At 71.1% G+C, this 57671-nt stretch carries 48 protein-coding genes and 1 tRNA gene (1 of these 49 only partly in view); 28 read left to right on the top strand and 21 right to left on the bottom strand.

Features of this window, described 5'->3' with window-relative positions; translation table 11 throughout:
• Window positions 1–815, top strand: the 3' portion of a protein-coding gene (locus ACIQUR_RS06105) for a M6 family metalloprotease domain-containing protein (RefSeq protein ID WP_403659014.1). The gene continues 466 nt to the left of window position 1, outside the view; the window shows 815 of its 1281 coding nt (coding positions 467–1281); the start codon falls outside the window, past its left edge; it ends in the stop codon at window positions 813–815.
• Window positions 816–915: 100 nt separating this feature from the next.
• On the opposite strand, the gene ACIQUR_RS06100 is transcribed toward ACIQUR_RS06105, so the two are convergent.
• Both ACIQUR_RS06100 and ACIQUR_RS06095 read right to left on the bottom strand, forming a co-directional pair.
• Window positions 916–1635 carry a chaplin family protein gene (locus tag ACIQUR_RS06100; RefSeq protein ID WP_403659011.1) on the bottom strand — a complete coding sequence of 240 codons (720 nt, stop codon included), beginning with the start codon at window positions 1633–1635 and terminating at the stop codon, window positions 916–918.
• 164 nt (window positions 1636–1799) lie between these two features.
• The gene (locus ACIQUR_RS06095) at window positions 1800–2213 is read right to left on the bottom strand and encodes an arsenate reductase ArsC (protein ID WP_403659009.1); all 414 of its coding nucleotides are present in this window, start codon (window positions 2211–2213) and stop codon (window positions 1800–1802) included.
• 72 nt (window positions 2214–2285) lie between these two features.
• On the opposite strand from ACIQUR_RS06095, the gene ACIQUR_RS06090 reads away from it, so the two are divergent.
• Both ACIQUR_RS06090 and ACIQUR_RS06085 read left to right on the top strand, forming a co-directional pair.
• Complete coding sequence (locus tag ACIQUR_RS06090; RefSeq protein ID WP_403659006.1) at window positions 2286–2600, top strand: ArsR/SmtB family transcription factor; 315 nt, start codon at window positions 2286–2288, stop codon at window positions 2598–2600.
• A gap of 119 nt (window positions 2601–2719) precedes the next feature.
• Window positions 2720–3514 carry an aquaporin gene (locus ACIQUR_RS06085; protein ID WP_403659003.1) on the top strand — a complete coding sequence of 265 codons (795 nt, stop codon included), beginning with the start codon at window positions 2720–2722 and terminating at the stop codon, window positions 3512–3514.
• 57 nt (window positions 3515–3571) lie between these two features.
• On the opposite strand, the gene ACIQUR_RS06080 is transcribed toward ACIQUR_RS06085, so the two are convergent.
• Together ACIQUR_RS06080 and ACIQUR_RS06075 are read right to left on the bottom strand one after the other, a co-directional pair.
• Window positions 3572–4081, bottom strand: a complete 510-nt coding sequence (locus ACIQUR_RS06080; RefSeq protein WP_403659000.1) for a GNAT family N-acetyltransferase — start codon at window positions 4079–4081, stop codon at window positions 3572–3574.
• A complete protein-coding gene (locus tag ACIQUR_RS06075) occupies window positions 4078–4449 on the bottom strand; it encodes an ArsR/SmtB family transcription factor (protein WP_403658997.1) in 372 nt (123 codons plus the stop codon). Before ACIQUR_RS06075 ends, ACIQUR_RS06080 begins: the two co-directional genes overlap by 4 nt.
• 252 nt (window positions 4450–4701) lie before the next feature.
• On the opposite strand from ACIQUR_RS06075, the gene ACIQUR_RS06070 reads away from it, so the two are divergent.
• Entirely contained in the window at window positions 4702–6075 is a 1374-nt protein-coding gene (locus ACIQUR_RS06070; RefSeq protein WP_403658994.1) for an FAD-dependent oxidoreductase, read from the top strand.
• A gap of 113 nt (window positions 6076–6188) precedes the next feature.
• On the opposite strand, the gene ACIQUR_RS06065 is transcribed toward ACIQUR_RS06070, so the two are convergent.
• Both ACIQUR_RS06065 and ACIQUR_RS06060 read right to left on the bottom strand, forming a co-directional pair.
• Window positions 6189–7163, bottom strand: a complete 975-nt coding sequence (locus ACIQUR_RS06065) for a DUF1648 domain-containing protein (RefSeq protein WP_403658991.1) — start codon at window positions 7161–7163, stop codon at window positions 6189–6191.
• A complete protein-coding gene (locus ACIQUR_RS06060) occupies window positions 7160–7507 on the bottom strand; it encodes a GntR family transcriptional regulator (protein ID WP_403658988.1) in 348 nt (115 codons plus the stop codon). The genes ACIQUR_RS06065 and ACIQUR_RS06060 overlap by 4 nt, the downstream gene beginning before the upstream one ends.
• A gap of 770 nt (window positions 7508–8277) precedes the next feature.
• Between ACIQUR_RS06060 and ACIQUR_RS06055 the strand changes: the two genes are divergently transcribed.
• The 3 genes from ACIQUR_RS06055 to ACIQUR_RS06045 all read left to right on the top strand — a co-directional run bounded on the left by ACIQUR_RS06055 (window position 8278) and on the right by ACIQUR_RS06045 (window position 11012).
• Window positions 8278–8568 carry a hypothetical protein gene (locus tag ACIQUR_RS06055; protein ID WP_403658985.1) on the top strand — a complete coding sequence of 97 codons (291 nt, stop codon included), beginning with the start codon at window positions 8278–8280 and terminating at the stop codon, window positions 8566–8568.
• A 265-nt stretch (window positions 8569–8833) separates the two neighbouring features.
• Window positions 8834–10735, top strand: a complete 1902-nt coding sequence (locus tag ACIQUR_RS06050; RefSeq protein WP_403659823.1) for an NAD-binding protein — start codon at window positions 8834–8836, stop codon at window positions 10733–10735.
• A gap of 100 nt (window positions 10736–10835) precedes the next feature.
• Window positions 10836–11012 carry a hypothetical protein gene (locus ACIQUR_RS06045; protein WP_403658981.1) on the top strand — a complete coding sequence of 59 codons (177 nt, stop codon included), beginning with the start codon at window positions 10836–10838 and terminating at the stop codon, window positions 11010–11012.
• 6 nt (window positions 11013–11018) lie between these two features.
• Here ACIQUR_RS06045 and ACIQUR_RS06040 read toward each other — a convergent pair whose 3' ends face one another.
• Window positions 11019–11414 carry a hypothetical protein gene (locus ACIQUR_RS06040; protein WP_403658978.1) on the bottom strand — a complete coding sequence of 132 codons (396 nt, stop codon included), beginning with the start codon at window positions 11412–11414 and terminating at the stop codon, window positions 11019–11021.
• Between the two features lie 248 nt (window positions 11415–11662).
• Here ACIQUR_RS06040 and ACIQUR_RS06035 point away from each other — a divergent pair, with 248 nt between their 5' ends.
• The 3 genes from ACIQUR_RS06035 to ACIQUR_RS06025 all read left to right on the top strand — a co-directional run bounded on the left by ACIQUR_RS06035 (window position 11663) and on the right by ACIQUR_RS06025 (window position 14648).
• On the top strand, window positions 11663–12832 hold the full coding sequence (locus ACIQUR_RS06035; RefSeq protein ID WP_403658975.1) for an FAD-dependent monooxygenase: 1170 nt from the start codon (window positions 11663–11665) through the stop codon (window positions 12830–12832).
• Between the two features lie 7 nt (window positions 12833–12839).
• On the top strand, window positions 12840–13463 hold the full coding sequence (locus ACIQUR_RS06030; protein ID WP_403658972.1) for a TetR family transcriptional regulator: 624 nt from the start codon (window positions 12840–12842) through the stop codon (window positions 13461–13463).
• 132 nt (window positions 13464–13595) lie between these two features.
• Window positions 13596–14648 carry a PucR family transcriptional regulator gene (locus tag ACIQUR_RS06025; RefSeq protein WP_403658969.1) on the top strand — a complete coding sequence of 351 codons (1053 nt, stop codon included), beginning with the start codon at window positions 13596–13598 and terminating at the stop codon, window positions 14646–14648.
• Window positions 14649–14694: 46 nt separating this feature from the next.
• Here ACIQUR_RS06025 and ACIQUR_RS06020 read toward each other — a convergent pair whose 3' ends face one another.
• The 4 genes from ACIQUR_RS06020 to ACIQUR_RS06005 form a co-directional block, all read right to left on the bottom strand.
• Window positions 14695–14907 (bottom strand): hypothetical protein, encoded by a 213-nt coding sequence (locus tag ACIQUR_RS06020; protein ID WP_403658966.1) that lies wholly within the window; start codon window positions 14905–14907, stop codon window positions 14695–14697.
• A gap of 37 nt (window positions 14908–14944) precedes the next feature.
• Window positions 14945–16261 carry a Na+/H+ antiporter NhaA gene (gene nhaA, locus ACIQUR_RS06015; RefSeq protein ID WP_403658963.1) on the bottom strand — a complete coding sequence of 439 codons (1317 nt, stop codon included), beginning with the start codon at window positions 16259–16261 and terminating at the stop codon, window positions 14945–14947.
• Window positions 16262–16527: 266 nt separating this feature from the next.
• A complete protein-coding gene (locus tag ACIQUR_RS06010) occupies window positions 16528–18072 on the bottom strand; it encodes an alanine/glycine:cation symporter family protein (protein ID WP_403658960.1) in 1545 nt (514 codons plus the stop codon).
• 384 nt (window positions 18073–18456) lie between these two features.
• Window positions 18457–18750 (bottom strand): hypothetical protein, encoded by a 294-nt coding sequence (locus tag ACIQUR_RS06005; RefSeq protein WP_403658956.1) that lies wholly within the window; start codon window positions 18748–18750, stop codon window positions 18457–18459.
• 518 nt (window positions 18751–19268) lie between these two features.
• On the opposite strand from ACIQUR_RS06005, the gene ACIQUR_RS06000 reads away from it, so the two are divergent.
• From ACIQUR_RS06000 to ACIQUR_RS05975, 6 genes are all read left to right on the top strand, one after another.
• A complete protein-coding gene (locus ACIQUR_RS06000) occupies window positions 19269–20486 on the top strand; it encodes a cation:proton antiporter (RefSeq protein ID WP_403658953.1) in 1218 nt (405 codons plus the stop codon).
• Between the two features lie 216 nt (window positions 20487–20702).
• A complete protein-coding gene (locus ACIQUR_RS05995) occupies window positions 20703–21140 on the top strand; it encodes an NfeD family protein (RefSeq protein ID WP_403658950.1) in 438 nt (145 codons plus the stop codon).
• Between the two features lie 28 nt (window positions 21141–21168).
• Window positions 21169–22284 (top strand): SPFH domain-containing protein, encoded by a 1116-nt coding sequence (locus ACIQUR_RS05990; protein WP_403658947.1) that lies wholly within the window; start codon window positions 21169–21171, stop codon window positions 22282–22284.
• A gap of 743 nt (window positions 22285–23027) precedes the next feature.
• A complete protein-coding gene (locus ACIQUR_RS05985; protein WP_403658944.1) occupies window positions 23028–29267 on the top strand; it encodes a DNRLRE domain-containing protein in 6240 nt (2079 codons plus the stop codon).
• Window positions 29268–29359: 92 nt separating this feature from the next.
• The gene (locus tag ACIQUR_RS05980; protein ID WP_403658941.1) at window positions 29360–29539 is read left to right on the top strand and encodes a hypothetical protein; all 180 of its coding nucleotides are present in this window, start codon (window positions 29360–29362) and stop codon (window positions 29537–29539) included.
• Window positions 29540–29583: 44 nt separating this feature from the next.
• Window positions 29584–29811 carry a hypothetical protein gene (locus tag ACIQUR_RS05975; protein ID WP_403658939.1) on the top strand — a complete coding sequence of 76 codons (228 nt, stop codon included), beginning with the start codon at window positions 29584–29586 and terminating at the stop codon, window positions 29809–29811.
• A gap of 683 nt (window positions 29812–30494) precedes the next feature.
• Here ACIQUR_RS05975 and ACIQUR_RS05970 read toward each other — a convergent pair.
• The 4 genes from ACIQUR_RS05970 to ACIQUR_RS05955 form a co-directional block, all read right to left on the bottom strand.
• Window positions 30495–31010, bottom strand: coding sequence for a hypothetical protein (locus tag ACIQUR_RS05970; protein ID WP_403658936.1), 516 nt, complete (start codon window positions 31008–31010; stop codon window positions 30495–30497).
• A gap of 61 nt (window positions 31011–31071) precedes the next feature.
• The gene (locus tag ACIQUR_RS05965; RefSeq protein ID WP_403658933.1) at window positions 31072–31296 is read right to left on the bottom strand and encodes a hypothetical protein; all 225 of its coding nucleotides are present in this window, start codon (window positions 31294–31296) and stop codon (window positions 31072–31074) included.
• Between the two features lie 1136 nt (window positions 31297–32432).
• A complete protein-coding gene (locus tag ACIQUR_RS05960; protein WP_403658930.1) occupies window positions 32433–34253 on the bottom strand; it encodes an RHS repeat-associated core domain-containing protein in 1821 nt (606 codons plus the stop codon).
• Window positions 34193–34702 carry a hypothetical protein gene (locus ACIQUR_RS05955; protein WP_403658927.1) on the bottom strand — a complete coding sequence of 170 codons (510 nt, stop codon included), beginning with the start codon at window positions 34700–34702 and terminating at the stop codon, window positions 34193–34195. The genes ACIQUR_RS05960 and ACIQUR_RS05955 overlap by 61 nt, the downstream gene beginning before the upstream one ends.
• On the opposite strand from ACIQUR_RS05955, the gene ACIQUR_RS05950 reads away from it, so the two are divergent.
• The 5 genes from ACIQUR_RS05950 (at window position 34598) to ACIQUR_RS05930 (ending at window position 38951) form a co-directional block, all read left to right on the top strand.
• Entirely contained in the window at window positions 34598–35320 is a 723-nt protein-coding gene (locus tag ACIQUR_RS05950) for a hypothetical protein (protein ID WP_403659874.1), read from the top strand. The genes ACIQUR_RS05955 and ACIQUR_RS05950 overlap by 105 nt on opposite strands.
• A 194-nt stretch (window positions 35321–35514) precedes the next feature.
• Window positions 35515–36024 carry a hypothetical protein gene (locus ACIQUR_RS05945; protein ID WP_403658924.1) on the top strand — a complete coding sequence of 170 codons (510 nt, stop codon included), beginning with the start codon at window positions 35515–35517 and terminating at the stop codon, window positions 36022–36024.
• An 85-nt stretch (window positions 36025–36109) separates the two neighbouring features.
• Window positions 36110–37627 carry a flotillin family protein gene (locus tag ACIQUR_RS05940; protein ID WP_403658922.1) on the top strand — a complete coding sequence of 506 codons (1518 nt, stop codon included), beginning with the start codon at window positions 36110–36112 and terminating at the stop codon, window positions 37625–37627.
• Window positions 37628–37754: 127 nt separating this feature from the next.
• Window positions 37755–38183, top strand: coding sequence for a hypothetical protein (locus tag ACIQUR_RS05935; protein ID WP_403658919.1), 429 nt, complete (start codon window positions 37755–37757; stop codon window positions 38181–38183).
• Between the two features lie 695 nt (window positions 38184–38878).
• Window positions 38879–38951, top strand: a tRNA-Arg gene (locus ACIQUR_RS05930).
• Window positions 38952–39002: 51 nt separating this feature from the next.
• Here ACIQUR_RS05930 and ACIQUR_RS05925 read toward each other — a convergent pair.
• The 3 genes from ACIQUR_RS05925 to ACIQUR_RS05915 form a co-directional block, all read right to left on the bottom strand.
• Window positions 39003–39488, bottom strand: a complete 486-nt coding sequence (locus ACIQUR_RS05925; protein ID WP_403658916.1) for an SMI1/KNR4 family protein — start codon at window positions 39486–39488, stop codon at window positions 39003–39005.
• A 2023-nt stretch (window positions 39489–41511) separates the two neighbouring features.
• Entirely contained in the window at window positions 41512–41784 is a 273-nt protein-coding gene (locus ACIQUR_RS05920) for a sortase domain-bontaining protein (protein WP_403658913.1), read from the bottom strand.
• Window positions 41748–42194 (bottom strand): hypothetical protein, encoded by a 447-nt coding sequence (locus ACIQUR_RS05915; protein ID WP_403658910.1) that lies wholly within the window; start codon window positions 42192–42194, stop codon window positions 41748–41750. The genes ACIQUR_RS05920 and ACIQUR_RS05915 overlap by 37 nt, the downstream gene beginning before the upstream one ends.
• A gap of 547 nt (window positions 42195–42741) precedes the next feature.
• Between ACIQUR_RS05915 and ACIQUR_RS05910 the strand changes: the two genes are divergently transcribed.
• Complete coding sequence (locus tag ACIQUR_RS05910; protein WP_403658907.1) at window positions 42742–42951, top strand: hypothetical protein; 210 nt, start codon at window positions 42742–42744, stop codon at window positions 42949–42951.
• Between the two features lie 303 nt (window positions 42952–43254).
• On the opposite strand, the gene ACIQUR_RS05905 is transcribed toward ACIQUR_RS05910, so the two are convergent.
• On the bottom strand, window positions 43255–43977 hold the full coding sequence (locus ACIQUR_RS05905) for a hypothetical protein (protein WP_403658904.1): 723 nt from the start codon (window positions 43975–43977) through the stop codon (window positions 43255–43257).
• Window positions 43978–44252: 275 nt separating this feature from the next.
• Between ACIQUR_RS05905 and ACIQUR_RS05900 the strand changes: the two genes are divergently transcribed.
• The 5 genes from ACIQUR_RS05900 to ACIQUR_RS05880 all read left to right on the top strand — a co-directional run bounded on the left by ACIQUR_RS05900 (window position 44253) and on the right by ACIQUR_RS05880 (window position 51251).
• Window positions 44253–45485 (top strand): CapA family protein, encoded by a 1233-nt coding sequence (locus tag ACIQUR_RS05900; RefSeq protein WP_403658901.1) that lies wholly within the window; start codon window positions 44253–44255, stop codon window positions 45483–45485.
• Window positions 45486–45646: 161 nt separating this feature from the next.
• The gene (locus tag ACIQUR_RS05895; RefSeq protein WP_403658898.1) at window positions 45647–47953 is read left to right on the top strand and encodes a HAMP domain-containing protein; all 2307 of its coding nucleotides are present in this window, start codon (window positions 45647–45649) and stop codon (window positions 47951–47953) included.
• A 6-nt stretch (window positions 47954–47959) separates the two neighbouring features.
• The gene (gene pgsB, locus ACIQUR_RS05890) at window positions 47960–49615 is read left to right on the top strand and encodes a poly-gamma-glutamate synthase PgsB (RefSeq protein ID WP_403658896.1); all 1656 of its coding nucleotides are present in this window, start codon (window positions 47960–47962) and stop codon (window positions 49613–49615) included.
• Window positions 49612–50094, top strand: coding sequence for a poly-gamma-glutamate biosynthesis protein PgsC/CapC (locus ACIQUR_RS05885; protein ID WP_399957964.1), 483 nt, complete (start codon window positions 49612–49614; stop codon window positions 50092–50094). The genes pgsB and ACIQUR_RS05885 overlap by 4 nt, the downstream gene beginning before the upstream one ends.
• A gap of 80 nt (window positions 50095–50174) precedes the next feature.
• Entirely contained in the window at window positions 50175–51251 is a 1077-nt protein-coding gene (locus ACIQUR_RS05880; protein ID WP_403658893.1) for a C40 family peptidase, read from the top strand.
• A gap of 65 nt (window positions 51252–51316) precedes the next feature.
• On the opposite strand, the gene ACIQUR_RS05875 is transcribed toward ACIQUR_RS05880, so the two are convergent.
• Both ACIQUR_RS05875 and ACIQUR_RS05870 read right to left on the bottom strand, forming a co-directional pair.
• Complete coding sequence (locus tag ACIQUR_RS05875; RefSeq protein ID WP_403659820.1) at window positions 51317–53074, bottom strand: MFS transporter; 1758 nt, start codon at window positions 53072–53074, stop codon at window positions 51317–51319.
• A gap of 207 nt (window positions 53075–53281) precedes the next feature.
• Window positions 53282–56677: a hypothetical protein gene (locus ACIQUR_RS05870; protein ID WP_403658890.1), complete on the bottom strand. Its 3396-nt coding sequence runs from the start codon at window positions 56675–56677 to the stop codon at window positions 53282–53284.
• Window positions 56678–56796: 119 nt separating this feature from the next.
• Here ACIQUR_RS05870 and ACIQUR_RS05865 point away from each other — a divergent pair, with 119 nt between their 5' ends.
• Window positions 56797–57540 carry a GPP34 family phosphoprotein gene (locus ACIQUR_RS05865; protein WP_403658888.1) on the top strand — a complete coding sequence of 248 codons (744 nt, stop codon included), beginning with the start codon at window positions 56797–56799 and terminating at the stop codon, window positions 57538–57540.
• Window positions 57541–57671 lie beyond the last annotated feature (131 nt).

Below are 57671 nucleotides of genomic sequence, written 5' to 3'. Positions count from 1 at the left end.
AGCCGGGTTACCGGCAGCTGGTGCAGCACATCGTGGCGGCGGCGGACGACGAGGTGGACTTCAGCAGGTACGACCTGGTCAACATCCTGGTCACGCCGAACGCGGGGCCCTCGGCGCTGGACACCGTGCTGTCGGTGACCTTCTCCGGGAACACCGACGCGCCGGTGGCGGACGGGGTGCCGCTCGCGAACACCTCGTTCGTCTACAGCCGCCAGGACGACGGCTCGGGCTCGTACCGCGAGACCGGCTACCGCGTGCTGCCCCACGAGAACGGCCACGTCTTCGGGCTGCCCGACCTCTACACCGCGGACGGCGGCGGGGCCGTCGGGCACTGGGACATCATGTCCGAGGACTGGGGCGCCAACAACGACCTGCTGGGCTGGCACAAGTGGAAGCTGGGCTGGCTGGACGCGTCACAGATCAGCTGCGCCTCGAAGGCGGGGACGAGCGACCACGTCCTGTCGCCGCTGGCGGTGGCGGGCGGCACGAAACTGGCCTTCGTGCCGACCTCGGAGTCGGCGGGGTACGCGGTGGAGGTGCGGACGCGGGCCGGGAACGACGAGGCGGTCTGCAAGCCGGGCGTACTGATCTACAAGGTGGACTCGGACGTGGACACGGGGCGCGGGCCGGTGACGGTCTCGGACAGCACCCGCGACAGCGGCGGCTGCACGCGCCGCCCGAACGTCCACGCGGAGCTGTCGGACGCGCCGTTCTCGCCGGGCGAGACCTTCACGGACGACGAGGCCGGCATCTCGATCTCGGTGGTCGGCCAGCTCCGCACCGGGGCCTACCAGGTGCGCGTGACGCGGCCGTGAGCTGCCCGCCCCGGCGGGTGGCGGCGGGGTGCCGCCGGGCCGCCGGGGTGACGGGGGGTGGGTGGGTGGGTGGGTGGGTCGGCCGTCGGGGCGGGCCGGGTCAGCCGTTGGCGCGGGACGCGCGGGCGCGCAGGCCGCCGTACAGCGCGCCGCCGCCAAGCACGGACAGCAGGCTCAGGGCCGCGACGTCGAGGGTGCCCTCTTCCGTGCCGGTACGGGCGAGCTCGCCGGCCGGGCGCTGCGGGACCTCGGGGCGGACCGGCTCCGGGAGCGGCCGGGGCGTGGCGGGCTGCGGCCGGGAGGGCGCGGGCGGCACGACCCGCGTGGTCGGCTCCTTGACGGGCGGCTGCTTCACCGGCTCGACCGGCTGCTCCGGGCGGACCGGCTCCGCGGGGGTGTTCTCCGCGCCGTTGCCGAAGACGGGGTTGCCCACGCCCACCAGGTTCACGGAGTTGCCGCTGGCGTTGACCGGCACCTTCACCGGGAGCTGGACGAGGTTCCCGGTCAGGACGCCGGGCGAGTCCTTCACGCTGCCGGAGGTGCTGGAATCCCGTACCGGCTTGCCGTCCTTGGCGCCGCCGCCCTTCTGCGCGCACGTGTTGCCGGCGGCCGGGTTGAGCAGCCCCGCCACGTTCACGGTGTTCCCGCACACCTGCACGGGGAGGCTCACCGGCAGCTGGATGCCGTTGCCCGACACGAGCCCGGGCGAACCGGCCGCCGCGCCGTCCGCGTGGGAGTCGGCACTGACCGGCCCCGCCAATGCCATCACGCCTGACGCGGCCGCGATGGTGATCACGCTGTTCCGATTGGCCCGTCTCATCGGTCCCTGCCTTCCGGACGAGGTCGCGGCTACCCGCGGTCGCCAGGTGAAACGCGGAGCGAACGGACGGGGTTATGGCTTGTCAGCCGTTCGCCCGAAGCAGTCGCCGAACGGACGTCCGAATGCGGGGCCGGGCCGGCGCCCCGCGCGCCATCGGCTATCGGCTAGCTCTTGGCATCGATCTCGGCTACCAGGCCCTCGATCAGGATCCTGATCTCGTCGCGGATCGGGCGCACGGCCGCCACGCCCTGGCCGGCCGGGTCCTCCAGCTGCCAGTCGAGGTACGTCTTGCCCGGGAAGTACGGGCACGCGTCGCCGCAGCCCATGGTGATCACGTAGTCGGAGGCCTCGACCGCCTCGGTGGTGAGGACCTTCGGCCGCTGGTCGGAGATGTCGATGCCCAGCTCGGCCATCGCGGCCACGGCGGAGGGGTTGACCTGGTCGCCGGGGAGCGACCCGGCGGAACGCACCTCGACGCGGTCACCGGCGAGGTGGCGCAGGAAACCCGCGGCCATCTGCGAGCGGCCGGCGTTGTGGACGCAGACGAACAGCACGGACGCGAGGGGGGCGGAGGCCATGGCTCTTCCTTCGGGGCGGGACGGCTGGGCCGGGACTGGTCGCGGTGCCCGGTGGCGTGAAAGTATCAGCACATGCTGACGTCAGTCGACACTGATCTGATCCGCGTCCTGGCCGACCCGCTCAGGCTCCGGATCGTCGCCCTCCTCGCGCGGGAGACCCTCTGCACCACCCACCTGGTGGAGGAGACGGGCGCCCGGCAGACGAACCTGTCCAACCACCTGAAGGTGCTGCGCGAGGCGGGGGTCGTGGAGACCGAACCGTGCGGACGGTTCACCTACTACCGGCTGCGCCCGGAGGTCCTGGAGGGGCTCGCCGGTCAGTTCGCCGACCTGGCCCGGACCGCGCGCGCCACCGCCGCGGCGGACGTCAAGCGGTCCTGCCCGTAACGCGCCCGTCCCCTCCTCACCCCCGCCCCCCTCCTTCCGCCCTTACCCCCTCACCCCCTTAACCCCTTCTCCCCTTCTCCCCTTCTCCGTTGACCTCACCTGCCCGAGGAGACCCCGCAGTGACCGCCGCCAAGCCAGCCGCCGAGCGTGCCGCCGAGCCCGTCGCGGGCGATGCCATAGCCCCCGCGGACACGTCGCCGGGGCGCGCGCCCGGGGCGACGCCGCCCCCCGCCCCGCTGGTCGCCCGCGCGGCCGCCGAGTTCGTCGGCACCGCCGCTCTGGTGGCGGTGGTCGTCGGCTCCGGCATCCAGGCCACCCGGCTGACCGACGACGTCGCGCTTCAGCTGCTGGCCAACTCCACGGCCACCGTCTTCGGCCTCGGCGTGCTCATCGCCCTGCTGGGCCCGGTCTCCGGCGCGCACTTCAACCCGGCCGTCACCCTCGCCGAGTGGTGGACCACCCGCCGTGGCGGTGCGGGGGTGAACGCCCGCGACCTGGCCGCGTACGTGCCAGCCCAGGTCGTCGGGGCCATCACCGGCGCGATCCTCGCGGACGCGATGTTCGGCGAGCCCCTGGTGAAGTGGTCCCAGCACGACCGCTCGGCGGGCAACCTGCTGCTGGGCGAGGTCGTGGCCACGGCCGGCCTGATCCTGCTGATCTTCGGCCTGGCGCGGACGGACCGGTTGCGCTTCGCGCCGGTCGCGGTGGCCTCGTACATCGGTGCGGCCTACTGGTTCACCTCGTCCACGTCCTTCGCGAACCCCGCGGTGACGATCGGGCGCGCCTTCACCGACACCTTCGCCGGCATCGCCCCGTCTTCGGTCGCCGGCTTCATCGGGATGCAGCTGGTCGGCGCGGTGGCCGGCCTGGCGCTGGTGGCGGTCGTCTTCATGCGCCCCGGGCCCGACGCCTGACGGCCTCCGGGCTCGGGCTCGGGCCCGGGCTCGGGCTCGGGCTCGGGGCCGGGGCGGTCAGCCGATCAGGGGGCTCCGGCGCTCCAGCAGGACCACGTCACGCCACCTGCCATGGTGCCGGCCGATCCGCTCGCGGGTGCCGATGACGCGGAACCCGGCGCGCTCGTGGAGGGCGAGGCTGGCCGCGTTCTCGGGGAAGACGCCGGACTGGATCGTCCACACCCCGGCGGCCTCGGTGGAGGCGATCAGGGCGTCCAGCAGGGCCCGGGCCACGCCGCGGCCGCGGGCGTCGGGGTGGACGTACACGGAGTGCTCGACCACGCCCGCGTACGCGCACCGGTCCGACACGGCGGTGGCCGCCACCCACCCCAGCACGGCGCCGGCCTCGGCGCCCTCGTCCTCCAGGGCGACGAACCGGTGCGCGGACAGCTTCGCCGCGTCGAACGCCGCCCAGTCCGGGGCCTGCGTCTCGAACGTCGCGTCGCCCTCGTCGATACCGGCCTGGTAGATCGCCAGGACCTGCTCGGCGTGCTCGGGGAGCAGCGCCCCGATCCGCACCGCGCTCATGCCGCGACCCCCGTGACGCCGGTCAGGAGCGCGCCCATCGCGGCGAGGACGGCGGGCTCGACGCGGTAGTACACCCAGGTCCCGCGGCGCTCGGAGGACAGCAGCCCGGCCTCTTTGAGCTTCTTGAGGTGGTGGGAGACGGTGGGCTGGGAGACGCCGACGTCGGAGATGTCGCAGACGCACGCCTCACCCCCCTCGTGGGAGGCCACGGCGGAGAACAGGCGCAGGCGGACGGGGTCGCCGAGGGCCTTGAACATCCTCGCCGCCACCTCGGCCTCGTCCGCGGACAGGGGGCGCTCGGCCAGCGGGGGGCAGCACGCGGCGACGGCCTCGGGCTCCAGGAGCGGCAGCACCTTCGCATTCGACATACATCTATGTTGACACACGTCGAATCAACCGGCCAGAGCGCGGCGGCCCACCGACCCCCGGAGCGGACCGACTCACGGAGCGGACCGGACGCGCGGCGAGACAGCACACCACTGCCGGCCGGGGGCGGGCAGCCCCACCCCGACCCAATTCGATGAACACCTATGTTGACGATCGTCGAATCAGATGTCACGCTGACTGGGCAAGACATCGACATCCATCGAAACAAAAGGCCCGGAGACCGGAGACACGCCATGAGCGAGACCACCACCGACCTGCCCGTCGTCGTGATCGGGGCCGGCCCCGTCGGCCTGGCCGCCGCCGCCCACCTCCGCGAACGCGGCCTGGACTTCCTGGTCCTCGAAGCCGGCCCCAGCGCCGGGACGGCAACCCGCGCGTGGTCGCACGTACGCCTGTTCTCCGCCTGGGGCGAGGTCGTCGACCCGGCCGCGGAGAAGCTCCTCGCGCCCACCGGCTGGGTCAGGCCCGACCCCGACGGCTACCCCACCGGCGGCGACTGGGCCGAGCGGTACCTTCAGCCGCTGGCCGACGCCCTCGGGGGCCGGGTCCGGTACGGCACCACGGTCACCGGCGTCTCCCGGGCGGGCCGCGACCGGATCGTCGACGCCGACCGCGACTCCCAGCCCTTCGCCGTCCACACCCTGGGGACGGACGGCCGCGAGGAGCGGATCCTCGCCCGCGCGGTCATCGACGCCTCCGGCACCTGGGCCACCCCGGGCCCCGCCGGCGCCGGCGGACTCGCCGCACTCGGCGAGCGGGCCGCCGCCGACCGCATCACCTACCGCGTGCCGGACCTCACCGACCCCGCCACCCGTGCCCGGTACGCCGGCAAGCACACCGCGGTCATCGGCTCCGGCGCCTCCGCCTTCACCGCCCTCGCCTACCTGGCCGACCTGGCCAAGGCCGACGACGGCACCGGAACCGGCACCCACACCACCTGGATCCTGCGCCGCGGCATCTCCGGCTCGACCTTCGGCGGCGGGACGGCCGACCAGCTCCCGGCCCGCGGTGCGCTCGGCCTGGCCGCCAAGGCAGCGGTCGACGACGGGTACGCCGACGCGGTGACCGGCTTCCGGACCGAGGCGATCGAGCGCACCGACGACGGCCGCGTGGTCCTGGTGGCCGAGGACGGCCGGCGCCTCGCCCCGGTCGACGAGGTCATCGTCCTCACCGGCTTCCGCCCCGACCTGTCCTTCCTGGACGAACTCCGCCTCGGCCTCGACGAGCGCCTGCAGGCCCCCGTCGCGCTCGCACCGCTGATCGACCCCAACCAGCACTCCTGCGGCACGGTCTACCCGCACGGCGTGAACGAGCTCTCCCACCCGGAGAAGGGCGTCCACCTGGTCGGCATGAAGTCCTACGGCCGCGCCCCGACCTTCCTCGCCATGACGGGCTACGAGCAGGTCCGCTCGGTCGCCGCCCACCTCGCCGGCGACCACGAGGCCGCCGGACGCGTCGAACTCACCCTCCCCGAAACGGGCGTCTGCGGCGGCGCCGGCCTGTACGACGCCCCGGCGCCCGAAGCCTCAAGCGGCTGCTGCGGCACCCCGGCAGCGGCGGAAACACTCCAGATCGGCGCCCCGGCCCACACCGGCGGAGGCTGCTGACCCGAACCAACCGCCCCCCGGGCGCCGGCCCCGCAGACACCGGGGCCGACGCCCGGATCCGCAGCCGGAATTTCCCCTGGGCCTGGGCCGGCGCCGCGGCTCGCGGAGCGTGGTCAAGGCCTCCGGTGCTGCCCGGCAAGGGCGTTGAGGAGTGCGGCGCCGCGTTCGGCGTCGTCGACGCTCACGGCGAACTCGGAGCCCGTGCGGGGACGGACGACCAGGCATTCGCCGGACCGGAGCATGACGGTCGTGCCGAGCCCGCTCAGGCGGTATCCCCAGCCGCCGACCTGCGCCGGGGAGCGCGTCTCGGAGCGCGCCGAGACGATGTCGCGGGCCTCCCAGCGGCGCACCGGCCACCCGAAGGGGCCGAAGGACACTTCCAGACCGGTGTCCGCCACACGCGCCTGGACCGAGGAGCAGGCCAGTACCAGGAGTGAGGCGATCGCGAACGGTGCGATCAGGGCCCACGGCATGCCGATCAGCCCGCCGGCCGCCGCCGCGGCGGCTGCTGCGGCCACCAGCCCGGTCAGCGCCGCGATGAGGTGCAGCCACGGGTTCGACGTACGGGAGAGCCACACCCGCCGCTCCCCGTCGGGGATCTCCATGACGTCACCCGCAGCGGGCTGCTCCGGCGCAGCGGGGAGGGATGCACGACGGCCGGCCATCCAGCCCAGTACGCCCGCCACGGTCGCGGCCACCGCCGTGACCACGACTCCCGCCCCGACCGAACCCGCTTCCTTCCAGTCCGCCCGGTCCAGATTGGCCCGCACGATCGAGGCCTGGACGCCGGCCAGGAACACTCCTCCGGACAGCAGTACGGCCCAGACCCACGCCCTCGCGGGTGAGCCGCCCCGCCGCCCGGCAAGGGCCAGTGCCAGGACGACAACAGCCCACACCAGCGCCGGGAACAGCCCCGCCGCCCACAGGGGCATCGAGCCGTCCGGCGCATCCGCCCCCCAGTGGGTGGCGAGCCGCTCCGGCAGGCGGGCGCTGGCGGCAAAGGGAAGTGCGGCCAGGACGGCCAGCACGCCGACCGCCCATATTGCCGCTCCCCACCGGGCGCCGTTCGACTTCGTACGGTCGGTCACGAAAGCCCCCTGATCATCTCTATGACGTCGTTCTTGCTGTATCCGAGGTGTGCCGCGTCGGCCAACAACTGCCGCGCCCGGTCGAGCAGCTGCGCCCGCTGGTCGGCAGCCTCGGCGACGGTGACGCCCCGGCCGCGCCGGAACTCCAGCACGCCCTCGTCGCGCAGGGCGCGCAGCCCGCGCAGGACGGTGTTCGCGTTCACGCCCAGCGCCCGCGACAGGTCCCGCGCCGGAGGCAGTCGGTCCCCCGGCGTGCACTCGCCCTCGGCGATGGCCCGCCGAATCGCCCCCGCGACCTGCTCGTGCAGGGGGCGACTGTCCGTGGTGTCCAGTCTCAGCAACATGATGCTAATGACGATAGCACCATCTAACTCATGGCTAACCTGTCGGCTACGGACCGCCCTGGTATGGCGCCCAGCCCCTTTGGCCTGTCACGCCGACTGCTCCTCGCCTAACATGCCGACACCTCCCGCCGGTGAAGGGAATCGCGAGCGGTACCAGGAAGAGGGCACGCAAGTCCGAAGACCCGTGGGCCTTGGCGCAGACCGCGCTCAAGCCCTTCCACCCATTCAACGGCGTCGGCGAGCCGGTCGTCCTTCACCGCGGCGACATCGGAGGGATCGGGGAGCCTCGTCCGCCCGGAGAAGTCAGCCTCCGCTGCTCACCGACACTCAGCCTCGAATGGAGCGTCACCGCCACGCCGAGCTGGCGGATGGACTTCCCGGATACGCCCGTGCGGTCAGCACCACCTGAAGGACCGGGTCAGCGGACGGGACCACTACTGGTCCGGCGGGCGCTGGGTTCACGAGACGGACGGGTGGAGAGTCGTCCTGGACGTCCGGCGGGACAGCGGACCTGTCCTACGGCATTTGGAGAAGTCCCGGCTCTTCGCGATGACCCACGTCATGGAGATCACCCGCACGGACCACGCGACCTTCACCGCCCGCGATGCAGCCCCGACCAGGGCTTTGTCGAACAGCGGATCACGATAGGCGCGGCCGGCCTCGAGCACGCCATGTGGGAGCGGCTCTGCCTCAGCGGGGTCCTGACCAAGGACCAGTACCGAGCCCTGCCGGCGCACAAGCGACTGCGCAGGATCCTTCAGGACATACGGGTGCCCACCGTGATCGACGCTGATCGGCTGCCGGCACTGGCGGGGTTCGCCGCACATGAAGGCATCGACGGGCCCGAGGCCGTCACCAGGATCCGCAACCGTCTCGTGCATCCGGAAGGGGCTCAGGAGAAGGTCTACAGGATCGAGGGCCTGGTCCTGGAAACCTGGCTGCTTGTCCGGCACTACCTCTCGCTGATCATCCTCCAGTCGCTGGGGTACCGGGGACGCCATCAAGAGCTCGCCAGGATGGGCGGCTGGGCAGGAGAAGTCGCAGAGACCCCTTGGGCATAACAGCGCCGCTCCGCCCCTGACCTCGTCCTCAGGCCAAGCAACACGGCCCGGGCAGCTACCGTGTGCGGCGCGCCCCGGGTCCCCCTGGCGCCGCGCGGCGTTCGTGCGCCGGCCTCTCCCGAGGTGCGCAGCATGGCACATCTTCCGTCCCGGGTTGTTGCCGTGCACCGGCAGCGTTGGCCGCGTTCACGGTGCCGGTGCCACACGGCATCCTGGGGGCGTGTCGAATTCTGTGCAGGTCCAACTTCCCCACCACGTAGGCGAGATGGTCGTCTGCGGCGATGACGGTCTGGCCCGTCGGCTGGGTGCCGAGCTGCGGGATGTGTACCGGGAGCGGGTCACCCTCGTCGTACCGCCTTCCGCGCACGCTCCTCAGGCGAGCCCGGCCCGGCGGACCTTGCGGGGCTTCGGGCTGGTGGGACGGGTGCCGGGCAGCCGAGCGGCGCGATCTCCCTCGTCGGAGCATGTGGGCAGCCTGGACATTCGTGTGGTGGAGGCCGCGGAGCCCGACGAGGACGCGCTGATCTTGGCGGGGGTGCCGGGGGCAGCCGCGTTGGCCCTGGTGTACGAGGACGACGACACGAACGTACGGGCCGCGCTGGTGGCACGACGGCTGAACCCGCGTCTGAGGCTGGTGATCCGCCTGTACAACCGCAAGCTGGGCCAGCATCTGGAGGAACTGCTCGATCAGGCCGCGATCGTGGCCGAGCCGGGGCTCGACCTGCGCGAGCTGGACGCGTCGACCACCGTGCTGTCGGATGCCGATACTGCCGCGCCCGCGCTTGCCGCGAGTGCGATCGCCGGGACGAGCAAGGTCGTCCAGGCGGACGGCCTGCTGCTGCGCGCGGTGGAGCGCACTCCGCCGACGCGAGGGCAGGTGGCTGATCCAGGACTGTGCACGCTGGCCCTGCTTTCGGCGACCACCTCGGACCCCGCCGGTGCGGAGGGGTCCGACCGCAGTGGCGATCAGGGGCCGCAGCTGCTGCCGGACGACCGGGCGGTGGCCGCGGCGACGGGCCGGGGCATCGTGGCGTTGCAGGCGGTCACGCACGCGGGTCCGCCGACGGGCGGCAACCGCCTGGCGGCGGCGTCGCTGCCTGTGGCCTCGCTTTTCTCGCGGCGGCTGCGCTGGTCGCTGGCAGGGATCGCGGCGGCGGTCGCCGCCCTCGCGGTGGCGTCCTGGCTGACCACTGGGGACCATCCCTTGCACGCCGCGTACATCACCCTGCTGGACATCTTCGCCATCAACGACCCGGCGGTCGACGAGCCGCCGGTGCGCAAGACGCTGCAGATCCTTGCGGGGTTCGTCGGCCTCCTTCTGCTGCCGGTGCTGGTCGCGGCCGCGCTGGAGGGCCTGGGGGCGTTTCGCAGTGCGACGGTGCTGCGTCGCCCGCCGCGCGGGCTGTCCGGGCACGTGGTCCTCCTCGGCCTGGGCAAGATCGGCACCCGCGTTCTGGCGCGCCTGCGGGAGCTGGAGATCCCGGTGGTGTGCGTGGAGTCCGATCCCGAGGCACGCGGGCTGGCCCTGGCCCGGCGCTTGCGGGTGCCCGTGATCCTCGGCGACGTCACGGACGAAGGCGTACTGGAAGCCGCCCGCGTCCACCGCGCACACGCCCTGCTCGCCCTGACCAGTACGGACACCACCAACCTGGAGGCTGCGCTGTACGCCCGCGCCGTCCGGCCGGATCTACGCGTCGTCATGCGGCTGTACGAAGACGACTTCGCCACCGCCGTCTACCGCACCCTGCGCGCCGCACATCCGCAGGCCCTGACGCGCAGCCGCAGCGTGACGCACCTGGCCGCACCCGCTTTCGCGGGCGCCATGATGGGCCGGCAGATCCTGGGAGCCGTGCCGGTGGAGCGGCGGGTCCTGCTGTTCGCCGCTCTGGAGGTCGCCGGGCACCCGCAGTTGGAGGGCTGCACCGTGGCGGAGTCCTTCCGGCCGGGGGCCTGGCGGGTCATCGCGCTCGACACCGCCGCTCCCGAGGAGCGACGCGCCGACCTCGCCTCCACCCCGGATGACGCCCCCGAAGCCCACCCCCGCCTGGTCTGGGACCTGCATCCCGGCTACGTCCTCAGGGCCGAGGACCGGGTCGTCCTGGCCGCCACCCGCCGCGGACTCGCCGAACTCCTGGGCCGCCGGGACATCCGCGCCCCAGGCGTCTGACCAGCAGGAGCCCCGCAAGAGCGGCTGCGGTGGTGCTTCACCCGAGCCACCGGGCCGTGGCATTCTTGCGATCCACCACCTTGCTGCCAGGAGCACCCCCATGCCCCGTCCTTCCCGCGTCGGCAGCCCTTCGCCGTTGTTCGCCTTCGGCGCCGTGCTGACGGCCGCCGGGGCGGCGATGTACGCGCTGCCGGGCTACAGCCGTGCACTGATCGCTGTGGTCTCATTCGCTGTGGCTGCCGTGGTGGCGGTGTGGATGTTCACCAGGCAGCGCTGAAGCGGCTCAACCGGCAGGCATGCGGGCAGGGCCGTCGGCGGGCCGTTCCCCTGCCGGTCCGAGGCGGGAGGAGCGCAGGACGCGCAGGACGAACGCGGGGGTGAGGAGCCATTCGGGGCGGCGGATCAGCCCGGCTACCTCGCTGAAGCGGATGCAGACCGCGGTGTCGTGCTGTGCCGCGACGTTGATCCGTGCGGTGTACCGGTTGAGCAGGTCGGTTCCCAGCGGTTTGCGGCCGGTGGTGCCCGCGTAGGCGAAGTCGCCGCCGACGGTGATCGACCAGGCTACGGCGACAGGTCGGGCCGCCGCCCGGAAATAGGAGCGGGCGAAGGAACGATCGATCGCTCCGGCGCGGTCCAGGCAGCGGGCGAGGGCGGCAGCCCGTTGTGCGGCGGTGCTCATGCCCCTGGCCGTAGATGGGGTCGAGGCTGCGACCGCGGTCCCCTCCCGCATGGTGACGCCGGGCAGGACCCTCACCCGGCGGCGGACGGCATCCTCAAGGAACGGGCGCGACATCACCGGCCCGCGCATCCTGCTCGACGGACGGGCCATCGGGCCGCCGCTCTGATGCCAGTGGAAGTCGCGGCAGATGTCGAATTCGGTCGCGTCGCCGGCGTAAAGCTCGGCGCGACCGCCGATTCCGCGACGCGATGAGGCCGGAGGGACTTCGCGCGGAGGTCGAGTGGGGCCACGAGGTCACCGGCCTGCACCAGGACCCCCACGGCGTGACCCTGCAGGTCGGCGGCCAGGATCTGCGCGCAGGATGGGTGGTCGGCTGCGACGGCGCGCACAGCCGCATCCGCAAGGCCGCGGCCATCGGCTTCCCCGGTGTCCCGCTCGTCGAAGGCTTCCTCCTCGCCGACGTCCGGGCCGGCCTGCCCCTTCCGCGTGAGGCGGTCTCCGTGTGGCTGAGCGGGGACCGCATGATCGGCGCCTTCCCCCTGCCCGGCGCCGACCTGTGGCGGCTGATGACCCCCGCGACCGCGGCCGAGGACAGCGAGGACGTGCTGGCGAGCGTGCGGCGCGCCCTTGAGGAGCAGACCGGCATCGACGCAGCCCTGATCCGGCACGCCGACTGGACGTCCACGTTCCGCATCCAGCGCAGGCTGGCCTCCACCTACCGCCGCGGCCGGGTCCTCCTCGCCGGCGACGCGGCCCATATCCACAGCCCCTTCGGCGGACAGGGCATGAACACCGGCCTGGGCGACGCCGAGAACCTCGCGTGGAAGCTGGCCCTGGTCTCCTCCGGCCGCGCCGCCTCCCCGCTCCTCGACACCTACGAACGGGAGCGACGGCCGATCGCGCGGGAGGTCCTTGAGTCCACGAGCGCGATGACCCGCATCGTCGTCGGCGGATCGGCACCTGCCCGCTTCCTGCGGGACCGGCTCCTCCTCCCCCTCCTCGACCGCCCTCGCGTGCAACGAATGGTCTGGGAGCAGGCCTCCCAGCTGAAGATCACCTACCGGCACGGACCGCTGGGAATGTCACGGCCACGAGGCCTGGTCTCCCGCGCCGGCACCGGTGCGGGAGACCGGGTACCCGACGTGCCGACCCGGCGCGAAGACGGCAGCCCGAGCCGCCTGCACCGCGAACTCGGCGGCACCTGGGCCCTCCTGCAACCCTGCGAACCTCACCCCCGCCTCGCCGCGGCGGTCCGGGCCCACCTGTCGGCCGCCGACGTCACCCTGCTCACCCACGAAGAGACCACCGACGACTGCCTCCTCGTACGGCCGGACGGCCACCTCGCATGGCGCGGCACCCGCGCCCGGGACCTCGACCACGCCCTGGCCGCGATCCTGCACCGCGGCCGGGTACGTTGACGGGGCGATGAACACGACCACCGAGCCCCTGACTCTCCGGGAACGCAAGAAGGCACAGACCCGGCAGGCCATCCAGGACCACGCCCTGCGCCTCTTCCTGACCAAGGGCTACGACAGCACCACCGTCCAGGAGATCGCGGAGGCCGTCGGCATCTCCCACATGACGTTCTTCCGGTACTTCCCGACCAAGGAAGCCGTCGTGGAGAACGACGACTACGACCCCCTCATCGCCACCCTCATCGAGCAGCGGCCCCCGCACGAGGACACCCTCACCGCACTCCGCCACGCCCTCGCCACCGGACTGCGGACCGTCTACGCGCACGACAGGCAGGCCCTGCTGGTCCGCACCCGCCTGATCCTGACCACCCCCGCGCTGCGGGACCGCATGTGGGCCAACCAGTACAGCACCCAGCGCCTCTTCGTCGACGCCCTGCGCCGCCGCCGGCCCACGGAAAGCCTGCTGGCCACCCGCGTCCAGGCCGCCGCCGCCCTCGCCGCACTCACCACCACTCTGACGGTCTGGGTCGAGGGCGATGGCGGCGAAGACCTGCCCACCCTTGTCGACAGCGCCTTCTCGGCCCTCCTCGACCAACCGCGGCAGACCTCCGGAACCGCCTCCGAACCCGGATGAAGCCGCCGGCCGGAGGCCCGAGCACGCCGGCAGGCCAGGATGCCGAGCCCAGTGGAAGACACCCTTCCGCCCCATGGCACGCTGGTCCCGCGTCAAGGAGCCGTCAAGACGCAGGAACGATCGGGGGACAGCATGGTGGACCGGGTGGCAGCGCTGGAAAAGCACTTGGCGGGATACACCGACATCCTGCGCGGCGCCTGCACGACGGGACGCCGTCTCACCCGTGACGAACTGGAATCCCGCCGGGCCGAGGGCGAACGGGCCGCGGAAGCCGGCCTGCCCCTCCGCGGCCTGATACGAGCCCACCTGTCCGCCGCACAGCAGGTCGCGCCGTACTCGGGCGCACCGCTGCTGGCCGTGCTGGAACAGGCCGTCGACGCGTTCGTCGAAGGCTACGAGCGGGCCCAGCACCAGGCCGTCCGCCAGGAGGAGGCCGCGCGGCGCGAGTTCATCGACGACCTGCTCTACGGACGCAGCGGTCTCGGCCGGCTGGCAGAACGCGCCGAACGGTTCGGCCTGCGCCTCTCACAGACGCACGCCGTGGCCGTGGCCGCCGGGCCCGAGCCGTACGGCGACGGCTACCCGGTCGCCCGGAGCATCGAGTCCGCGATGCTGTCCCGATTCGAAGGCCGACAGATCCTGCTCACCACCAAGGACGGCCGGCTCATCTGCGTGGCCCCGGGCGACCAGCCAGACGTACTGGCCTACTTCGCCGAGCGGGCCTACACCGCTACGCACGGCGGTCGAGTCGCCATCGGCCGGACCCATCCCGGCCCCGGCGGCGTCGTCCACTCCTACGAAGAAGCCCTGGCCGCCCTCGACCTCGCCGACCGGATGGACCTGCCCGGACCGGTACTCCGCGCCGCCGACCTCCTGGTCTTCCCCGTCCTGATGCGCGACCGGCAGGCCATGACGGACCTCGTGGAGACCGTCCTGGGCCCGCTGCGCACGGCACGCGGCGGCCCCCGGCCTCTGCTGGAGACGCTGACGGCGTACTTCGACAGCGGCTGCGTGGCCACCGAGGCGGCCCGCCGGCTTTCGCTGAGCGTGCGCGCACTGACGTACCGGCTCGAACGCATCCACGCCCTCACCACCACCGACCCGGCAGACCCCCTGAACCGCTACACCCTGCAGACCGCCACGATCGGCGCCCGGCTGCTGGGGTGGCCGAACGCCGGAGAATGACGCTGGAAGCACCGCTGCGGGCGGCGGGGAAGCCGTGCTCTGCCGCTTAGCCTGCGGTCTTGCGCGGGTTTCGGCGGCGACGGAGATACTGGCGGATCGAGTGGGCCGTTTCCCCGAGGGCCACCAGCAGCGCCGCGCTGGCGGCGCAGGCCGCCAGCGAAGCGGGACTGTGCCGTAGCTGGCCTCCCCACCACAGCACCAGCGTGAACCCGGCCCACCACAGGACCACCGAGCCCGCCTGCTTCAACTGCCCGGACATGGTCACTCCGTCTCTGGCTCGCGTGCGGTCGGCCTGGTCATGCGCCTCTTCCTGAGCCGTTCGCTTCGGCGGCGCGCTGGTAGATGTCGGGGATGCCGTCGGCGTCGGCATCCAGCGTCTCCTCCTCGTACAGGTGCTTGTACACCGTGTTGCGACGGCGCAGGAACAGCGCGGCGAGTGCGGCAGCGGTCACGGAGCCGACGAGGACGGCTGCCTTGATCTGTTCGGTGACGGCCTGGCCGGGGAAGGCGAGTTCGCCGATGAGGAGGGCGACGGTGAAGCCGATGCCGGCGAGGACGGCGAGGCCGAGGACGTCGGCCCAGGCGAGGTCAGGGTTGAGGCGGGCGCGGGTGTAGCGGGCGGCGAGGTAGGTGCCGCCGAACACGCCGAGGATCTTCCCGGCGACCAGGCCGATGACGACGCCCAGCGGCTCGGGCCGGGTGAACACGTCCGCGAGGGCGCCGGCCGAGACGGTGACGCCGGCGGCGAAGAGTGCGAAGAGGGGGACGGCCACCCCGGCGGAGAAGGGGTGGACGAGGTGGGAGACCCGGGCGGCGGGGGAGGCTTCCTCACCCTTGTCGAGGGTGGTGCGCAGGATCAGGCCCATGGCGACGCCGGCGACGGTGGCGTGGACGCCGCTGTTGTACATCAGGGCCCAGATGGCGAGGCCGAGCGGGACGTACCACCACCAGCCGCGCACCCGGAAGCGCTGGAGGGCGTAGAAGAGGGCGAGGCCGGCGAAGGCGCCGCCCAGGGCCCAGAAGTTGAGGTCGCTGGTGAAGAAGATCGCGATGATGAGGATGGCGCCGAGGTCGTCGACGACGGCGAGGGTGAGGAGGAAGGCGCGCAGGGCGGCCGGCAGGTGGGTGCTGATCACGGCGAGGACTGCGAGGGCGAAGGCGATGTCGGTGGCCATGGGCACGGCCCAGCCGTCGAGGCTGCCGCCGCCGATGCCGGCGGTCAGCGCGTAGAGGGCGGCGGGGACGGCCATGCCGCACAGGGCGGCGACCACCGGAAGAGCGGCCGTGGCCGGGGTGCGGAGCTCGCCGACGACGAGTTCTCGTTTGAGTTCGATGCCCGCGACGAGGAAGAAGACGGCCAGGAGGCCGTCGGCGGTCCAGTGGCCGACGGAGAGGTCCAGGCCGAGGGCGGGTATGCCGAAGTGGAAGTCGCGTATCTGCTGGTACACGTCTCCGAGCGGGCTGTTGGCCCAGACGAGGGCGATGACCGCGGCGGCCAGGAGCACGAGTCCGCCGATGGTCTCGGTGCGCAGGGCCTCGGCGATGGCGCGGCGTTCGGGCCAGGGCAGCAGGCCCAGGAACGGGGAGCGGTCGGGCGGCGGGGTGGCGGTCATGGCGGGGGAACCTCCGGGGCGTCGGCGGCATTGCGGGCACACGGCCCCAAGGACGCCGACCAGACTTCCCGGCACACCCCGCGTCCGCCTGCTGGTGCAGCGAGCGTTTTGACGCGTTCTTTACACCCTATCGGGGTGCGTGGGATGTCGCCAGGGGGCTTTGACGTGCGGTGATGATGTTCGGGACACGGGAGAGGGCCCGTACCCGCCCAAAGGCGCGAGGGTGGGTACGGGCCCTCAAAGGGGCCGGGCCGCCGGGGGGACGGTCAGACGGTGGTCTTCACCGGCTCCTGGTCTTCGTCCTCGTCGGCGTCCGTGTCGAGGCCGGCGTCGCGGCGGCGGACGAAGTCGAGGAAGTTGTTCAGCTCCCGCTTGACGACGGGGGCCAGCAGGTACAGGCCGATGATGTTGATGACGGCGAGCATGAAGAGCACCGCGTCGGCCATGTCGATCAGGGTCTGCAGGGTCAGCAGGGAGCCGGCCACGGCGACGAGGGTGTACATGACCTTGAAGGTGACCTCGCTGGCCTTGCTGCGGCCGAACAGGTGCGTCCAGGCCTTCATGCAGTAGTAGCCCCAGGTCAGCACCGTGGAGATGGCGAACAGCATGACCGCGATGGTCAGGATGTACGGGAACCAGGGCAGGACGGTGGCGAAGGCGTCGGAGGTGATCGTCACGCCGCCGATGGAGTCGCCGCCCTTGCGGACCTCGGCGTAGCTGGCCGGGTTGGCGATCACGATCGTCAGCGCGGTCATGGTGCAGATGACCACGGTGTCGATGAACGGCTCCAGCAGGGCGACCAGGCCCTCACTGGCGGGGTGCTTGGTCTTGACCGCGGAGTGGGCGATCGGGGCGGAGCCGAGACCGGCCTCGTTGGAGAACGCGGCCCGCTTGAAGCCGATGATCAGCGCGCCCAGGACACCACCGGCGACGCCCTGCGGGTTGAACGCGCCCTCGATGATCGTGGAGATCGCGGACGGCACGGCGGAGACGTTGACGGCGATGACGACGAGGCAGGCGGCGATGTAGATGCCGGCCATGGCCGGGACCAGCTTGCTGGTGACGGAGGCGATCGAGCGGATGCCTCCCAAGAGCACGATGCCGACCAGGGCGGCGGTCAGGATGCCGAAGAACAGCGCGCCGGCCGAGGAGCCGAGCATGCCGGACTCGCCGCCGGTGACGGAGACCAGCTGGGCGTAGGACTGGTTGACCTGGAAGAGGTTGCCGCCGAAGAGGCCGAAGAACAGCACGAACGCGGAGGCCAGGACGGCGAGGATCTTGCCGAGGGTCTTGCCGCGGGCGCCGAAGCGCTCGGTGAGGCCCTTGGGCAGGTAGTGCATCGGGCCGCCGGAGACGGATCCGTCGGCGTGCACCTCGCGGTACTTCACACCGAGGGTGACCTCGACGAACTTCGTGGCCATGCCGAGCAGACCGCAGAGGATCATCCAGAAGGTCGCCCCGGGGCCGCCGATGGACACGGCGACCGCGACACCGGCGATGTTGCCCAGACCGACGGTGCCGGAGACGGCGGCGGTCAGCGCCTGGAAGTGGTTGACCTCGCCGGTCGACCCCTTCTCGTCGTACTTGCCGCGCACCACGTTCACCGCGAGCTTGAACTTGCGTATCTGCACGCCCCCGAACCAGGCGGTGAAGACCAGACCGGCGACGACCAACCAGGCGACGATCAACGGGAGTTGCGTGCCGCCCACGGGGACGGAGTAGAAGACGACTTCGCCGAGCCACTTGGCTATGGGCTCGAAGAATCCGCTGACCGCCTCGTCGACGGAGGTGGTGATGGAGTCGAGTGACATCTGAGAGAACCTCGATGGCGCAGGACCGGCGCAGTGCGGTGCGTCGGTGGCAGATGCGGGCTTTGAGCGAACGCCGTTGCCCGATCGGCGACCCGTGGCGCCGCCGGTTCCGCGGACTCGGACCGGGGAAGGCGCCTTGGTCGTGCTGGTGGTGCTGCCGGTGCGTGCCGGCGGTCCTTACTCCGGCGAGGGGTGGGCCGAAGCGGAGTTGCGCATTCTTATTTACGCGCTCTTTAGTGACACAGGTCACGCGGGTGATCGGTTTGGGGCATATACGCAGGTTTGGTGATCCGATCGTTATCCGGATCTGAGGTTCTCCTGAGCGGACGCGGCGTCGGCGCGACCGGTCGGTGCACCGCAGAGACAATCAAACCTTCGCCGAGCTCAGCTGACCCGCCCGGTCCGCCACGTCGCCGTGCCGAGCACCAGGGCTCCCGCCACCGCCAGTGCACCGCCGGCCGCCGTGCACACCAGCGTCGTGTCCGGCGAAGCGCCGGCCAGCCGGGGTACGGCGTTGACCGGCACGGTCGCGTAGATCAAGAGCAGGGCCGCACCCCGGGCCCGGACCGGCGCCAGGCGGGCCCGCAGACGGTACGGAACCCGGTCGGCGACCATCGCCAGACCGGCGGGAAGCAGGGTCAGGGAGAACACGATCAGGCCGGTCCACTGCCACTTCACGGGGGCGGTCCTTCTGCGGGTACGGGATGGGTGGGGGTGGTCAGCCGCGGCGAGGGCCTGAGACGATCATGACGAGCCCCGTGAGCAGGAGCGACAGCCCGATGACCAGGGGAGGGAAGCCGGGTCCGGGGAGCACGTAGAAGGCTGCGCCGGCCAGGCTCAACGGAACGCCGAGGACGGTCAGGAACATCCCGATTCGTCTCTCGGATGGCATGTTCGGGCGTCGTCGCATCGCAGCGTTCCTCCGGGGATCGGACTGTTCGAGGGCACCGAGGCCCCAAGGAGACGCCGACCAGACTTCCCGGCACACCACGCGCCGGATGCCGGCGCGTCGGCCGCACGTTACAGGCACCTGCACGTCACGGGCCAGGGGAACCGTCGGCAGCGTGGGCCTCGTAAATCTGCCGCTAGGAACTCGTCAACACACCGTGAGGGGCCTGTAAAGTCCGCGGTGGCGTGCCGGGAAGTCTGGTCGGCGATCAGGGGACAACTCTCTTCGCAGATCGGGGCCTTTCGTCATGGTGCTCGTCGCTGTCTTCGGTGTCGCACTGCTCGTCGCGGTGCTGCTGTCCGGGCTCGCCGCCCGGACCGTGCTCTCCACATCGCTGCTGTTCCTGCTCGGCGGAGCACTGGTCAGTGACGGTTTCCTCGGACTGATCCACATCACGGCCGACAGCGAGATCGTCGCCGTGACCGCCGATCTCGCGCTGTTCGCCGTGCTGTTCACCGACGGGATGCACGTCTCGTTCCCCAAGCTTCGGGAGAACTGGAAGAACCCGGCCCGCGCGCTGGGGCTGGGGATGCCGCTCGCCATGGTCGGCATGGCGCTGATCACGCACTACCTGGTGGGCCTGGACTGGACGACGTCCTTCCTCGTGGGTGCCGTTCTGGCGCCGACCGACCCCGTGTTCGCCTCCGCGATCGTAGGGCGCAAGGAGGTCCCGGCGAAGCTACGGCAGTTGCTGAACGTGGAGAGCGGCATCAACGACGGCCTCGCCCTGCCCGTGGTGCTGATCCTCATCGCCGCCGCCGGACCCACGTCGGCCCAGGCGGAGGCCTCGCTCGGCATGATCAGCCTGGAGCTGGCGCTGGGCCTGGTCTTCGGGATCGTGCTGCCGCTGGCGGTATCCGCCCTGATCCGGTTCCGGCTGCTGGGCGCCGAGCAGAAACTCCAGCCGCTGCTGCCGCTGGCCACGGGGATCATCCTCTACGGGCTGTGCCACCTGACCCACGCCAACCCCTACCTCGCCGCCTTCTCCGCCGGCGCCGTCTTCACCGCGGTCTCGCCGCAGGCCAAGACCGCCTTCGAGCCCCTGGGAGAGGCCCTGGCGGAACTGGCCAAGTTCGCCGCGCTGCTCGTGTTCGGCGCTCTGCTCACCCCGCAGCTGTTCGGGGACCTCTCCCTCGGCGGGTACGTGGCGGTGGTGCTGGCGATCGTGCTCATCCGCCCCGCCTCCCTGCTCCTCTCGCTGATCGGCACCGGGTTCGAGCGGCGGCAGAAGCTGGTGGCGGCCTGGTTCGGCCCCAAGGGCTTCGCCTCGGTGGTCTACGGCCTGCTGGTCCTCCAGGCCGGCATTCCTCAGGGCCAGCAGGCCTACACGCTGATCGCCGTCTGCATCGCCTTCTCGATCATCGCCCACAGCAGCACCGACGTGCCCATCGCCCGCCTCTTCCACGTCGACGAGGACAGCGACATCGCAGTCGGCGAGCCGCTTCCGGCCGGGCAGGCGTCATGACCGGGAAGAACGCCGGGCGGGGCCGGAAGCGCGGGTATCCCGTTGGCATGAGCTGCGGACCGGCCCCGTTCGGGCTGAGGAACCCGAACACCTCGCCGGGCGTGACTCAGGTCCAGCCCGTCCAGGGCCAGGACACGACCGGCACAGGGTATGCATGTTCTGTCCCGGCTCATCCGGGTATGTCGATGGTGAGGTCCCCTGAGGGAGGCTGATTCGATGCCGTGGTTCGTATGGCTGCTCGCCGCCGCGGCACTGGGTGTCGCGGAGTTCTTCACCCTGACGCTCGTCCTCGGGCTGCTGGCGGGTGCCGCGCTGGTCGCCGCCGTGGTTGCCGGCCTGGGAATGGGCCTCCTCGCCCAGCTCGTGGCGCTGGGGGTGGCAGCGGCAGCGGGCCTCGTCATCGTCCGTCCTGTCGCGGTGCGGCACATGGCACAGGCACCCCTCTCCCGTGAGGGAAGCGATGCACTGATCGGCAGGCGGGCCGAGGTGATGCAGGAAGTCACCGCCAGCAGCGGCCTGATCAGAGTCTCCGGTGAGGACTGGTCCGCTCGGGCGCTGGACGAGAGCCAGGTAATCCCCGTGGGAGCGCTGGTGGAGGTCATGGAGATCGAAGGCGCTACTGCTGTCGTCTACCCCCGCGAGCTCCTTCCCTGAACGGCTGGACCATCCCGAGGGAGGAATTGTGGATCCTGTTGTCATCCCGGTTCTCGTGGCGGCGATCGTTGTCGTCTTCCTCGTGGCCGCCACGGTGCGGATCGTCCCGCAGGCGCGTCGCTACAACATCGAGCGGTTCGGCCGGTACCGGCGGACGCTGCAGCCCGGCCTGAACTTCGTGGTGCCGGTGGCCGACCGCGTCAACACCAAACTCGACGTGCGCGAGCAGGTGTACTCCTCCGCCCCCAAGCCGGTGATCACCGAGGACAACCTCGTGGTGAACATCGACACCGTGCTCTACTACCAGATCACCGACCCCCGAGCGGCGGCCTACGAGGTCGCCGACTACCTGCAGGCAATCGATCAGCTCACCGTGACCACGCTGCGGAACGTCATCGGGTCGATGGACCTTGAAGAGACGCTCACCTCACGCGAGGAGATCAACGCCCGCCTCCGGGCCGTCCTCGACGACGCCACCGGCAAGTGGGGCATCCGGGTCAACCGCGTCGAGATCAAGGAAATCGATCCGCCGAACACCATCAAGGAGGCGATGGAGAAGCAGATGCGGGCCGAGCGTGACAAGCGCGCGGCCATCCTGCACGCCGAAGGGGAGCGGCAGGCCAAGATCCTTACCGCAGAGGGCACGAAGCAGAAGGACATCCTTGAAGCACAGGGCACGCAGCAAGCCATGATCCTGCGGGCGGACGGCGAGGCGAAGGCCGTGGAACGCGTCTTCCAAGCCGTTCACCGCAACAACGCCGACCCAAAGATCCTGGCTTACAAGTATCTGGAGACGCTGCCGCATCTCGCGAAGAGCGACAACAACACGTTCTGGGTGATCCCGGGCGAGCTGACCGAGGCAGTTCGCGCCGTTACCCACGCGTTCGGCGATCAGTCGACGATGGGGCTTCCCGCGTCCGCGCAACCGGAGGACGCGACCACCCGCGATACCGGCGCCGCGTGGGACGAAGCCGGGGCTCCGGAGCTGGCGGCGGGCCTGCCGTCTTCACTCGACGCAGCCGCGGCCGCCGATGAGGTCGCAAAGCAGGCCGCCGAGGTGGTGAGCGACGCGAAGGCCGAGGCCGAAGCCGCGTCCGCGAGGGCGTCTCAGGTGCCGGGCCGGGGAAAGACCTCCGGCGGCTAAGCACCCACGGCATCCTGACGCTGGCGAAGTACGGCGGTCTGGCCAGGACCCTCCGACACCTCGCTGAGCATCTGGGCTGCGATCGCCCGGTCGGGCCATCCGGCTCCGGCCGCCACCACTGACTCCCCAGCCTGCGTCCGACTCCCGCCACCAAGCCCATTGCCGACCGTCGGCAAGATAATGCCAACTATCTTGCCGACGGATCACATAAGGGCTTGCCTCGCATTCGACTACGCTCCCGAACAGCCGTAGCCGCCACTCTCGATGCTGGCTTCCAATTCCTGCGAGGCCTCCCTTTTGCGCGCCCCCTTGGCTTCTTGTGGCCACCTTGGGATTACTGTCTCTCGACGCGCAATTGACGAGTGTTTTCAAGGCCCACTGGGGAGTCCAGGAAAACGCTCGGACCTCCACCCAGTGGACGGCTTCTCCGATCTGCGGCGTTCACCTGCATGTTTCCTCCCGTATGACCCTCAGGGAGATCGCGTTCTTTCCGGGAACCAACACCACGGAGCAAGTGATAAAGGTCACTCCACATTGCGGAACGCAATGATCTCTTGCGTTACGGATCTCCTTTATGTCCAATTTACTTGCCTATAGATTTCTGGTTCTGCGCCACTGCCTTGTGGTGCTGTTTTTGAGAGACCGAGGAATCGATGAGGGTTCAATCGTTCGCGCCCAAGTGGCGCGAGCGGCCTTGGTCCGGGGGGAGCAGCCGGTATATAGCCGGTTCCATTGCCCTGGCCATGGCCGTCACTTTGCTGGACGGCACCAGCGCGGCGTTCGCCGCGTCCCTGGACCGCGCCAAGCCCGCCGCAGCACCGAAGACCTACGCCACGCAGGCCGCCGACATCGCGTCCGCCCGCGTCGCCGCCCGCCTGTCGGGCAAGCGGGTCGAGGCGCTGTCGGAGCGCACCGAGACGTCCACCACGTGGGTGAACAAGGACGGCTCGCTCACCACGGAGATCACCGCCGGGGCGTCCCGGTACCGGGACGACAGCGGCCAGTGGCGCGATGTGGACCTGGACCTGGTGGCCGGCTCGAACGGGGTGGTGGAGCCCAAGGCGCATCCGCACGGGCTGAAGCTGGCCGGCCAGTCGGGCAAGCGCGCCGCCTCCCTGGCCGCCGCTCAGGCGGACAAGGCCGTCGACCTGGTCACCCTCGGTGAGGGCGACCAGCAGATCACCCTGCAGTGGAAGGGCGGTCTGCCCGCCCCGGTGCTGGAGGGCACGAAGGCCACCTACCCCGAGGCCGTGCCCGGCGCGGACGTGGTCGTCGAGGCGACCCGTACCGGCTTCGAGCAGTTCGTGGAGCTCAAGAAGCGGCCCTCCGCAGCCGGCTTCTCGTACACGCTTCCGCTGAAGGCCAAGGGCCTGAAGGCCACGCAGCAGGCCGACGGCAGCGTCGTCTTCACGGACAAGAAGTCCAAGAAGACCGCGGTGATGCCCGCTCCCGTGATGTGGGACGCCACCGTGGACCCGGTCTCGGGCGAGCACACCCGCCGGGTCAAGGTCGACATGAAGGTGGTCCAGAAGGGCTCCTCCATCGACCTCGTCGTCACCCCGGACGCGAAGTTCCTCGCGGACCCCAAGACGAAGTACCCGGTCACGGTCGACCCCTCGACCTCGTCCCTGTCGAACGTCTTCGACACCTACGTGCAGCAGGGCGAGACGGTGGACTGGTCCACCGACACCGAGCTGGACCTGGGCAACCCGGGTACGAAGAACGCCGACGGCACCTACCGCACCGCGCGTTCCTTCATCTCCTGGAACACCGCGCCGATCGCCGACGCGCTGGTGATGGACGCCAAGCTGTCGCTGTGGAACTTCCACTCCGGCAACTACACCGGCACCTCCTGCCCCAATCAGCCGTGGGACGTGTGGTCCACCGGCGCGGCGACCACCTCCTCGCGGTGGACGGCCCAGCCGTCGTGGATCGCGAAGAAGGCCACCTCCTCCGAGACCAGGGGCAACTCCTCCTGCTCGACGCAGCCGGACGGCTGGATCAACGCCAACGTCACGACGATGGTGCAGGAGTGGGCGTCGGCCAAGGCTGCCAAGTCCAACATGGGCCTGCGCGCGGCGGACGAGACCATCACGGGGCAGTGGAAGCGGGTCAACTCCGCCAACGCCGCCACGAACGTGCCGAAGCTGACGGTCACCTACAACTACCGGCCGCGCACCGGCACCAAGCAGGAGGCCGGCGCGCCGTTCTTCTCCTACAACGGCGCCTACGTGGTCAACAGCGTGACGCCCACGCTGCGCGACACGTTCGTCGACCCCAACGGTGACACGATCCAGGGCGCGTACCAGATCTTCGACACCGCCACCAACACCCAGGTCGGCGCCGTCCTGCGCTCGGCGTTCGTCCCGTCCGGCCAGCCCGCCCCGGTCGTCGTACCGGCCGGCGTGCTGACCAACGGCAAGACGTACCAGTTCCGCAGCAGCCCGTACGACGGCACGCACTACAACCTGGGCTGGTCGGAGTGGAAGACCTTCACGGTCGACACCTCCGCTCCGTCCGCGCCCGCGGGCATCACCTCCACGGACTACCCCTCGACCTCTTGGGTCAAGGGCCAGGGCCAGCCGGGTGTCTTCACCGTCACCCCGCCCGCGGCCGACCACAACTGGCTTGAGTGGTCCCTGGACGGCGTGACCTGGACGAAGGTCGCCACCGGCGGATCCTCCGCCGCCAAGGCCATCACCGTCACCCCGCCGAAGGACGGCACGCACACCCTCCAGGTGCGCTCGGTGGACAAGGCCGACAACAAGTCCGAGCCCCTCGGCTACACCTTCCACGCCGGCCCGGGCGGATTCGTCGAGCCGAACAGCGGCACGCGCACCGCGCGCCGCCTGCCGCTGGTCGCCGAGGCCGACGGCGGCAAGTACGACAAGGTGTCCTTCTCCTGGCGCCGTTCCGAGGCCGACCCGTGGGTGCAGATCCCGGCCGGCGACGTGACGGCCGGCGGTACGGCCCTGACGGCGTGGCCGGTGAACCTGACCGCGGGCAAGAACGCCCCGCTGGTGTGGAACGCCACCGACACCGTCAACCCCGACGGCACCGTGCAGATCAAGGCCGACTTCACCGGCCCGAACTCCGCGACCGGCGCCACCCAGCCGCTCGAGGTCGTCGTCAACCGCGACGGTGACGACGCCGCCGGCACCGAGGTGGGCCCCGGCTCCCTCAACCTGCTGACCGGTGACTACACCCTTTCCGGCAAGGACGCCGCCGCGTTCGGCATGTCGGTCGTCCGTACGGCTTCCTCCCGCGACCCGCAGGCCGCGTCGAAGCTCATGGGCGCCGACGGTGGCCAGGCCGCGATCTTCGGCAAGGAGTGGCTGTACGGCGCCTCCGGCAGCCAGGTCAGCTCCCCGTACGGCGGTCTGGTCAAGACCTCCGACACCTCGCTGAGCATCTCCGTCATCGGCGACGACACGCGGTACCACTTCACCGCGAACAAGGACAAGACCGGCTGGATCCCCGAGGCCTGGCTGTCCGACTACACCCTCACCGGCTCGTTCACCGGCAACTTCACGCTGCGCGACGGCGAGGGCCGCGTCACCACCTTCGTCCCGGTCCCGGGCACCTCGCCCCAGGCCTGGCGCGCGTCGACCGTCTACATCGACGGTCTGACGAACTCCACCACCACCACGGTGTGGGAGAACACCACCGTCGCCGGCAAGCCCGCGGTCCGGCCGAAGAAGATCATCGCGCCGACCTCCGCGGTCAACGGCACGACCTGTGAGGCCGACTCCACCACCCGCGGCTGCCGCGTGCTGGAGTTCGTCTACGCGACCGCTACCACCGCCACCGGCTACTCCACGGCCGCCGACTTCGGTGACTTCGCGGGCCAGGTCAAGGAGATCAAGCTCTGGTCCACCGAGCCCGGCGCCACCGCGGCCACGTCGAAGGCGGTCGCCGCGTACCGCTACGACGCGGGCGGCAAGCTGCGCCAGCAGTGGAACCCGCAGCTGTCGCAGGGCACGCAGACGCAGTACTCCTACGACGCGGCCGGCCGCGTGAACTCGCTGGCTCCGAGCACCGAGCTGCCGTGGAACTTCACCTACGGCAAGGCGGGCAACTCCGCCACCGCCGGTGAGGGCATGCTGCTGAAGGCCGAGCGCGCCACCCTCACCCCGGGCAGCGCGACCCAGACCAACGGCACCGCCACCACCAGCATCGTCTACGACGTGCCGCTGACCGGCACCACCGCCCCGTACAAGATGGGCGCGGCCGACGTGAAGGCCTGGGGCCAGACCGGTCCTCCGACCGACGCCACCGCCGTGTTCCCCGCCGACTCCGTCCCCGCCGCGAACACCGGCTCGGGTCTGGGCGCCGGCGACTACCAGCGGGCCAGCATCCACTACCTGGGTGCCTCCGGCCAGCCGGTGAACACCGCCCAGCCCGGCGGCCACATCAGCACCATCGAGTACGACCGCTACGGCAACACCGTCCGCCAGCTCTCTGCCGGCAACCGCGCCCGTGCCCTCGGCCTCACCCCGGCCGACCAGGCGCAGCTCGCCGACCTCGGCATCGCCGGCCTGCCCAGCGCCGAGCGCGCCGAGCTGCTGTCGCTGCGCTCGGTCTACAGCACCGACGGCTCCCGCCTGATGGAGGAGCTCCAGCCGCTGCGCCGGGTCGACCTGGCCCGCGCGCTGAGCTCCGGCGGCACTCAGCTGGTCGCCGCCGGCACCTCGGTCACGGCCCGCCCGTGGCTGGTCAACGCGTACGACGAGGGCCGCCCCACGGACGGCTCCGCCAAGGTCGAGGGCCAGCTCACCACGAGCACGTCGGGCGTCCAGGTGCGCGAGCACCCGACGGTCCAGGGTGACCAGAAGGTCGCCAAGACCGAGCTCGACTGGGTCAAGGGCCTGCCGACGAAGTCCATCGAGGACGCCACCGGCAAGGCGCTGACCACCGTCACCGAGTACGACGCCGAAGGCCGTGTCGCTAAGCAGATCCTGCCGGGTGCCACCGCCACCAGCGCCACCACCCGTGTGTCGACCTACTGGTCGGCCACCGGCACCGGCGCCTGCCAGGGCCGCCCCGAGTGGGCGGACCAGCTCTGCCAGGTCGCCCCGGGCGGCACCGTCGCCGGCACCCAGCCGGCCCAGCTGCCCACCACCACCTTCGAGTACGACTTCTTCGGAAGCACCGCGAAGACCACGGACACCGCCAACGGCCAGACCCGCACGGTGACCATCACCTACGACAACGCCGGACGCCCGATCTCCTCCAAGACCACCGGTGGTCTGGGGACGGCCATGCCCGACGCCACCACCGAGTACGACCCGGAGACCGGCAAGGTCCTCAAGACCACCTCGCCGACCGCCGGCACGATCACCCGCGTCTACGACAAGCTGGGCCGCCAGATCTCGTACACCGACGCCGACGGTGGCACCACCACCTCCGAGTACGACAACCTCAACCGCCCGACCAAGGTCAGCGACTCGGTTCCGTCCTCGGTCACGTACACCTACGACCACACCGCCGAACCTCGTGGTCTGGCCACCAAGGTGACCGACTCCGTGGCGGGCGCGTTCGGCGCGACCTACACCGCGGACGGCGACGTCGCCGGCGAGTCGCTCCCGGGCGGCTACACCATGAAGCAGGTCCGCGACGCGGGCGGCGAGGTCACCCTGCGGGCCTACACCCGCGACTCCGACGGCGCCGCCGTCTACAGCGACTCCGTCGCGCGCACCGGCATGGGCCAGGTCTCCCGCCACTCCGGCTGGTCGGACCAGGAGTACACCTACGACACCGCCGGCCGCCTGACCCAGGTCGCCGACACCTCGGAGACGGTGTGCACCCTGCGCACCTACACCTTCGACAGCCGTGCCAACCGCACCGGGCTCACCACAGCGACCGGCACCCCCGGCGCCGACTGCCCGACCACCGGCGGCACCGCCACGAGCAACACCTTCGACAGCGGTGACCGCATCACCAACAGCGGCTACACCTACGACGCCTTCGGCCGCACCACCGCCCTGCCGGGCGGCGCGACCGTCGGCTACTACACCAACGACCTGGTCCGCCAGCAGACCGCCAACGGCTCCCGCCAGACCTGGAACCTGGACGCGGCCCACCGCATCCGCTCCTGGACGGTGGAGACCGGCAGCGGCTCGACCTGGACCCAGACCCAGTCGAAGGTGAACCACTTCGACGGCGACGGCGACACCCCGCGCTGGATCACCGACAACACCACCGGCACCGTCAGCCGCATGGTGGAGTCCCTCGGCGGCCCGCTCGGCGCCATCACCGGCAAGACCGGCCAGACCGTGCTGCAGCTGGCCAACATCCACGGCGACGTGGCCCTCCAGCTGCCGCTCGACACCGCCGTCGCCCCGGTCGCGCTCGACAACGACGAGTACGGCCAGGCCCGCGTCGGCCAGGCCGAGGCCCGCTACGGCTGGCTCGGCCAGAACCAGCGCTCCGCCGAGACGGTCACGTCCACGATCCTGATGGGCGTGCGCCTGTACAACCCGGGCACTGGACGCTTCCTGTCCATCGACCCGGTCTACGGCGGCAACTCCAACGCCTACGAGTACTGCTCGGGCGACCCGGTCAACTGCACCGACCTCGACGGCCGCTTCAGCCGCTCGAAGACCAAGTACTACTCCTGGGGCCGCATCTCCGCCTCCTACTGGGGCCCGAACTGGGGCACCGGCGTCGGCGGCGTCTCCCTCAAGATCGTGGCGAACAAGCGCTGGACGTACCGCATCGGCAGCTACGGCTGGGTGACCTACACCATCGCCGGAGCCGTCCTCGGCCTCCTGGCGTTCCTCTTCCCGCCCGCGGCACCCGTCCTGGGCGTGCTGGCCGCTCTGATCACCATCATCGGAGCGTCCATCCAGTTCATCGCCCAATGGGCGGCCGCACGAGGCCAGTGCCTGCACATCAACGTCGGAGCCAGCGTGTACACCAAGTGGTGGATCCCGCGGTACTCCTTCGGCAGGTACGCCTACCCCTGGCGCGGCGGCTGCTGACCCAGCAGCACCCTGCCTGAGGTGAACCCGTAACCGCGGCCGGGGAACGAGCCCTTCGTTCCCCGGCCGCATCCTCATCCCCGGAGCACCGCATGCCCGTCCACCAGCGCGCAGCCACCACCTTCGCCCTCCTGGCCACCCTCCAAGCCGCCCTCGGCGTCGTCTTCACCACGGCGTTCGACCGCGCCTTCGGCGCGCCCCTGTTCTGGACCGCCACCGGCAGCTTCGCCCTCGCCTGGTACTTCCAGCGCAAGGCGGCGAAGACCCCGTGAACCAGCCCCCCGACGCAGACCGGCCCGCACCTACACTCGCGGGCGTGGACAACACCTTCCGCTGCACCAACTGCGGCACCGTGGGCCTGGAACCCGGCTTCGTCGAAGACGCCGGCCAGCACTCCCGGGGCTACGCCCGCTGGATCCAGGGCGTCCTCGAACTCGGCATGTTCGGCGGCGCCAAGCGCATGGGCAGACCCACCTGGCGCATCGACGCCTTCCGCTGCCCCACCTGCGCCCACCTGGAACTCTTCGCCGGCCACCGCGCCTGAGCAACCGCGCCCGCGCCCTCGGCCACAGCCGAGGGCCACCCGGGCCGCTCGCAGAAGGGCGGCTCCGAGGCCTCATCGGTGAAACGGCGACTCACCGGCCGCCCAGCCCCTCCCAAACCAGGCAACAGATCGCGATGACCAGACACACGTCCGCGATCCATGATCGAGTGAGGCGCTTCTCGACGGGGCGCCGATCTGTGGGGCCACGCCCACCCTTGGGGAGGCGGTCCTGCACCCGCGCGGCCGCCCGGTCACTTGAGCGCACAAACCGGTCGATGAGAGATCCGCCAAACCCGGCCGCGAAGACTTCCTCGCCTCCCCAGGTCCGAAGAACCAACGTGCCACCGCGGCCTGCTTCCGCCGCCTTGATAGCCCTATAGCTTGCGACGTACGTCCGAACCGGGTTGACGACGGTCACCGACCCTTCGCCGAGGAGTACGCGGGAGCACGCTATCCGGCGAGTGAACCAAATGGTCCAACAGATCACCGCGATCCCGATCAGCGACCCGTCACGACCTCGCTCAACAAGGGCAACCCCGGCCGCCGCAGCCCCCAGGAAGGCGGTGCTGGCAAACGAGAGCACTCTGAAGGAAAAGCGGCGCAGGACTCGCCCACCGGAGCCGGCAGGCATCCAACTCTTCATGGCACCTCGAACTCGGATGTCCAAGACCCAGTCGCCCTGGTCAGCCATTGACCAGGGCGAGGCCAGCACAGAGCAGCATTCCTACTGCGCAGCCATCGGCCAGCCAGGCTCGGGTGTAGCGCCGGCCAGTACGGGCGCCACCGGACTGATGCCGACGCTCGACGGCCCAAGACTTGATCTGGTCCACAGCCCGACTGCTGGACCCGACGAAATGGTCCGTGATCGAGCCTGCAAACCCGAACGCTGCTATCTCAGTCCCCTGCGTGGTCGTGATGAGCAGGGTCCCGCCGCTGTCGACCTCCACCTTGGCCACGCAACGAAAGGGGACGTCGTACGTGAGAACCGGATTCACCACCGACACCAGTGCCTCGCGAAGTACGACTCGCGCCCCAGTGATCCGCCGAATGAAGGCGATCCCACCCAGGCACGCGGCCATCACCGTCAGTGCATCCACGTCCCCCCCACCGCCGGGCATGCTCACCCACGCCACGAGGACGAACCCCCCGAGCAGCACCGTGAACAGCGAAGAAAGGGTGACGAAGACCTTCCGGCGCAAAACTTTCCGCTTCCTTCCCCTCACCGGACCTCCGCACTCGACAGACCCTGGCCGGCCACTGTCAGAGGGTCAGCGCGAGAATGAGTGAAAGGACAGCCAATCCCGCCGGGACATCTGACGTCCAGCAGCGACGGAATCGTACGACAGCAGTTGCCTCTGAAACACCGCATCTGTTGCGCACGCGGTCGCGAACTCGCTCGGCGGCCTTCGGTGTCGTCTTGAACACGAGGTCGATGAGTGACCCTCCGAACGCGAACGAGGAGACTTCCGTCAGGTCGTCGGTCACGATCGTGAGTCCGCCCCGAGGGTCGGCACCAACATGCCTCACCAACTCGTAAGGGATCACATGGGAACGGACCAGATTATCCACCTTGAGTGCATCGGGCAGAAGTAGTATCCGGCAACTGCCGATCCTCCTCAGGAGGCAAGCGAGCCCCAATGCGAGAGCGATCAGGGGCAGGGTCTCGCCGTATCCACCCCGCCGCCAGGCAGAGGGCAGCGCCGCGCCCGTCAGCAGCCAGATCAGCGCGATGCCACCCCAACTGAGAATCGGCCACGATACTCGGCGAAGAACTCGCCGCTCCGACCTGATCATCGCCTGGCCTCACCCACATGCAGAACCCACGCCCTGTGAATGCGCTCACGGCACCCGCTCCGCAAAATCCACACCCAACGTGCGCGTCCGTCAACATTCCTGCCTTGCCCACAGCGCCTGCCGCGACAACGGACCCAGCCCCCACCGCGGCAGCTGTCACCCAACCCCTCGCGGTGTGATATCGCCTCCGAGTCCACACGTGGCCGCGCGCGATCCACGCCCTCTCCCGGGCCACTCGCCAGTACGTGGAGACCTACCAGTACGCCCGCGGGTGAACCCGCCCCAACCCGGCACCGAATCCCCGGACCGCCGACTGGCAGCTACGGTGGCCCTTACAGGCGTCACCGAACAGATGCCGACGCTCGGCGGCCCCAGGCGTACCCATGCAGCGTTTACTAAGGCCGAGCACTCCGGCGCAGTCGTTGCAGACGGGACCGGACTACTGGCTTTGATCCATCAAGACCAGACCGACCACCACCAGAAGAGCACCAAGGCAGGCACCCCAACGCTCACCCCGGGTCCATTTTTCCCAGCCACGCCTTCCCTTGCTCGCTACGACCAATACCAACATGCCCAGGACGAAGACCGAGACTCCGTACATCGGCACCTCACTCAGCAGCTATCCGGCACCATGCCGCAATTTGCCTCATAAGCCCGCAGCTCGGCGTAAGCAAGAGGTCGGATCTTCCGCTCTTACATGCCCAGCACAGGCGTAGCCGGACAAGCACCGGAAGGATATCCGCGTTGAGGCTGCCGATTCCCGCAATCCAGCCAGACGCTTCACTCCACCTGAAGGCCTTTCAGGGAACGCGCCGGCCGCCGCCTTATCAAAGGATGACGGCGCTCAGCGCGCCAACTGCCGCCAGGCCGGCCGAGATGTCTGCCGACCAACAGCGACGGATGTTGGCGACCACTACGCCTTGCCCCACCGAGCGGCCCCGCCTTGGGGGCAGCCTTTTGTTGATCTCCACGGCAGCTTTTCCGGTTGTTCTGAAAACCATATCAACGAAAGAGCCGCCGAATGCGAACGCAGCATACTCCTCGCCGCCGTCAACTTTGACGGAAAGCCCTCCTGTCGGCACCTCGGACACTTCGAGCACCGAGCCGTAGGGAATGAGATACGACTTGAGAGGATTATCAATCCTCAGGGCATCCGCCAGCAGCGTCACCCTGCAACTCCCGAGCCTCCGCATGACCGACGTAATACCGAATGCCGCTGCCACGGAGTTCGAGACGTCACCGTAACTGGCCGCCTGGAAGGCGGAGAGGGCCACGTCAGTGAACATGAGCCAGACCAGCGCAAGTCCACCCCAGAAGAACCAGCGCCACGACCTGCGACGCAAGACGACTTCCCTGCTCTCAACGAGCACTTTGCCAGTCACTTCGCTCAACACCCCCTCCCGGCCAGCGCGCTGGCATTTCCGGCACCACAGAATCCCCAGGGCGAGCTGGGCATTTATGCCCATATTCACCGCGCTTCTGCTCGGGTCTACCATCTTGACCGGCTGGCTTACCCATCCCCTTCGCCCGCCGCCAGGGCCTGACCCGTAACCCATTTTAGTTCTGTACAGGGGTACGCGGACTGTCGCGCGCTCCACTGCGTTCGCAGTGAACGCGCCGGTCCAGGGTGTGCCCAAGGCTCGCGCGACGCCGCCTGCCACTGCTCCTCCCGCCACCGTCCAAGCCAGCGTTTTGCCGTAGGCGCCCCAATCGAACGGCTCTCCCGTTTTCTTGCGGTCGCCGTAGTACATGATTGTTGCGGCGATGACGCCGATCCCTGTGCAGAGCCCTGCAGATACGACCACGCAGGCCGCGAATCCACCGATCGTGAGCCCCAGCTTTATCTCATCCCAGTTATCGGATATCGCACTGGCGGTGGCGTTCCAGGCCTTGCTGACGCCGTTCCTGATGCTGCCCCAGAAACCAGCTTGCTTTTCGTTCTGCTTGCGTTGGGCCTCGGCGGCTTTGCGGTCGGCTTCGGCGCGGGCCTTGGCCGATGCTGCGGCGCAGTCGGGGTCCTTGCTGCACGTGTAGCGGTACTGGTTCTGCTGCTTGACGTAGCCCGGGGAGACCGTGCCGCCCTGCCCCTCGGTGATCTGGACGTAGTTCTTGCCGTAGTCGATGACGTCGGTGCCACTGCCGTTGCAAACGTACTGGCCCGAGCGGCACTCGGGGAAGGCCTCGCCGGTGGGGTCTGCGAAGGTGGCGGGGTTGTTGTTGCCGTAGATGTACGGGTTGTGCTGTGCGGGGTCGTCCGTGATCAGCAGGGGGTCGACCGAGAGGAAGCGGCCCAGTTGGGGGTCGTACTCGCGGGCTCCGAGGTGGGTGAGGTCCGTGGGGTCCTGGATGCCGCCGACGAAGCCGCGGTCGCCGGGCCAGTTGACTCCCGTGCTGGAGCGCTGTCCGCCGAAGGGGAGCTGCTTGCGGCGGGTTACGGCCTGGCCGGCGCCCCAGGCGACGGCGATGAGTGCTGTGCCCTGCTGGTCACCGAAGAGGAAGTTGATGCCCGAGCCGGTGCGGACCGCGACCGTCTCCCCGCCGTGGGTGTAGTAACGCACCGCGGTCTTGGAGCCTGTTGCGGAGAGGGTCAGTTCGTTGCCGCCCGGCAGGTAGGCCGTCCTGGAGCCGTCCGCGTCGTGTGCCAGCACGCGGTTGCCCTCCGGGTCGTAGTGTACGAGGTCTTCTTGGTGCCCTCGGTGACGGTTTCGAGGTTGCCCTGCGCGTTCCAGGTCATCTTCTGGGTGCGGGCGCCGCTCGCCGGTGTGGACGTTCCCTTGTCCGGGTCCACCGCCGTGGTCTGCCGGCCCCGGGCGTCGTAGATCCAGGTCCAGTCGACCTTCGGCGGGTCGGTCAGCTTGGCAAGCTTGCCGTGCTTCTCGTACGCGTGGTCGCCCCGAACTCGGTGCGGGCGGCACTGGTGTAGGCCCGCTGCTCGACCTTGCGCCCGAGCGCGTCGGTGATGGTGGTGGTGGCCGTTCCTCCCGCGGGAGGAATGACGGTCGTCCGGTCGCCGCCGTACTGGAGGGTGGTCGACTGGACCGAAGACGGATTCGTGGACCTCGTAGCCCTGCGCAAGGACACCGCGACGAACACTCACCGGCTGTGGCTCCACCCCAACACCGGCTGGGGGTACGCGTGCAGCAACTGCTCCGACTCCGACTACGACTACGACTACGACTACGACAAGAAGGACCTCAAAGTCCGCTTTGGTGGCAACAACCACTGGAGCAAGGGGGTCAAGCAGATCCTCGCAGTCGGTGACATCGACGGTCCCACCTACATCGATGAGACGAACCCCATCCTGCTGGCCGGCACCAGCGAGGCGCCCATCTCCTCCGGAAGTTCCACCGTGGCGGACGTGACCTTCGGCGCCCCCGGCGACTGGAACAAGGACGGGATCACCGATCTGCTCGTGCGGTACGACCGGACGGACATCGGTGGAGCCCTCTGGGTGTTCAACGGCGGCTGGGACTCGGCAGGTGACTACGTCCTGAGCCTCGAATCCCGTACCAAGGTCGGACCCGACAACTGGAGCATCGAGGACGTGCCCCAGTTCGTCGCGGTACCCGACCTGAACAACAACGGCCGCTTCGACCTGTGGCTCACCACCAAGGGGTCAGGCCGCATCCGCTACTGGGCGGACTGGACGGCCAGCGGTGAAACCAGCCGGATGACGGCCTCCGAGGCCTTCTCCGGGTACCAGGCCATCGGTTGATCCCCGCCCCGTAGCGATTCGCAGACTGCTGCCCGCCGGCCCTCGGACCGGCGGGCAGCAGCCGTTCCCGGCCGCGCTCGGTGCGTTAAAGGCGCGTAAAGATTGCCGACGGCAGGCAATGTGCGGATTGAGGCCCGCCTGCGAATGTGGAGGTGTCCAGCGGGAAGCAGGGGTTTCGGGACGAGGAGGTGCTCATGGGCTTGTTTCTTGGTCTCGGCATGGGGGGGCTCGTGCTGCTTGCTGCCTCGCTGGTGTTCGACGGGGTGCTGGAAGGGCTCTTCGACGGTGCCCTCGGCGGACTGTTCGACGGGTGGCTGTCGCTTCCGGTGGTCGCGGGCTTCGTTTCGATGCTCGGTTTCACGGGGGCGATCGTGCTCGGGTCCACCGGACTCGGGCCCGGAGCGGCGGCCGCCGCGGGGGCCGTGGCCGGGGCAGCGGCCGGCTGGGCGACGTACCGCTTCAGCCGGTCCCTGCTCCTGGACGGAAGCGGGGGTGCCCCGCGCCAGCTTGACCTCGTCGGGTCCGCGGGGCGCGTGATCACCCCGGTCCCGGCCGGCGGCTACGGCGAAGTACTGCTCTCGCTCGGCGGGCAGCCGGTGAAGTACGCGGCGACGGCCGACGCCCCGCTGGAGCGGGGTGCCGAGGTCTGGGTCACGGCCGCGCCGTCGGCCACCTCGGTCACCGTCCGCGCCGTCGACCGCTGAGTCTTTCGCCGGAACCCTTCCGCTTCCGGTCACTTTCCATTGGTCCATCGATCTGCCCCTTTCCCGGAGGCAGGGGGGAGCCGTCATGAGTCCAGTCGTCACCGCGGTCGTGGGAGTCGTCGTACTCCTCGTCCTGCTCGCCCTGGTCGTCGTCACCCGCTACAAGGTGGCCGGCCCGAGCGAGGCGTTCATCATCACGGGTCGGCGCGGGAAGAAGACCACCGATCCGAGCACGGGCAAGGTCTTCACCGACGACAGCGGCCAGAAGGTCGTGGTCGGCGGCGGGGTGTTCGTCGTCCCGTTCGTCCAGCAGCGCTACACCCTCGACCTGTCCAGCCGCCACATCCCGGTCGCCGTCCGCGGCGCGGTCACGCTGCGCGGCATCAAGGCCAACCTGGAAGGCGTCGCGATCGTCAAGGTGGGCGGCACCGAAGACGCCATCCGGGCCGCGGCCCAGCGGTTCCTCCAGCAGCAGGACGGCATCGTCGGCTTCACCCAGGAGGTGCTCTCCGGCGCGCTCCGCGCGATCGTGGGCCGGATGTCGGTGGAGGACATCATCCGCGACCGCGCCGCGTTCGCCGGCCAGGTCGCCGAGGAGGCCGAGGCCAGCCTGTCCGGGCAGGGCCTGGTCCTGGACGCCTTCCAGATCCAGGACATCAGCACGGAAGGCTCCTACCTGGAGGACCTCGGCCGTCCGGAAGCCGCACGCGCCAAGCAGCAGGCCGACATCGCCGAGGCCAACGCCCGGCAGGCCGCCGAACAGGCCCGGCTGAAGGCCGAGGAGGAGATCGCCCTGGCCCAGCGCACGCTGTACCTGCGCCAGGCGGAGATCAAGGCCGAGACGGACGCCGCCGCCGCCCAGGCGAACGCGGCCGGCCCCCTGGCCGAGGCCGACCGGCAGCAGCAGATCCTCGCCGAGCAGGAGAAGGTCGCCGAGCGCCAGGCGGCCCTGACCGACCGCCAGCTGGACACCGAGGTCCGCAAGCCCGCCGACGCCAGGCGGTACGAGGCCGAGCAGCAGGCCGAGGCCCACCGGATCGCCCGCGTGAAGCAGGCCGAGGCCGAGCGGGCGGCCGCGATCGCCGCCGCCGAGGCCGAGGCCGAGCGGGCCCGTCTGACCGGTGAGGGCGAGAAGCAGCGCCGCTCCGCCCTCGCGGAGGCAGAGGCCATCGAGGGCGCCAAGCGCGGCGAGGCCGAGCGCGCCCGCCGCGCCGCCATCGCGGACGCCGTCCGACTGGAGGGCGACGCCGAGGCCGCCGCCATCGCCGCGAAGGGCACCGCCGAGGCCGAGGCGATGCAGAAGAAGGCCGACGCGTACGAGCGCTACGGAGACGCGGCCATGGTGCAGATGCTGGTCGACGCCCTGCCCCAGGTGGTCGCCAAGGCGGCCGAACCCCTCTCCGCCATCGACAAGATGACCGTCATCTCCACCGACGGCGCAAGCAAGCTCTCGCGCACGGTTGCCGACAACGTCGCCCAGGGCATGGAACTCCTCGGCTCCACCACCGGGGTCGACATCACGCAGCTCCTCAAGGGCCTCACCGGACCCGCCAGGGACACCGAAGCGGCCTCTCCCAACGGAAAGATCACGATCACGGAATAGCCGACGACGACGACTACGGACGCCGGGCCCGCCCACGGGGCGAGCGGGCCCGGCACAGGCGTGCTCCGGCCCCGGAGTCGAGGGCGCCAGACCCTCACCCCATCGCACTTTTGTTGGAAGGACGACCGTGGCAGCCCTGATCTCCCTCGGCGCGGCTCTGTGGTACCTCTCCTACGCGGTGATCCGGTTCGAGACCGCGCCATGGCACGCGGTCAACGCGGCATTGTTCGGCCTGGCCGGTGCCGCTCTCCTCGCGGCCGGCGCGCGATTGGCGCGCGGCCACGCCGCCGCACGGGCGACCGCCCACCGGGTGGCCCTGCTCGTGCTGGTTGTCGTCGCCGGCTTCCTCGGGGTATGGATCATCCAGATCGCGATGACCGGCGACTGGGACCGTGTACAGCTCGCCGTCCGACAGGGGCTGGTGACCGACCTGATCTCAACCGGGCTGCCGGCACTCGCCGTCGTGGTGACGACCCGCCGCCGGCCGAGTAGAAGGGCGTCATCGCCCTGTGCGGAATCCTCCTCTGCGGGCGCCAGTGCCCATGAGCGACGGTGATCAGCGCAGTGCAGCGGGCCATAGGCCTCGCAAGTGCGCCTTTTCGGTCGGCTAACACTGCGAATCCGTCACGTTGCGCTCCGTGTCCATGGGGACGAGGCGGCTGGGGAACGGATGCTCTCCGTCACTGTTGCCACAGGGGAGGGGACGGCATTGGACGTATCCGCAGAGCTGGCGACCGTAGGGATGGCCGGCGCTTCGGCGGTGGTCGCGTCCATGACGGCGGACGGGTGGCGCGCCGTCAGGGACTGGATCGCCGGGGCGCTCGGTCGCGGGGAGGCCGACGTCGAGGTTCGCCAGGCCGCCCGGCTCGACCGTGACAGGGAACGGCGTAGCCCCCGCACGCCCGGCAGCGACCCCTCTTCCAGGGAGCCAAGCCGCCAACGAGACGGAACGGACACCTGCGCGGGACAGCGGGCAATGAACGGCACCTCCGTCACCGCTGACACGGCCCGCGTTTTCGCAGCTCAGCAGCCACTGGCGCGCGATCCTGGATGTGACGCGTTATGGGGGCGCACCCGCGCAGCACGATCGGCTAGGCTGTCTGCGGTCAGTCGGCTACCGGCTGCATGCTCGGGAAGGTGTCCGCGAGGACTCTTCCCCAGCGGCACTGGCACGCCAGCTGACCTGGAGGTTTGCGTCACCGGCCGAGGATCCCGCCGCGGGGTTTCCGGCAAGGTTTCCCGCAAGCCCCCGCCTTCGTAGCTCAGGGGATAGAGCACCGCTCTCCTAAAGCGGGTGTCGCAGGTTCGAATCCTGCCGGGGGCACAAGGCAAAGGCCCTCCACCGTTCCGGTGGGGGGCCTTTGGTGTTGGGGGGTCAGCGGCAGAGGGTGAGGATGGTGTCCTCGAAGTCGGGGAATTCCTTGGTGGCCTCGGTGACGATCGAGGCTGCCGGGGCGCGGCTGTGCGGGGCGTGCTGGTCGGCGATGGCTGCCAGGGCCTGGATGCGTCGGGGGGTCCAGTCGGGGTCGGCGCCGTACCCGGCTGCCGCTTCCCAGGGGCCGTAGCCGTCGGCCAGCAGCCAGAGGAAGGCGCCGAGGTCGCGGGCGATCACTGCGGTCTCGCCTTCGGAGCCGAGGAAGACGACGGGTTGGTCCGCCAGCTGCCGGCCCGGGCGGACCAGCCAGAACGCCGCGTAGCCGCCGGTGCCGTCCTGGCCGAAGACGCGGAAGGCGTCGCCGTCGAGGTCGTCGTTGCCCGTCCACGCGCGGAACCAGTCCGTCGTCTCGTCGGCACTGAGGAAGGACTCGTGGGGTTCGAAGTCCACGTCGTCCTCCCCGATCCGGTCCAGGCGGACTGCCATGGCGGCCGCGAGGGCCGTGGGGAACTGGCGGCGGTCGGCGTCTGGGGTTGGGGCGGGGGTTGGGGTGGGTGGGGTTGGGGGCGTGGTCACGTGAGCGGAGTTTAGGGGTGGGGGCTGGTTTGGGTGGGGGCTGGTTTGGATGGGGTCCTGGGGTGCGGTGGGGGTGGGGGCTGGTTTGGGTGGGGTCCTGGGGTGCGGCGGGGGTGGGCGGTTCTGGTGCGCTGTCGGGATGAACGTGCTGGTGGGGGGCTCAAGGGTGGGGCGGCGGGGCCGATGGAAGTGCTGATGGCCGGTGGCGCTCGGCCCGCTTCCGGGGAGCGTCCGGCCCAGGCCTGAAAGGGAGATGGGTGCGTTCTCCGTACGGAACGAAGCTGTGGCTGGGCCCGCTGCCGCGGAGCGGTGCGTGGGTTGCCGGCGGTGCGCTGGCGTCGTTGGGGCTGGTGCTGGTGGGGCTCGTCGCGCCTGTGGCGAGTGCTGCGGGGGTGGTGGGTGCGGCTGATGCTGCGGATGCGGTTCGGGGGCGCGCCGCTGCTGCCGCCTTTGCTGCCGGTGGTGGGGGCCTGCGTGTGGGTGGGGGTGGGGGCGATGACTGCCGGCCGCGGAGGCCGGGAGTGCCGGAGGTCGGCCGCCGGGCCCGGTGCGGGTGGGGGCGAGCCCCGGCCGGGGTGGTGGTGCGGGTGGTGACACCGGTGGTGGTGCCGGGGGTGCTGCTCCTCGTGGGGGTGGCGGTGGGGGCGGGGGCGAGTGCAAGGAGGGGCCGCCTGGGCCTGCGGGGCCTGCGGGGCCGGCGGGTCCTGCGGGGCCGGTTGGGCCTGCGGGTCCGGTTGGGCCTGCGGGTCCGGTCGGTCCGGTTGGGCCCGCGGGGCCTGCGGGGCCTGCGGGGCCTGCTGGACCGCAGGGGGCTACTGGGCCTGCGGGCGTGCAGGGGCCTGTTGGTCCTGCTGGTGCTCAGGGGCCTGCCGGGCCGGTGGGGGCGACCGGTGCGACGGGGGCCGCTGGAGCTCAGGGGCCAGCCGGTCCCGCGGGCGCGACCGGAGCCACTGGCGGCCAGGGGCCTGCCGGAGCGACCGGGGCTCCCGGTGCTCAGGGTCCCGTAGGCGCTACCGGCGCGACTGGGGAGACTGGCCAGCAGGGACCCCTCGGAGCCACCGGCGCGACCGGAGAGACCGGTCAGCAGGGACCCGTCGGAGCTACCGGCGCGGTAGGAGCGGTCGGCGCGACTGGGGCCGCCGGTGACACCGGAGCTCAGGGGCCGGTCGGAGCTACTGGGGCTCAAGGGCCTGTCGGAGCTACCGGGGCCCAGGGAGCCGTGGGAGCTACCGGCGCGACCGGGGAGACCGGCCAGCAGGGTCCCGTCGGGGCCACCGGCGCCACTGGGGAGACCGGTGCTGTCGGCGCCACGGGCGCGCAGGGGGCTGTGGGCGCTACCGGTGCTACCGGAGACGTGGGAGCGACTGGGGCTCAGGGGCCTGTGGGGCCGACTGGGGCTCAGGGGCCCGTGGGTGCTACCGGGGCCCAGGGGCCCGTCGGAGCCACCGGAGCGACGGGCGCGGGTGGGCCCGTGGGGGCTACGGGCGCGCAGGGGCCCGTCGGGGCTACGGGTGCTCAGGGGCCGGTTGGCGCTACTGGGGCTACCGGTGCCACTGGGGGTACGGGTGGGACTGGTGCTGCGGGAGCTACGGGTGCTACTGGGGCTACCGGTGCTACTGGGGCCTCGGGGGTGTTGACGCTTACCGAGGTGGTGGGGGCGGCGGTGACTGTTGAGGACCAGGGTGGGGTGAATACCGCCACCGCCACGTGCCCGGCTGGGCAGCGGGCCGTGTCGGGTGGGTTCGTCACGTCCATCCCGCTGATCTTTCCGACCGAGTCGCGGCGGCCGGTCGGGTTCACCGACCGGTGGACGGTGAGCTTCCGGAACACCTCTCCCAACGTCGACGGGACCGCTCAGGCCATCGTCTACTGCTCGCCGTGAGGTGAGGCGGGGCCGGTGGCGGACCTTCGGGTGCGGGCACCGGCCTCCGGCTCAGGCGGTCAGGGCGGCGTAGAGGATGACGTTGTTGGTGCGGTGGCCGTTCTCCAGGTCACCGCCGCACGTCAGGAGGCGGAGTTCGGGGGTGGAGGTCGGGCCGTAGACCTTTTTGGTGGGGAATGCCTCTTTTCGGACGTCCTCGATTTCGTGGATCCTGAAGACGGCGGTGGTGCCGTCCGCCCTCGGGACCTCGATGCGGTCGCCCAGCTTCACGTTGCCGACGTTCTTCATCAGGGCCGGGCCGTGCTTCGTGTCGTAGTGGGCCACCAGGACGGAGACGCCCTTCTCCCCGGGGTCACGCCGCCCGTCCACCAGCCGGGGACGTCCGCCTCGGTGTCCGCGTCGGGGACGCCCAGTTCGCCCTTGGCGTCGACCGACAGGTCGGTCATCTTCGTCGTGTTCACGCTGGCCGAGGGGATCTTCAGGCCGGTCGGCTTCGCCCTGCCCAGGGGCTTGACCGCCGGGTGCTCGTCCGGGGTCGTCGCCGTGCTGCCGACCTTGGGCTTCGGGGCGGGTGCCGCGTCGCTGCCGCCGCATGCCGCCAGGCCCGTGGTCAGGCCCAGGGTGAGGACGCCCGCGGCCACACCGCGGGCGAGGCGGGGGAGGGTGGGAGTGGGGGTGCTGATACCTGCACTGCTGCTGCTGTTGCTGTTGCTGTTGCTGTTGCTGTTGGTCATGGGGCGGGCGTTCCTGGGTGGGGTGGGGTGGGGGCCGGTTTCGGGGCGGGGGTGTCAGCGGGGCCTGCGGGGGTGGCGGAGGAGTGAGGAGCCGAGGGCCGCAGCGCCGAGAGCCGCGCCGCCCGCGGTCAGCGTGGTGCCGCCTTCGCCTTGGGGCCCTCCGTCAGCCGGACCTCGTTCACCGGCTGCCGCGCCAGCCGCTCCTGGCCCGGGGTCGGCGAGTGCCGCGGCGGTACGGAAGGTGGCGCGCATGGTCTGGCTCCTCTCGTCTGCGGGACGTCGTCGCCCGGCCGTCGGCGTTTGCCGGGGCGACGGACACGAAGCTACGAGGGGCGCGTTCCGGTCATCCGTAGGCGGTGTAACGGCTGGGCGGATGTGCGGGGGCGAAGTCGTAAAGCTCGTACGGGGTCCACGAAGGGGCAGGTCGGAGGGCGTCGGCGAGGTCCGCCGGCCCCGCACGCGGGGCGCGCAGCGGATGCATGTGCCCCTGTATGTGCCTACGATCCGAATAGTCCGATCGAGCACCGTCTGAAGAGGTGAAGACAGGATGGCGAAGAGGCAGAACAAGGGCCGCTCGGAGCTGCTGGAAGCCCTCCGGAGCGCGGACGCCGGCGGCCCGCCGCGTGACACGGGGCACGGCTTCGGCGGCCCCGTCCCCAGCAAGGTCAAGGGCGGCGCCCACACCAAGGCGGACCTCAAGCGTGCGGGCTCGCCGCAGGGCGACCGCATCGGCGAGCGGAGCCGGGGGCTGAGCTGACCCCCACCGCACCCCAGACGCGACGAAGCCCTCCCGGGGCGCATCTTCCGGGAGGGCTTCGTCATGCCGGGGGTCAGGCCGTGGGCCGTGCCGTGGGCCGTGCCGTGGGCCGTGCGGCGTGTGGCGTGTGGCGTGTGGCGTGTGGCGTGTGGCGTGTGGCGTGCGGCGTGCCGTTCGGTGGGCCGCGCAGCAGGGGCCGAAGCGTGGGTCAGGGCGTGGGCTTCGTCACACCGCGGGCTTCGGCGTCGGCTGTGGGGTTCGTCACGGCACCAAGGCTTTTGTGCCGGTTCGTCCGCCGCTTCCCTACCGGGCCTTGTCCGCCCAGCGCCGCGTGAGCACCGAGATCGACTCCGCGACCTCGTCGAGGCTCTCGCTGTTCGTCCGGATCCCGCGGTTCAGCTCGATGTGCAGGAAGCGCAGCCGCTCCTCGGCCGCCACCTGGCCCTGCTCGTTGGAGGTGCCGGAGAGCTTGCACTTGCGGGCCCAGGCCGGGCAGACCTCCAGGTCCCCGGCCTTCAGCTGCCGCGCGAGCAGCTTCGCGTCCGAGACGGCGCGGTCGCCCGCTCCCGTCGAGACCACGACGTCGAACTCGGGGAAGGACTCGTTGGCGAAGCCGTGCAGCTGGACGCCCGGCAGCTTCCGCCGCATGAGCTCGTCGATGACGCTGTGGAAGACCGAATCCGTGCGGTGCGCGACGTCCGCCGCGTTGCCGGTCCCGGCCGTACGGTGCGCTCCCGCCAGCACCAGTACGCCGCCCGGCTCCCCGCGTAGCACCCGCGCGCCGAGGTCCTCGGTGTTCTCGTCCGCGACCGGGTGGGGCACCTGGACCGACCAGCGGACCGGCTCGGTCAGGTCGAGGTAGACGCGCCCCCAGCCGCGGCTGCGGCTGCCGGTGAAGCTGGCCGTGTCGGCCACCTCCGCGAAGCGGCGCCCGCTCACCGAGTCGGTGAAGGTCTGCAAACCGTAGTCGACCTCCGCGAGCTGCCGTTTTGCCGCCTCATGATCGCCATCGAGAAGCATCGACACGCCCTGAGTGAGCGTCAGCCGTTCATCCTTGGTCGGGATGCGGTACCCGCCGCGTTCACCAAAGCCTGTTGTGTAATGGGTAATCCGCGCCTCCAGGTCGACGCCCGCAGCCACCCGCGGCTTCGGACGTTCCTGCTGGTCGGCAGAGGGTTGCCCAACGAGCAGCGTGAGACACACCACAATCGCGCAGATGGAAGCCACCGCGCCGAAAGTTATTGCAATCGTTATTCGTTTTGCGGGAGATGCGCTCATAGTCAGATGAAAATACCGGAGTGATGACCAACGCCGACCAAGCCGCCACCCTCCGGACCGGGGCCCTGGCACTGCTCCTGAGCGCCTCCCTGACCGGATGCGGACTGCTCGGCGGCTCCGACAGCTCCGGCGACGACGCGGCCAACACCGCCGCGTCCGGCGGCCGCTCCTTCACCGTCGCCGCGGCCGGGGACATCCTGATCCACCCCGAGCTGACGACCCAGGCCCAGAAGGACGCCAAGGCCGAGGGCAAGCCGGACATGTCGTTCGACAAGATCATGGCCGGGGTGAAGCCCGTCATCAGCAAGGCCGACCTGGCCATCTGTCACATGGAGCCGGTCCTCGGCAAGCCCAACGGCCCGTGGCAGAGCTTCCCGAACTTCCTCGTGCCCCCGCAGATCACCACGACGATCAAGGACATGGGCTACGACACCTGCTCGACCGCCTCGAACCACGCGCTGGACCACGGCGCGGGCGGCGTCAAGAGCACCCTCGACGCCCTGGACAAGGCCGGCCTGAAGCACACCGGCTCCGCGCGCAACGCGCAGGAGGCCGCCAAGCCGAACATCATCGACGTCAAGGGCGTCAAGGTCGCGCAGCTGTCCTTCGCCGGCGGCTTCAACGGCAACACGATCCCGGCCGACAAGCCCTGGCTCGTGAACAAGACCTCCCTGGACGCCATCGCGAACGCCGAGAAGGCCGCCCGCGCCGCCGGAGCCGAAGTCGTCATCCTCAGCATCCACTGGGGCAAGGAGCACCAGCCCGCCCCGAACAGCCTGCAGCTGAGCCTGGCCAAGAAGATCGCCAAGAAGACCACGATCAACCTGGTCATCGGCCACCACGCGCACGTCGTCCAGCCGATGGAGAAGATCGGCAACACCTGGGTCGCCTACGGCCTCGGCAACCAGCTCGCCCGCCACGAGGTCCCCAGCGGCCTCTCCGAGGAGGGCGTGATCGGCTGGTTCCAGTTCGCCGAGAAGGACGGCAAGTGGGACGTCCAGGCCCGCTACCGCCCGACCTTCGTCGAGCTCCCGCCGGACGCCGAGGTGACCGACGCCGGCCCGCAGCCGCTGAAGGCCGACCAGGTCCAGGACCACCGCCTGATCGACCTGGAGTCGGCCCTCCGGAACACCGAAGGCCTGACCGACGAGCGGCGGGACCGCTACCGTCTTGCCTTTGAAAGGACCCAGGGCACCCTTCTCAACCGGGGCGGAGCCAAGGACGGACTCCGTGCCCTGGAGGGTCTGCCCGATTGAGCGGGCGGGGCGCGCACCGGCGGCCGCGTGGACAACGCGGGGGCGGCACGCGCCCTGCCGGTCCTTCACCGAAGACCCCGCAGACTTCGTCCAGCATGCCCATACACCGACCGAGTCCCGGAGCCACCAGGGCCCCGGGGCGTTCTGAACAGGAGCGTCCGTTGGCCGCGTCGCGCACGAAGCGGCGGCACAAGGTCCGCCGCAGGGCCGACATGTCGCTGCTGGGTGGCATACGCCCGCCCATCGCCGCGCTGTCCGCCCTGCTGCTCGCCCTCGCCGCCCTCACCGCGTTCCAGTTCGGCCGCGTGGGCGAGGACGCCGTCCCCGAGGCGGTGCTCACCTCTCAGCAGCACTTCGCCGAAGACGGGGCCATCGCGCTCCGGGCGGGGCTGGATGAGAGCATCACCGACCTCAGCCGCACCGCCTCCCTCTTCAACGCCGGCGACCCGGTCTCCGCGGACACCGTCCTGGACAAGCTGGGCAACGTCTACCAGAAGTGGCGCGGCATGGCCGTGCTGGAGATCAAGTCCGGAAAGCTGGAGGCCCAGCGCGGCGAGAACCTGCCGCTGACCGCCATCGACCGGTCCAAGCTCACCGACGACAACGGCCTCGCCCCGCGCATGGTGCGCCTGGAGAACGGCGAGACCCGGCTGCTGACGCTGGCCGTGCTGTCCTGGCCGGGCAAGCCGCAGCTGCTCCTCGTCGCCTCCAGCAGCCTGAAGTTCCCCGGTGTCAGCCTCGGCAAGTTCCGCGCCATCGCGGTCGTCGACCACACCGGCCAGATCCTCAGCAGCGACGGCCTCGCCAACGACGAGCAGATCCAGTCGGACGAGGTCAAGGAATCCACCGAGCAGTCCCGCAAGCAGCTCAAGAAGTTCGCCAAGATCGCGGGCAAGAAGGCGGAGCAGCATCCCCAGAAGACGAAGGAGCCCGGCGCCGGCGGCTTCCTCGGCGTGAGCGGCCACATGCTCGGCTCGCTCAACTCGGGTGAGCGAGCCGTCGCCGGTTACGCCTCGCTGGCGGGCCCGGAGGCCGGTGTCCCCACCGCCGCCAGCGCCCTCGGCCTGACCGTCGTCGCCATGGTGAACGTCACCGAGGAGCGCACGGCCGGCGTCGACCCGTTCTTCGGCATCGCGGCCGCCGGTGCCCTGCTCGTGATGGGCGCCATCGCCCTCGCCGTGCTGATCGGCACCGTGCAGAAGCCGCTGCTCCAGCTGTTCCTGGAGTCCCGCCGCCTCAGCCGCGGCGACCTCACCCGGCCGGTCAGCCTGCCCAAGTACGGCGAGGCCTCCCGCATCGGCGCCGCCCTGGAGCGGCTGCGCCGCCAGCTCCTCGGCGAGCCCGCCGAGGAGCAGCAGGGCCGGGACTCGGGCCGCGGCCGCCGCGGCCGCATCGGCATGCGCGCCCTGGTCGCGATCTGCGCCGCCCTGATCGTCGTGTGGTCCGCGCCCCTGGTGCTGCTGATCAACCGCGCCGGCGACTCCGTCGCCATCCCGCAGACGATCATCAACGACCAGCGCGAGCGCACCGACACCCTCGCCGACCGCATCCGCCGCGCCCTCAACGAGGGCCACGCCGACCTCACCTCGGTGGCCTCCATGCTCGGCGGCGACACCAGCCCGTCCGACATGACCACGATCCTGGAGCGCACGCTCACGCAGCACCCGCGCTACGAGTCGCTGTACGTGCTCAAGAACGACGGCAGCATCGCGGCGAAGGCCGGCAAGGACCCCCGCCACCCCAGCGGCAAGCCGCCCGGCCAGGCGGTCACGCTCCTGGAGGCCAAGAACGAGCCCGTCATCGTCGCGTACGCCGAGGCCCCCGGCCTCAAGGCGTCCGTCGTCGGCGAGCTGCGCATCGACTTCCTCAACTCGCTGCTGAAGCGGCCCGGCCTCGGCCAGGTCCGCGTCGTGGACGAGAAGCACCGCGTCATCGGCGGCAACAGCGGCTACCTGGCCTTCGAGAAGCTCGGGGACGAGAAGATCGACGCCCTGGTCTCCGGCGCCAACCAGAAGGTCGGCAAGGGCCCCCGACCGAGCAGCATGCTGCTCCGCGACGGCGGCGGCATCGACATCGCCGCGGCCGTTCCCATGGTCGGTGGCGGCGCGGCCAAGCCGCTGGCCTGGACCGTGGTCAGCTGGCAGCCGGCCAAGGGCCTGGCCATCCCCGAGTACAACCTCCAGAACCGCACCGTGCTCGCCGGTCTCCTCGGCCTGACCGCCGTCGCCGCCTGCCTCGGCTGGATGCACATCATCGTCGTCCGCCCGCTGCGCCAGCTCGCCCAGCGCGCCGAGGCCCTGGCCGACGGCGACCGCCGGACCGTCCTCTTCCCGACCCACCACGACGAGGTCGGCGCCGTCACCCGCAGCCTGGAGGTCATCAGGCAGCAGCTCGTGGAGCTGAAGAAGCGGGAAGCCAGTGGAAGTGCCGGAAGGGCCGGCAAGGCCACTCCGGCCGGAAGGAACTGAACCGCCGTGCTCTTCCTCTACGTCGTGCTCCTGATCTGCTGCGCGATCATGCTGGTCGCCGGCATCATCGAGCAGCGGCGGCACTTCGCCAACCTGAACGAGATCCCCACCCGGGTGCTGGTCAACGGCATCCGCGGCAAGAGCTCCATCACCCGCCTCGTCGCGGGCGCGCTCCGCGGCGGTGGGCTGGTGACGGTCGCCAAGACCACCGGCACCGCGGCCCGGTTCATCCACCCGGACGCCACCGAGGAGCCGGTCTACCGCAAGTTCGGCCTCGCCAACGTGGTCGAGCAGATCGGCATCGTGCGCCGTGCGGCCGCGTACCAGCCGGACGCCCTGGTGATGGAGTGCATGGCGGTCATGCCGCCCCTCCAGGAGCTCAACCAGCAGAAGCTGATCCAGTCCACCATCGGCGTGCTCTGCAACGTCCGTGAGGACCACGTCGCCGAGATGGGCCCCACCCTCGACGACATCGGCCGCTCGCTGTCCCGCTCGATGCCGCACGGCGGCATCTGCGTGACCGCCGAGAAGGAGCGCTTCCACGTCCTCCAGCAGGAGGCGGACGCCCGCGACTGCCAGCTGATCTACGCCGACCCGGACATGGTCACCGACGAGGAGCTGCGCGGCTTCTCCTGGTTCACCTTCAAGGAGAACGTCGCCATCGCCCTGGTCGTCGCCGACCTGCTGGGCATCGAGCGCCAGACCGCGCTCCAGGGCATGTACGACGCCCCGCCGGACCCGGGTGTGCTCTCCGTCGAGCGCTACATAGCCCCCGGCGACAAGAAGCTGCGCTTCGGCAACATCTTCGCGGCCAACGACCCCGAGTCGACGCTGATGAACATCCAGCAGCTGATCGACCTCGGCGCCATCAAGCGCCCGCTGAACGTGGTCATCAACTGCCGCCCCGACCGCGTCGAGCGCAACGGCCAGATGGGCCAGATCATCCCGGACATCAAGCCGGAGAAGGTCTTCGTCATCGGCCACCCGACCAAGTCGGCCATCGACGCCATCCCCTCCGAGTGGCGCGACCGGGCCATCGACCTCGGCGGCGAGCGCGAGGGCGAGGAGTTCATGCACGAGCTCCTCGGCCACCTCGGCCCCGACTCGTCGCTCGTCTCCATCGGCAACATCCACGGCCAGGGCGAGATCCTCCTGGAGCACCTCGCCGAGCTGCCCAACTTCGAGGACGACGGCGACAGCGGCCCCGCCATGGGCGCCCCCGGCAGCGAGCCCGCCGCCCAGCACCCGCGCCACGACCAGACGATGGCGCTGTACATGAAGCACCTCGACCCGTACGCGAACCTGCCCGCCGCCGAGGAGGCGCGCCGGATGCAGGCGCCCGTACCGCAGCCGCGCCAGCCGTACCCGTACCAGCAGCCCCAGCAGCAGCAGTACGCGCAGCAGCCGGTGCCGGTGCAGCAGGGGCGGCCGGTCCAGCAGCACCAGCAGCACCACCAGCAGCCGACGATGCACCAGCTGCCGCCCGGCCAGTCCCAGTACGGCCAGGAGCAGCAGCAGGGCTACGCGCAGGACCAGTACGCGCCCGACCAGTACGGGCAAGAGCGCCAGCAGCGTCCGCCGGCCCCGTGGCCGCCGTTCCAGCAGCAGCAACAGCCCAACCCGAACCCGCAGCAGTGGCAGAGCCCAGGAGAGCACCGTTGATCCCCGCCGTACTCACCCCCGAGATCGCCGCGATCGGCATCGCGCTGGGCCTGCTGTTCTCGCTCCTGTGCTACCTGACGACGAACCTCTCCCCGGGCGGCATGATCACCCCGGGCTGGCTCGCCCTCACGCTCATCGAGGACCTCCAGCGCGCCGCGCTGGTCGTCGGCGTCACCGTCCTGACCTACGTCCTGACGCTGCTCACCCAGAAGTTCGTGATCCTGTACGGCAAGCGGCTGTTCGCCGCCGTCGTGCTCATCGGTGTGCTGCTGCAGGCCACCGTGGTGATCGTGCTGCAGATGGAGTTCCCGCTCCTGTACGCGAACCAGACCCTCGGCTTCATCGTGCCCGGCCTGATCGCCTACCAGCTGGTCCGCCAGCCCAAGGGCGCCACCCTGCTCGCCACCGGCTCCGCGACGCTCATGACGTACGTCGTGCTGACCGCCGGAATCCTGCTCGGTTTCATGCCCCACGTGTAAGGCTGGCGTCCAAACGCACACGCGTACGCCGCACACCCGCACCCGCCCGCCGTACCTGACCGATCCGCCCGGAGCGACCGATGGCCGAACTCAAGCCCAAGAAGAAGCGTCCCGTCCTGCACGCCGTCACGGTGGTCGCGCTGCTCGCCGGCAGCGCGTACTTCACCTTCGAACTGCGCAAGGACGAGCAGGAGAAGGCGCCCGCGATCGCGAGCGTGACCGACAGCGTGGACTCGTCCGGCAAGAGCTCCTCCAGCGGCGAGCAGAAGTGGGAGCGGCTGAAGAACCCCGAGCGCTCCGTGCTGCGCGGCGGCGACGGCAACGTCATCGCCACCTTCACCGACGGCGCCCGCACCGCGACGCTCACCGGCCCCAGCCGCACCTTCACCGAGCCGGCCACCACCAAGACCCGCGTGGTGACCACGGACTGGGTGCGGCTGATGCCGGAGCCGTGGCGCAGCGGCGCCGAGAAGGAGCAGTGGTTCAAGGAGTGGTTCACCAAGTACCAGGGCAGCGAGGAGGACGACCTCTTCGCCATGGCCTTCCAGTACGGTGACCAGGCCCCGGTGAAGAAGGACGCGGAGGGCATCCCGTACGCGGGCGACGCCTCCTTCGGCCCGATCAACCCGAACGGCTCGATCGGCAACGACTACCGCCTGGAGCAGTCGGACTTCTACGACTACCTGGGCATCCCGTACACCTTCCGTGACGGCACCACCATCCAGCAGGAAGCCAACCGCTACCGCTCGATGGACTGCTCCGGCTTCATCCGGACGCTGTTCGGCTACCGGGCGCGCTTCCCCCTGATGTCCTCGGACACCTCGGGCGACGGCCTGCCGCGCACCGCCAACGGCATGGCCCGCTCCAAGGTCGGCGTCGACGTCATCCCGCTCAAGGGCGTCTCCGCGGCCGGCCGGCCCAGCAACATCGACGTGCTGCAGCCGGGCGACCTGCTGTTCTTCAAGCTCGACGCGCGTACGGGCGAGCGGCTGGACCACACCGGCATGTACCTCGGCAACGACACCGAGGGCCACAAGATCTTCATATCCAGCCGTGAAGAGGCCAACGGCCCCACCATCGGCGACAAGGGCGGCACCTCGCGCCTGGACGGCAACGGCTACTACGCGAGCACCCTGCGCAGCGCCAAGCGCCTCTGAGCCCGCCGGCGGCCCCGGGACGCCCCGCGGCGTCTCCGGGCCCGCAGAGCGCCCCTGAGCCCCGCTCAGCGCTCCGCTTCCACCCCGCCACCGCGGCCGGTTCCGACCGGCCCGGTGGCGGAGTCGTTCCCGAGCAGTTCCTCCGGGCACGGTGTGCCGCGCGGCAGCCGGTACTTGGCCGCCAGCCGGTACTCGCCCGGCCGGGGCGCCAGCAGCACGGTCCACTCGTCGCCCACGGCGTCGCGCGGGGTGCTCAGCAGGCACCCGGCGACGTTCTCGTACTCCTTCGGCTCCGTCCCCGCGGCCAGCGAGGCGGCCGTCTCCCGGGGCGCTTCGACGGCCTTGCCCTCGGCGTCGACCAGGCCCAGCCAGGGCGAGTACGGGACGCGCAGCAGCACCCGGCCGGCCCGCGCCACGTCGATGACCACCTCGCCGGCGTCCGCGCGGCGCACGGTGGCCGGCGGGTCGGCGAGCGGGGTCGGCGCGGACACCCGGAACAGCTGCCAGTCCGCGTCGCCCCAGACCTTCTCCAGGTACGGCAGGCCCTGCCGGATCAGGGCGGCCTCGGCCTCGCCGCCCGAGTCCGGGGTGTCCTGCGGCAGGACCACCCAGTGGACGGCCCAGCGGTCCAGCCACTCGCGGTAGTTCACGGAGTCGAGCGTGTCGTCGTAGAAGAGCGGGTTGCGCTCCAGGTCGGCCTGCCGGTTCCAGCCGCGGGCCAGGTTGACGTACGGGGCGAGCGCCGAGGACTCGCGGTGGCTGCCGACCGGCACCACCTCGACCCGGCCGCGCTCGGCTCCGACCCGCTGGAGCCGGTCGACCAGCGGGGACAGCTCGCGCGCCCAGGCGGCCTTGGGCGTGGTCCGCACGATGTCGCTGACGCTGTTGACGGCGATCCAGGAGTTGAGGCCGGCGAAGGCCAGCAGCAGCGCGTACCAGCGCCGGCTGCGCGGGGCCGCGTACGGCAGGGCGGCGAGCAGCACGACCCCCGCGAACAGCATCGCGAAGCGCGTGACGTTGGAGCCGATCTGCGAGTCGACCAGCCAGCACAGCAGCACCCCGAGGGCGTACACGGCCGCCGCCACCCGGACGGTCTTCCAGCCCCGCGGTACGAGGAGGAAGACCAGCGCGCCGAACAGGAAGGGCAGCGCGGCCGAGCCGAGGGACAGCGGCTGGGTGCCGGAGAAGGGGAACAGCCAGGCGGAGAGGCCGACCACGACGACCGGCGGGAGCCCGATCGCGTACGCGCCGGGGCGCCGGCCGCTGAGGAACAGCGCGGCGGCGACGATGCCGAGGAAGAGGCCCGCGACCGGGCTCGCGGCGGTGGCGAGGCCGGCCAGCGGGGCGGCCGCGGCGGCCTTGCCCCAGCGGTTGCGGCTCCACTTGCGGGGCCAGCAGAACACGGCGGCGACCGCGCCGAGCGCGAACATCACGCCGAGGCCGAAGGTGACGCGGCCGGACAGGGCGTTGCACAGCAGCGCGAACACGCCGGCCAGCGCGGGCGGCAGGGGGTTGCGGACGGCGCCGCGGCAGCGGCACAGGACGAGGGTGAGCAGCCCCGCCGAGACCGTGCCGGCGGCCATCATCGTCGTACGGACGCCCAGCAGGGACATCAGGTACGGGGAGACCACGCTGTAGGAGACCGGGTGCATCCCGCCGTACCAGGCGAGGTTGTACGCGGAGTCGGGGTGGCGGCCCACGAACTCGGCCCAGGCGTCCTGGGCGGCCAGGTCCCCGCCGCTGTTGGCGAAGGCGAAGAACCAGACCACGTGGAGCACGGCGGCCAGCGCGGTCGTGAAGGCCACCGGATGGCGGCGCGGCAGGCCGGCGAGCCCCGGCCGTCCGGCCCCGGGGTCCGGGGCGGCGGCACGGGACGGGGCGGCCTCCTGCCGCTCGGCGGTCGTCACTGCGCCTCTCCCCTGGTCGAACGTGTGCCTTCCCGGTCGGAGGCTAGACGCGCCACGGCGCCCCGGGGTTGACCGGGGCGCCGTACCGCTCTCATTCCTCGACCGCGTGGTGGTGCGGAGGGCTCAGCCGACGCGGGTGAGCTTGGCTCCGAAGCCGGGCTCGGCCAGCTCGCTCTGGAGCGCGACCGGGACCTTGACCTGGCTGGCGCCCTCGCCGACGGTGAGCGTGCCGATCTCGGAGCCGGCGGTGGCCGAGTGCGGGAGCTTGGTGCCGCCGTCGGAGAGCACGATGTCGACGGTGACGGACGGCCAGCCGACCGCCTCCACGTCGGCGGTGGCGACGACCGGGGTGCGGCCGCCGAGGCCGTCGTCCACGTACCCGACGACGTCGCCCTTCTTGACGACCTTCGCGTTCTCCAGCATGTCCTGGGTGGCCAGCATCAGCTTCTTGCTGGCCGCGATGGCGTCGTCGAGGATGCGCGAGGTGTGCATCGAGAGGACCGCGCCGACGATCAGCTGGTCGGTCCCGCCGACCATCTTGTGAGCGGCGAAGAGCAGGTTGCCGCCGGCAGCCGTGGTGGAGCCGGTCTTGATGCCGAGCGCGCCGTTGTACGGGACGAGGTCGTTCCAGTTGCGCCACCGCTTGCCCGAGGGGTCCTCCCAGTAGGGCAGCTTGGTGATGTCCATCAGGGCCTTGTTCTCGACCAGCTTCAGGCCCAGCTTCACCTGGTCCTCGGCGGTGCTGACGGTGGTCGCGTCCAGGCCCGAGGGGTCGGTGTAGGTGGTGTTGTTCATGCCGAGTTCCTTGGCGGTGTCGTTCATCTTCTTGACGAACGCCTCCTGGGAACCGGCGTCCCAGCGCGCGAGCAGCCGGGCGATGTTGTTCGCCGACGGGATCATGAGGGCGGCGATCGCGTCGTACTCCGAGATCTTGTCGCCCGCCTTGACGGTGTTGAGGGTGGACTCGTTGTCGGACTTGTCCTTGCCGCCCTCGTCCTCCGCGGCCTGGTCGATGTCGATCATCGGACCCTTTTCGCCCCTCTTGAGGGGGTGGTCGCGCAGGATGATGTACGCCGTCATCGACTTGGTGACGGACGCGATCGGCACCGGCTTCTGCTCGCCGTGGGAGCCGACGGTGCCGAGTCCGGCGGCCGCCATGAAGGCCTGGGTGCGCGGCTGCTCGGGCCAGGGCAGGTTCGGCTTCTCACCTGCGAACGAGTACGTCTTGTCGGCGGTCATCACCAGGTGCGGGTCCGGCAGGGGCCGGACGAGCTGCACGACGGCGAAGATCACGCCGAGCAGGACCACGAGCGGGGTCCAGATCTTGAACCGCCGCACGGCGGTGCGGAGGGGGCTCGGGGGCGGCGGGGGGTTGTTCGTCAGCTCGGCGAGCATGTCGAGCGGGGGCTTCGGCGGCAGCGGCTGCTGCTTGGTCCGCTCGGTCTCCTCGCGGAGCGGCACGAAGGTGCCGGCCGGCCGGACGCCGGGACCCTGCGGGGCGGCCGCGGGTGCGGGGGCGCCGGGGGCGGCGGTGCCGGTGGCCTGGCGGCCGGCCGCGGGTGCGGTGGCGCCGGGCGCGGGGGTGCCGGTGGCGGGGGGCTTCGGGGCGCCGGGGCCGGAGCCGGTGGCGGGGGGCTTCGGGGCGCCGGGGCCCGCCTGGTCCGCGGCCGGGATCTTGGGTACGCGGAAGACGGCCGTGCGCTCGACGTCATCGGCCGGCGCCTTCGGCGCGCCGGGACCGGCAGCGGGCGCCTTCGGGGCACCGGAACCGGTGGCGGGGGCCTTCGGGGCCGTGGAGCCGGTGGCCGGGGGCTCGTCGGCGACCGGCGGCTTCGGCATGCGGAATACGGCCGTGCGCTCGACGTCGTCGGCCGGAGCCTTCGGGGCACCGGAACCGGTCGCCGGGGCCTTCGGTGCGGCCGGGCTGGTGGCCGGGGCCTTGGGGTCCGCGGAGCCGGTGGCCGGCGGCTTCGGTGCGGCCGGGCCGGTGGCCGGGGCCTCGGGGGCCGTGGAGCCGGTGGCCGGGGGCATCGGGGCGGCCGCACCCGTGGCGGGGGCCTTCGGGGCCGCGGAGCCGGTGGCCGTGGGCTCGTCGGCGACCGGCGGCTTCGGCATGCGGAAGACCGCCGTGCGCTCGACGTCGTCGGCCGGCGCCTTCGGCGCACCGGGACCGGCGGCGGGCGCCTTCGGGGCACCGGAGCCGGTGGCCGGGGCCTTCGGCGCGGCGGAGGCGGAGCCCGCCGCGGAGCCGGAGCCCGGGGCGGAAGCGGTCTCGGCGGAGTCGGTGGCCGGGGACCCGGGTCCGGCGGGCGCCTCGGAGGTGCGGCTCGCCGCGGGGGGCTTCGGGGCACCCGCGGCCGGGGCCTTCGCATTCGCGTTCGCATCGCCCTCGTCGGCGTTGCGGGACACCCAGGCGGAGACGGCGGAGCGCAGCTCGTCGTCCGCGCCGCGGCCGGCCTGGCCGGGTACGACGCGCGGGTCGGCCGCACCGTTGCCGGTCCCGGCGGGAGGCGTACGGCGGGCCGGCCGCGCGAAGGCGTCGAAGCCGCCGCCGGCGCGCGGCGCGGGCGAGGAGGCGGTACCGGCACCCGAACCGGAGGCCGGGGTGGACGCGGGGGCGTCCGTCCGCTCCCGGCCGTCAACCGGTCCGGCCTCGGCCTCACCCTTCCGGCCGGTGTCGGACGTTCCCCGTTCGGCGGAAGCGGAACCGTCCCCGGAGCGGGAGGAGTGGTCGGCCCCGGCCGGCGTCGCCGCCGAGTCGCGCGAACCGGCGGCACCCCCGGCGGAACCGTCCGTGGCACCACGGGAGGCCTTGGAGGCGGCCTCGGGGGCCTCGGAGCCGGTGGCTGCGGACCCGGCCCCCCGGACCGGAGCGGAACCCGCAGCGGTGGACCCGGCGGCCTCGCGGGACAGCCGGTCGAGCGCGGAACCGGAACCGACGGAGGACGACGCGGAGCCGGTGGCGCGGGACAGCCGGTCCAGCGCGGAACCGGAACCGGCTTCGAGGGAAGGGCCGGACGCGTCCCGACCGCCGGGCTTCGCGGCGGAGCCGGAGTCCTTCGGCCGGGCGTCCCCGGACCCGGCGGGCTCCGCGTCGGCGGAACGGGGACCGTCCCCTTCCGAACCGGCGGTGCCGGACGCGGCGTTCCCGGACCCGGCGGGACCGGAACCCGTACCGGCGTCCGAACCCGAACCGGCGCCCGAACCCGAACCGGCGGCGCCGGACGACTTCGCCCCGGCACCCTCCGAAGCGGCCTCCCCGGACCCGGCGCCCGTCGAACCCCCGGACCCGGCGGGAGCCGACCCGGCGTCCCCGGAACCGGCGGAGCCGGAAGCGGCGTCCTCGCCCGTGGCGGGCCGACGGAAGACGGAGAGTCGGGGGTCGCGGTCCTCAGGACCGTTCGCCGTCCCCGACGAACCTTGCTGTACCGACTTGTCGGGGGACTCGCCCGCCACCAGTTCCTCCTCGCTCGCTGTCCGGCTGTCCGAACCGCTAACAGTGTCCCGTCTCGAGGCCATCGCCCCCGGCCTAGACGAGAACGACATAAGTGCCGGTTCCCGTCCAAAGCGGCCAGGCACTCTCGACAGATGAATGTGAGAGGGGTCACCCTGTCATTCATCCACGCGGGGAGGCATGGATGGGCAGGAGCCGCAGAACACTTCCGGAGGAGCTTCTGCTGCTCGCTTTGGACCCGGCCACGGGTACCACGGCGCAGCCGCAGTCGCTCGACCTCGGCCTTGCCGGGGCCCAGCTAGTAGAGCTGGCTCTGGCAGGACGGATAGCCCCAGACGGGGATCGTATCGCCGTGGTGATGCCACGGCCGACAGGAGATCCGACCTTGGACTCCGCACTGGAGTTGCTGCGCAGACGCGGCAGTCCGGTCCGGGCCGTCCACTGGATCGGCGGACCCCGGCTGGGGCTCCGCCAGATTTACCTCGCTCACCTGGAGCGTTGCGGCATGGTGCATGCCGTGGCGGGCCAGATGTGCGGGGTGCTGCCGACGACTCGCTACCAGGCGACGGACACGGCCATCAGCCGGGAGATCAGGGCCCGGCTGGACAGTGCGATCCGCACCGGTGTACCGCCGGACCCGCGGACCGCGGCGCTCGCCGCCCTGGCCCACGCGGTCGGCCTCGGCAAGCACCTGTACCCCGGCAACGAGGGGCGTTCGTCCAGGTCCCGGCTGCGGGACCTGATCAGGCACGACCCCATGGGCGGCCTCGTGGCACACGCCGTGATGGACGTTCAGAACGGCGTGGCCGCGCAGCCGCGCCGCGCCCAGGCGCAGGCTCCCGGACGCCCGGCCGCAACGGCCGCCGGCGTGCCGATGCAGCCGCGCCGCGGGACGACCGCGATGGCGAGGGCCGTCGCGACGCGCTGACCCACACCCGGCGCGGGGGGGGGGGGGGGGGGGGCCCGGGCCCCCCCCCCCCCCCCGCGGGGGCGGCCCCCGGGGGCGCCCCCCCCCCCCCCCCCCCCCCCCGGGGGAGGAAGAGCGCCGGCAAAACGTGC

The organism is Streptomyces sp. NPDC101132, from assembly GCF_044759225.1.
Classification (GTDB): domain Bacteria; phylum Actinomycetota; class Actinomycetes; order Streptomycetales; family Streptomycetaceae; genus Streptomyces.
Note: the sequence above shows the minus strand (reverse complement) of the source record. Positions and strands in the feature narration are given on the sequence as shown.

Excerpts from the sequence above, each read along its gene's own strand:
- ACIQUR_RS05995 (WP_403658950.1), top strand. The coding sequence starts at position 20,703 with ATGCCGTGGTTCGTATGGCTGCTCGCCGCCGCGGCACTGGGTGTCGCG.
- ACIQUR_RS06075 (WP_403658997.1), bottom strand. The coding sequence starts at position 4,449 with ATGTCGAATGCGAAGGTGCTGCCGCTCCTGGAGCCCGAGGCCGTCGCC.
- ACIQUR_RS06030 (WP_403658972.1), top strand. The coding sequence starts at position 12,840 with ATGAACACGACCACCGAGCCCCTGACTCTCCGGGAACGCAAGAAGGCA.
- ACIQUR_RS05985 (WP_403658944.1), top strand. The coding sequence starts at position 23,028 with ATGGCCGTCACTTTGCTGGACGGCACCAGCGCGGCGTTCGCCGCGTCC.
- ACIQUR_RS05900 (WP_403658901.1), top strand. The coding sequence starts at position 44,253 with ATGACCAACGCCGACCAAGCCGCCACCCTCCGGACCGGGGCCCTGGCA.
- ACIQUR_RS05915 (WP_403658910.1), bottom strand. The coding sequence starts at position 42,194 with ATGACCAACAGCAACAGCAACAGCAACAGCAACAGCAGCAGCAGTGCA.
- ACIQUR_RS06050 (WP_403659823.1), top strand. The coding sequence starts at position 8,834 with ATGGTCGTCTGCGGCGATGACGGTCTGGCCCGTCGGCTGGGTGCCGAG.
- nhaA (WP_403658963.1), bottom strand. The coding sequence starts at position 16,261 with ATGACCGCCACCCCGCCGCCCGACCGCTCCCCGTTCCTGGGCCTGCTG.
- ACIQUR_RS06060 (WP_403658988.1), bottom strand. The coding sequence starts at position 7,507 with ATGTTGCTGAGACTGGACACCACGGACAGTCGCCCCCTGCACGAGCAG.
- ACIQUR_RS06095 (WP_403659009.1), bottom strand. The coding sequence starts at position 2,213 with ATGGCCTCCGCCCCCCTCGCGTCCGTGCTGTTCGTCTGCGTCCACAAC.
- ACIQUR_RS05880 (WP_403658893.1), top strand. The coding sequence starts at position 50,175 with ATGGCCGAACTCAAGCCCAAGAAGAAGCGTCCCGTCCTGCACGCCGTC.
- ACIQUR_RS06080 (WP_403659000.1), bottom strand. The coding sequence starts at position 4,081 with ATGAGCGCGGTGCGGATCGGGGCGCTGCTCCCCGAGCACGCCGAGCAG.
- ACIQUR_RS06045 (WP_403658981.1), top strand. The coding sequence starts at position 10,836 with ATGCCCCGTCCTTCCCGCGTCGGCAGCCCTTCGCCGTTGTTCGCCTTC.
- ACIQUR_RS06090 (WP_403659006.1), top strand. The coding sequence starts at position 2,286 with ATGCTGACGTCAGTCGACACTGATCTGATCCGCGTCCTGGCCGACCCG.
- ACIQUR_RS05910 (WP_403658907.1), top strand. The coding sequence starts at position 42,742 with ATGGCGAAGAGGCAGAACAAGGGCCGCTCGGAGCTGCTGGAAGCCCTC.
- ACIQUR_RS05865 (WP_403658888.1), top strand. The coding sequence starts at position 56,797 with ATGGGCAGGAGCCGCAGAACACTTCCGGAGGAGCTTCTGCTGCTCGCT.
- ACIQUR_RS05980 (WP_403658941.1), top strand. The coding sequence starts at position 29,360 with ATGCCCGTCCACCAGCGCGCAGCCACCACCTTCGCCCTCCTGGCCACC.
- ACIQUR_RS06000 (WP_403658953.1), top strand. The coding sequence starts at position 19,269 with ATGGTGCTCGTCGCTGTCTTCGGTGTCGCACTGCTCGTCGCGGTGCTG.
- ACIQUR_RS05925 (WP_403658916.1), bottom strand. The coding sequence starts at position 39,488 with ATGGCAGTCCGCCTGGACCGGATCGGGGAGGACGACGTGGACTTCGAA.
- ACIQUR_RS05870 (WP_403658890.1), bottom strand. The coding sequence starts at position 56,677 with ATGGCCTCGAGACGGGACACTGTTAGCGGTTCGGACAGCCGGACAGCG.
- ACIQUR_RS06035 (WP_403658975.1), top strand. The coding sequence starts at position 11,663 with ATGAGGCCGGAGGGACTTCGCGCGGAGGTCGAGTGGGGCCACGAGGTC.
- ACIQUR_RS05945 (WP_403658924.1), top strand. The coding sequence starts at position 35,515 with ATGGGCTTGTTTCTTGGTCTCGGCATGGGGGGGCTCGTGCTGCTTGCT.
- ACIQUR_RS05950 (WP_403659874.1), top strand. The coding sequence starts at position 34,598 with ATGACGGTCGTCCGGTCGCCGCCGTACTGGAGGGTGGTCGACTGGACC.
- ACIQUR_RS06020 (WP_403658966.1), bottom strand. The coding sequence starts at position 14,907 with ATGTCCGGGCAGTTGAAGCAGGCGGGCTCGGTGGTCCTGTGGTGGGCC.
- ACIQUR_RS06100 (WP_403659011.1), bottom strand. The coding sequence starts at position 1,635 with ATGAGACGGGCCAATCGGAACAGCGTGATCACCATCGCGGCCGCGTCA.
- ACIQUR_RS05940 (WP_403658922.1), top strand. The coding sequence starts at position 36,110 with ATGAGTCCAGTCGTCACCGCGGTCGTGGGAGTCGTCGTACTCCTCGTC.
- ACIQUR_RS06025 (WP_403658969.1), top strand. The coding sequence starts at position 13,596 with ATGGTGGACCGGGTGGCAGCGCTGGAAAAGCACTTGGCGGGATACACC.
- ACIQUR_RS06070 (WP_403658994.1), top strand. The coding sequence starts at position 4,702 with ATGAGCGAGACCACCACCGACCTGCCCGTCGTCGTGATCGGGGCCGGC.
- ACIQUR_RS06040 (WP_403658978.1), bottom strand. The coding sequence starts at position 11,414 with ATGAGCACCGCCGCACAACGGGCTGCCGCCCTCGCCCGCTGCCTGGAC.
- ACIQUR_RS06010 (WP_403658960.1), bottom strand. The coding sequence starts at position 18,072 with ATGTCACTCGACTCCATCACCACCTCCGTCGACGAGGCGGTCAGCGGA.